The following is a 43,004-nucleotide window of genomic DNA, read 5'->3' as shown; positions in this document are numbered from 1 at the left end:
TGCTTAGTCGAGGATCTTTGCCACGACGCCGGCGCCGACGGTACGGCCGCCTTCACGGATAGCGAAGCGCAGACCTTCTTCCATGGCGATCGGGGCGATCAGCTTGACCGTGATCGACACGTTGTCGCCCGGCATGACCATTTCCTTGTCCGCCGGCAGCTCGATCGAGCCGGTCACGTCGGTCGTACGGAAGTAGAACTGCGGACGGTAGTTGTTGAAGAACGGCGTGTGACGGCCGCCTTCATCCTTCGACAGGATGTAGACCTCACCCGTGAAGTGCGTGTGCGGCTTGATCGAACCCGGCTTGCACAGCACTTGGCCGCGCTCCACGTCTTCGCGCTTCGTGCCGCGCAGCAGCAGGCCCACGTTGTCGCCAGCTTGACCTTGGTCCAGCAGCTTGCGGAACATTTCCACGCCCGTGCAGGTCGTCTTCACCGTCGGGCGGATACCCACGATTTCGATTTCCTCACCGACCTTCACCACGCCGCGCTCGATACGACCCGTCACCACGGTACCGCGGCCCGAGATCGAGAACACGTCTTCCACCGGCATCAGGAACGTACCGTCAACCGCGCGCTCCGGCGTCGGGATGTACGTGTCCAGGGCGTCGGCCAGGTTCATGATCGCCACTTCGCCCAGCTCGCCCTTGTCGCCTTCCAGCGCCAGCTTGGCCGAACCCTTGATGATCGGSGTGTCGTCGCCCGGGAAGTCGTACTTCGAGAGAAGCTCGCGCACTTCCATTTCCACCAGCTCGAGCAGCTCGGCGTCGTCCACCATGTCGCACTTGTTCAGGAACACGATGATGTAAGGCACGCCAACCTGACGGGCCAGCAGGATGTGCTCGCGCGTCTTCGTCGTACTTCTTGGCCGAGCCGCCAAACTTCGCAGCCAGCACCGTGGCGATTGCTGCCGTCAGCGTCGTCTTGCCGTGGTCAACGTGACCAATCGTACCTACGTTCACGTGCGGCTTGGTCCGCTCGAACTTTTCCTTTGCCATTTTCAGCTCCTAATGGAATGCAGTCTTGTTGTTTCATCGCGCCGCCGCACCGGCAGGCGCGGCGGCAAACTTCCAATTACTTGCCCTTGGCCGTGATCACGGCTTCGGCGATGTTCTTGGGTGCTTCGGCGTAATGCTTGAATTCCATGGTGTACGTGGCGCGGCCTTGCGTGGCCGAGCGCAGCGACGTGGAATAACCGAACATTTCCGACAGCGGGACTTCGGCCTTGATGATCTTGCCGCCGCCAATCATGTCGTCCATGCCCTGCACGATGCCACGGCGGGACGACAGATCGCCCATCACCGTACCCGTGTAGTCTTCCGGCGTTTCCACTTCCACGGCCATCATCGGCTCGAGCAGAACCGGGCTGGCCTTGCGCATGGCTTCCTTGAAAGCCATCGAGCCGGCCATGCGGAACGCGTTTTCGTTCGAGTCCACATCGTGGTACGAACCGAACGTCAGCGTAACCTTCACGTCCACCACCGGGAAGCCAGCCAGAATACCGGCCGACAGCGTGTCGACGATACCCTTCTCGACTGCCGGGATGTATTCGCGAGGAATCACACCGCCCTTGATGGCGTCGATGAACTCGAAGCCCTTGCCCGGCTCTTGCGGTTCCAGCGTGATCACGGCGTGACCGTACTGGCCGCGGCCGCCCGACTGCTTGACGAACTTGCCTTCGACGTCTTCGGCCTTCTTGCGAATGGTTTCGCGGTAAGCCACCTGCGGCGCGCCGATGTTGGCTTCCACGCCGAATTCGCGCTTCATGCGGTCGACCAGAATTTCCAGGTGGAGCTCGCCCATGCCCGAAATGATGGTCTGGCCCGATTCTTCATCGGTACGCACGCGGAACGACGGATCTTCAGCGGCCAGGCGGTTCAGGGCGATGCCCATCTTTTCCTGGTCAGCCTTGGTCTTCGGCTCGACAGCCTGCGAGATCACCGGCTCCGGGAAGATCATGCGCTCGAGCACGATCGGGGCAGCCGGATCGCACAGCGTATCGCCCGTGGTGGCGTCCTTCAGGCCCACCGCAGCGGCGATGTCGCCGGCCAGCACTTCCTTGATTTCTTCGCGCTGGTTCGCGTGCATCTGCAGAATACGGCCCAGACGCTCCTTCTTCTGCTTCACCGGGTTGTACACGGTGTCGCCCGAATTGATCTTGCCCGAGTACACGCGGAAGAAGATCAGCTGGCCAACGAACGGGTCGGTCATGATCTTGAACGCCAGCGCCGAGAACTTCTCGCTGTCGTCAGCCTTGCGCTCCAGCTTCTTTTCGTCGTCGCGTTCGTCCACGCCGGTGACCGGCGGAATATCGACCGGCGACGGCAGGAAGTCGATCACGGCGTCCAGCATACGCTGCACACCCTTGTTCTTGAACGCGGTGCCGCACAGCATCGGCTGGATTTCGCAGGCGATGGTACGGTCACGCAGCGCCTTGACGATCTCGGCACGGGTCAGCTCTTCGCCGCCCAGGTACTTTTCCATCAGCTCTTCGCTGGCTTCGGCGGCGGACTCGACCATCTTCTCGCGCCATTCTTCAGCGATAGCTTGCAGCTCGGCCGGGATGTCCTGGTATTCGAACTTCACGCCCTGGCTGGCTTCGTCCCAAATGATCGCCTTCATTTCCAGCAGATCGACGACRCCCTGGAAGCCGTCTTCAGCRCCGATCGGCACCACGACGGGCACCGGGTTGGCCTTCAGGCGGTTCTTCAGCTGGTCGTAGACCTTGAAGAAGTTGGCGCCGGTACGGTCCATCTTGTTCACGAAGGCCAGACGCGGCACGCCGTACTTGTTAGCCTGGCGCCACACGGTTTCCGACTGGGGCTGCACGCCACCCACTGCGCAGTAGACCATGCAGGCACCGTCCAGCACGCGCATGGAGCGCTCCACCTCGATGGTGAAGTCCACGTGGCCCGGGGTGTCGATGATGTTGAAGCGGTGCTCGGGATAGTTCCCGGCCATGCCCTTCCAGAAAGCGGTGGTGGCAGCGGAGGTGATCGTGATGCCACGCTCCTGCTCCTGCTCCATCCAGTCCATGGTGGCCGCGCCATCGTGCACTTCACCGATCTTGTGGTTCACACCGGTGTAGAACAGGATCCGCTCGGTCGTGGTGGTTTTACCCGCGTCAATGTGAGCCGAAATACCGATATTGCGGTAGCGCTCAATGGGAGTCTTACGAGCCACTTTAATCCTCTATTCGTCCGTGAGGCGCCGGCATCTCATCGCCCGCGCCCCTAACACAAACGGGCGAGATGTGTAGCAACACAGCCCGCCCGGCAACCAACAACGTGTCTCGCTCGCTTTAGAAGCGGAAGTGCGAGAACGCCTTGTTGGCTTCGGCCATGCGGTGCACTTCATCGCGCTTCTTCATCGCGCCGCCACGGCCTTCCGATGCTTCCAGCAGCTCACCTGCCAGGCGCAGCGCCATCGACTTCTCGCTGCGTTTCTTCGCGGCCTCGCGCAGCCAACGCATCGCCAATGCCAAACGACGCGACGGACGGACTTCGACCGGAACCTGATAGTTAGCGCCGCCCACGCGACGGCTCTTCACTTCCACCACCGGCTTCACGTTGTTGATGGCAACGGAAAACACTTCGATGGGGGCCTTGCCTGCCTTCTTTTCGATCTGGTCGAACGCGCCGTACACAATGCGTTCGGCAACCGACTTCTTGCCGTCCAGCATCAGCACGTTCATGAACTTGGCAACTTCAACGTTACCGAACTTCGGATCAGGCAGAACTTCCCGCTTGGGGACTTCACGACGACGTGGCATCTTCTTTCCTTTAGATTCAGTTGAGAGCGCGTTACTTATCGCGACTCTCCGGCCACCAACTAGCTTGCCTGCATGGCAAATTCGCCGGGTGACCACTTACTCGACGGCACGGCGCATAACTCTCCGTTGTACCGCCGCCTGGTGACAGCACCATGACTCGCGCCACAGGCCATCTTCTTGTTGCTGCTGCGGGCAATCGCTTGCCCAGCTGCCCTGAAAACGATCAGGCAGCCTTCGGACGCTTCGCGCCGTACTTCGAACGAGCTTGCTTGCGGTCCTTCACGCCTTGCAAGTCGAGCGAGCCACGGACGATGTGGTAACGCACACCCGGCAGATCCTTCACACGGCCGCCGCGGATCAGCACGACCGAGTGTTCCTGCAGGTTGTGGCCTTCACCGCCGATGTACGAGATGACCTCGAAACCGTTGGTCAGGCGCACCTTGGCGACCTTACGCAGTGCCGAGTTCGGCTTCTTCGGCGTCGTGGTGTACACACGGGTGCACACGCCGCGACGCTGCGGGCAGTTCTCAAGCGCAGGGCTCTTGCTCTTGACGACTTCAGAGACACGCGGCTTGCGAACCAGTTGGTTGATAGTTGGCATTGTTCAATCCAGCTTGGTTTTACAAAAACACCCCTCCGCCGGCTCCATATCAATGAATTCGGCCTGAGGGGCAACTACGGGTTTCGGACGGGAATGGAGAGCGGGCGCTCGAAAGGAAGGGCTGTGAAGTGACAGACTTGCCAAAGAGCGCGAGCTCGCCCGGATCCCGCTTGGCTATCCTGCCGGCTGCGCCGCAAGGATCACTCCGCGGGCGCGCGTCCGATGGACGAGCGAAATCCAAAGCCAAAAACTCGAATCTGGCATCCTAGCAGGGGTGTTGACAATGGTCAAGCGGTATACCCGCTCTGTATACGCCTTGGGTGGGCGCCCCGGTCAGACTCGGACCGCGCGCAGCGTCTCGAGGATTTCCTCGCCGTAGCGCTCGAGCTTCGATGCACCGATACCGGGCACTTCAGCCAGTTCGCCGAGCGATTCGGGCGCGCTGCGGGCCAGTTCGGCCAGCGTCGCGTCATGGAAGATGACGTAGGCCGGCACGCCGTGCTCGCGCGCCGCGGCCGTGCGCCAACTGCGCAGCGCCTCCCAGTGGGCCAGCGCGTCGGGGTCCATCGTCGCGGTATGGTCGGTACGCGTGCCACGTGCGGCGCGGTCGCCGGACTTGGCCGGTTTGCTGACCTGCCGGCGCAGCGTGATCGGCTGCTCGCCCTTGAGCACGGCCCGGGCCGACTCGCCCAGCAGCAACGCGCCATGGCCGCCATGGTCGATCACCAGCAGCCCGTGGGCAATCAGCTGGCGGAAGATCGCATGCCACTCCGAGACCGACCGGTCCTTGCCGATGCCGAAGGTCGAGACCTTGTCATGGCCCCACTGCCGGATCTTCTCGTTGGCGTTGCCGCGCAGGATATCGATCAGATGGGTCGCGCCGAAGTGGACGCGGCTCGCCTGGGCCGTGCGGTAGACGCAGGACAGGGCCATCTGCGCCTCGCGCGTGCCGTCCCAGGTCGCTGGCGGCTCAAGGCAAGTGTCGCAATTGCCGCACGGCTCAGCGTTTTCGTCGAAATACGCCAGGATGCGCACGCGCCGGCAGCCGGCCGTCTCGCACAAACCCAGCAGGGCGTCGAGCTTGGAGGACGACACGCGCTTGTGGGCATCGTCCGCTTCGGACTCGTCGATCATCCGCTTCTGCTGCACCACGTCGCCCAGGCCGTAGGCCATCCAGGCATTGGCGGGCAGGCCGTCGCGGCCMGCGCGACCGGTTTCCTGGTAATAGCCTTCCATGCTCTTGGGCAGGTCCATATGGGCGACGAACCGGACGTCCGGCTTGTCAATGCCCATGCCGAAGGCAATTGTCGCCACCATCACGATGCCCTCCTCTTCCCGGAAGCGTGCCTGGTGACGCTGCCGCACTTGGGCATCCATGCCGGCGTGATACCCCAGCGCCTGGATGCCGTGGCCGGCCAGCCAGGCGGCGGTATCCTCGACCTTCTTGCGCGACAGGCAATAGATGATGCCGCTGTCGTGCCCGCCGTGGCCATTCATGTGTTCGGCCTTGATAAAGGCGAGCAGCTGGTTGCGCGCATTGTCTTTCTCGACGATGCGGTAGCGGATGTTCGGCCGGTCGAAGCTGGAGATGAACACGCGCGCGTCGTCCAGCGCCAGCCGCTCGACGATCTCTTCGCGCGTCTGCGTGTCCGCCGTGGCCGTGAGTGCAATACGCGGCACCTGCGGGAAGCGCTCGTGCAGCACCGACAGCTGGATGTACTCGGGCCGGAAGTCGTGGCCCCATTGCGACACACAATGCGCCTCGTCGATCGCGAACAGCCCGACGCGGGTACGTTCGAGCAGGTCGAGGAAGCGCGGCGTCATCAGCCGCTCGGGCGCCACATAGAGGATTTCCAGCCGCCCCGCGAGCAGGTCGCGCTCCACGGCGGAGGCTTCACTGCTGGTCAGCGTGGAATTGAGCACCGCGGCGCGCACACCGGCCTCGGTCAGCGCCGCCACCTGGTCCTGCATCAGCGCGATCAGGGGCGAGACGACGATACCGACCCCCTGCCCCGCCTGCTGGCGCAGCAGCGCCGGTATCTGGTAGCAGAGCGACTTCCCGCCGCCCGTGGGCATAAGCACCAGGCAATCGCCGCCCTCGGCCACATGGTCGATGATCTCTGCCTGCCGGCCGCGAAAGGCGTGGTAGCCGAAGACTTCTTTGAGGATCGCCAGTGCGCGCGACATGGACAGCGGAATTCGGGAAAGCCGTAACCTTACCACTAAGGCGCCCGGGCTCGGCGCCGATGCTGCCGAGATCGCTATTTCGGATAACGGCGATTGCGTTCTCGACGGTTGCAGAGTTCCATGGGCATTGCCAGACTCTCAACAAGGGGCGATGCAATGGGCAATTGGCAGGATCGACTCAATCGCATCAGCAAGCCGGCAGCCTCGGAGCGTGAAGTACTCGAGAGCATCGAGACGACCGCCGCGATGCTCGGCTTCGATATGGGGAACCGCAGCATGACATTCTCGGCGAGCCAGCTGTGGAGCGAGGCAAGGCTGCTGGGCCTGTGCCACGGTCTGTCGGAGGAGGACTTCACCCTGGCCATGCGCGGTGGGCCCCTACCCTCCGCCCCGTCGCCAACCCCGCCGGTCAACGGCAAGCTTGGCCGTCGCGAAATTCGCATGCGCTGGTTCGCCTTCGTGGTTCATCTCGTGCTGGACCAGCAACGCATGGCGCGCCCCACCGGGCAAGGACAGTCGCCCCTGACCGAGCGCGAGCTCGAAGTCCTGAAACTGACTGCCCAGGGCAAGACCTCGTCGGAAATCGCCGCATTGCTGATGGTCTCCGGCAACACCGTCAMCTTCCACATTCGCAATGCAATGCTCAAGCTGCAGGCCAGGAACAAGACGGCGGCAGCCGTGTGCGCTGCCTTGCAGGGGTGGCTCAACGGGTGAGTTGACTTGGCGCAAACGTAGCCCACGCGCCTATCAGATTTGGTAGTTACTGCACTTCGCCATGTCTGTTGCAATGCGCCATCGACATTGCGAGGAATGGCAGATGACATCGATGGCATCGCCGCAGCGCCCGGTTGCACTGGTCAGCGGCGGCTCACGCGGGATCGGCCGGGCGATATGCCTGGCACTGGCCGACGCTGGCTACGCAATCTCCTACTGCCATCACGCATCAGGCGATGCCGGCCTCGAGACACTCGCCCAGCTGCGCGCCGCAGGCATCCCCTCGCTGGCCCTGCAATGCAACGTTGCCGACGCGGGCGCCTGCGAGCGCTTCTTTGCCGAGACCATCGAACATCTCGGCCAGGTCGACGTGCTGGTGAACAACGCCGGCATCACCCGCGATGCGCCGCTGGCGACAATGCGACCCGATGCATGGGCCGCGGTCATCGACACCAATCTCACCGGCACCTTCCACTTGAGCCGGTCCGCCGCCTTCCACTTCATGAAGCGGCGCACCGGCGTCATCGTCAACGTGGCGTCCATTGCGGGCGTCTACGGTAACGCTACCCAGACCAACTATTCGGCATCGAAGGCCGGCATGATCGGCTTCACCCGGGCGCTGGCCAAGGAGGTTGCGCCCTACGGCGTGCGCGTCAATGCCGTGGCGCCGGGTTTCATCGAATCCGACATGACGGCAGGCCTTTCCGACAGCGTCGCGTCGGCCGCACTGGCCCGCGTGCCGCTGCGCCGCTTTGGCAGGCCCGAGGAAGTCGCGGCGTTGGTCCGCTTCCTGGCCTCCGCCGACGCGGCCTACGTCACGGGCCAGGTCTTTCAGATCGACGGCGGGCTCGTCCTCTAAGGCGCCAGGGCGATATCGTGGACGACATCCTCCCGCCTCTCATCATGGCCCGCAGCGTCCGGGGCTTCTCGGACTGTCGCCGGCCCGGCCTCCGCGAATGGGAATTCGACTGGCGTTTTGCGGACGACGACGACAGCTTTCAGGGCCACTTTCCGACGTACCCCATCCTGCCCGGGGCATTCCTGCTGGAGATGGCGCAGCATGCCGCCAACCATGCGCTCGCGCAGAGCGGCCAGACGGGGCGCCGCGTCACCAGTGTGACGCGCCTGCGCTTCCAGAACCCGGTCCTGCCGGGGGACACCTGCACATTGCAGGTTGCCTGGGATGACCTCGATGCGGTGCAGATCCGCTTTACCAAGCCTGGTAGCGCGGTGGCCCACGGCATCCTCGGCACTGGCCCGGTGCCACGCCATGCAGGCGCCCCGGAAGTATCCGCGGCGGATTTGCCGCGCGATCCGACCGTCGCCCTCAAGGTGCTACCGCATGGTCATCCCATGCGGCTGGTCGATCGTGTGGCGCTGGATGGCACTGCTCGCGCAGTCGCCTACAAGAACATCACGCTCAATGAGCCTTGCTTCGGCGCCGCGCATCGCGGCATGGACGAGGCGCAACTGGCATATCCGTTGGCGCTGCTGGTGGAGTCCTTCGCCCAGGGCGCGGGGCTGCTGCTATCCCGGCGCGGCTTCTTTGCGGACGCTGGCGGCGCCGCCTCGCTGACCGTGTTCGGCGAGTTTCGCGGCATCCATCTGCTTGGCCGAGCCCTGCCGGGGGACCAGCTTCGCCACGACGTCCATCTCCTGGAATGTGGGCGCAACGTGGCCCACCTGGCGGGACAGACCAGCGTCGGGGGACGCACTGTCGCCCTGTTCGACGATCTGATGGCCTTCTCCATTGGCGCGACGACACTCGGCGCCGCTGGAGGCCAGCGATGACACAGCGGCGCGATGTCCTGCTGGCCGGATTCGGCGCCTGCTCCGCCGCAGGTCCGGATGTCGAAGCCTTCTGGCGTGCCCTGCAACGCGCACCCGAGGCGCCGTCACCGAACGCCATCGTCCCGCGGAGTACCGATGGGCGGACGTGGCGCCATGGCCATTGCCTGCCCGCGTCGGCCTCTCATGTGCATGCCGACTTCGACAGCCTGATCGCAGATGTTGCCCTGCAAGCCCTCGATGACGCCCGCAGACGCGGCCATGCACTCGACACCCTGCACACCGGTCTGGTGCTTGGCACGGCGGCCGGGGACAGCCGCCGTGCCGAACGGCACCGCCTAGAAGGCGCCGTGGCGCCGTATGCCGCGAGCCACCCGTACCGCGCCATCGACACGCTGCCGCACGTGCTGCCCATCCAGGTGTCCGGACCGGCTTTCGTCGCCGCCAACGCCTGCTCGGCTGGCCTTCATGCCCTGGTCCATGCGGTGGACATCATCCGGGCCGGCATGGCCGACGCGATGATCGTGATCGGCGCCGACCTGCTTTCCCACGTCACCCAAGCGGGCTTTCAACGCATGACGGCGCTCGATCCGCAGCGGTGCATGCCCTTCGACGTCCGCCGCCTGGGCACCGTGCTGGGCGAAGGCGCCGCCGCGCTGGTACTCGTGGCCGACAGCGAAGCTGCCGCGCACGCCGGATCCGCCGGACGCATCCGAGGCATCGGCGTGAGCTGCGACGCCTTCCACCCGACCGCCCCAGAACCCGGCGGCCGGGACATCTCCCGGGCCTTGCGCGAGGCGCTGCGCGATGCGAATGTCGGCATCGACGGCATCGACGTCATCGTGCCACACGGCACCGGCACGCCCCCCAACGACCGCATCGAAGGCAACATTCTGGCGGCAGTGCTTGGCCCAAGCGTCGTCATGCCACCGGTGCTGTCCGCCAAGGCGCATATCGGACACACCGCAGGCGCGTCCGGCATGTTCTCCCTGCTCGCGGCCGCGCTTGCACTGGCACATCGGAAGGTGCCGGCAGGCTACTGCGAGCGCCCTGATCCGGCCACGCGCATCCGGCTGCCCAGCCGTGAAACGCCACTGCGGGCAAGACGGCCGCTTCGGGCACTCATCAATGCCTGTGGATTCGGTGGGAACAACGTGTCCCTGGTCTTGCAGGAAGGGACGCCATGAGCGCCGTCAATCTCCTGACCTGCGCGGCCGTGGCGCCCGGCATCGGGGAAGATCTTCTCCCGTGCTCGCCTGGCACGCTTGCGATCGTCGACCCGGACTGGTTCGATCCGGCCCTGTGGCTGCCGGGTACGCGGCACCGCTACCTCAACGACACCACGCGCTACGCGCTGGCCGCGGCGCGCCGGTGTCCCGATCCATGCACGGATGGCCGCGTCGCCCCTGAGCGGCTCGCGCTTTGTTTCGGTACAAGTGTCGCGGATGTCTCAGTCCGGCACCTGTTCGATCAGGCCGTGGCCCACGGCGGACTGGATGCCGTCAGCACCGTCAGCGCACCCAATATCTCGGCCAATATTGCCGCCGCCCACGTCGCCATCGACTGTCAGGCCCGCGCGCTATGCAGCACCGTCACGTCGCCGTTCCTGGCCGGCTTCGAAGCCCTGATGCTGGGCATCCAGGCGATCCAGGCCGGGCGCGCCGACCAATCGCTGGTCATTGCCGCCGAAGAGGCGATCCCCGAGGGTGCCGGCGCAGCCATCCTGCCGGGCGCCGTCGCGCTCCGGCTGGGCGGGCGCGCGACGGAGAACGGTCATTGCCTGCGGCCCCTCGGTTGGGGCCGGGTCGAAACGACCGGACAACTGCCGCRGCGGCTGGTCCACGCGCTGACGCGCACCGCCTCCGGGTTTCCCGGACCGACGCGGCTTGTTGTCCCGGCCCGCACGCCGCTCAGCTGGCCCAAAGGCCTTCCGCCCCCAGACATCCTCACGTGCGACGACGCAGGCGCCCTGGCACCCCTGCTGTGCGCCCTGCCGACGCTGCGTGACGACYMCCCCTTCATCCTCGTCGCCATACACGAGCACCGCTACATGGCATTTGTTTCCCAATGCCGACCGCTTTCCACCCAAGAAGGAGCACATCCATCATGACTTCCCCCGACCGCATCGCCGCCATCAAGCAGATCGTTTCCGAAATCCTTGAGATCGAGCCGACCGACATGACCATGACCAGCCGCTTCAAGGAAGACCATGACGCGGATTCGCTGCGCGCCATCGAAATCCTCGCCAGCCTGGAGAAGGCTTTCGGCGTGACCATCTCGCAGGACGGGCTGGCTCGCATGGTGAACATGGAGGGCGTCTGCCAGGTGGTGGATGAAGCCGCCTCGGTCAAGTCCTGAGTCACGCACCGGAGCCATCATCATGCGACGTGTCGTCGTGACCGGCATTGGTGCCGTGAGCAGCATAGGTCTTGGCGTGAAGGCGTTCACCGACGCGCTCCGTGCCGGGGCGTGCGGCGTGTCCGAGATTCGCTCCTTCGACACGTCGGGCTTCGCCAGCCATCGCGGATGCGAAGTCCGGMATTTCGACCCCGCCACCTGGAYCGCCGGGATCGATCCGAGCACACTGGGCCGCAGTGCACAGTTCGCGGTCGCGGCGGCCGGCATGGCGATACGTGACAGCGGGATCGATACAGCCCAGCTCAAACAGGCCCGCTGCGGCGTGTCCATCGGGACGACCGACGGCGAATCGCAGGTGATCGACCAGCTCACCGAGCAGGCGGTACGCCATGGCTATGCCGGCATTGACCCCGCGCTGCTCCAGCAGGTGCCTTCGCACCACATCTCATTCGCGGTGGCGCGCGCGCTGGGCTTGCGCGGCGGCGCCATCACCCTCCCCACGGCATGCTCGGCCGGCAACTACGCCATCGGCTATGCCTATGACTGCATCGGGCTCGGGGATGCGGACGCCATGCTGTGCGGCGGCGCGGACTCGGTATGCCGCAAGACATTCGCCGGCTTCTACCGGCTGGGCACCATCGCGCCGCAGGTCTGCCAGCCATTCGACAAGGACCGCAAGGGCATCCTGACGGGCGAAGGGGCCGGTCTGCTTCTGCTCGAGTCGCTCGACAGCGCCCTGGCCCGTGGCGCGCGGATCTACGCCGAGGTCCTGGGCTACGGACTGACCTGCGACGCGGACCACATGGTGGCGCCGAATCGGGACAGCATCGTGCGCTGCATCCGGCTCGCACACCGTAACGCGGGCGTCAGCGCGGCGCAGATCCAGTACATCTGCGCCCACGGCACCGGCACCATCGCCAACGACATCACGGAATCCGGTGCCATCGCCGAGGTGTTCGGCGCCACCAAGCCGCCGGTTTCCTCCATCAAGTCGATGATCGGACACACCATGGGCGCCGCCAGCGCACTGGCCAGCATCGCCTGCGCGGTGGCCGTCCGGGACGGATTCCTGCCGCCGACCATCAACCATGGTGAGACGGACCCCCGCTGCCCGCTCGATTGCGTACCCAACCACTCGCGCGCCGCCGACCTGCGCGTGGTGCAGAACAACGGCTTTGCCTTCGGCGGCAACAACGCCATCACCGTGTACGCGAGGTACCCCCAATGAGGAGCAGCGCATGACCGCCCATGGCATCTCGATTGTTGGCTGGCAGGCGATATCGGCCCTGGGGGTGGGGGCGGATGCGTTGCGCACGGCCGACCCAACGGCACCCCCGGTGACTGAACTGCCGCAATCGACCGACCCGTATCCGCAGGACGTCGCCTATCGCCCGGCACACTTCGACGTCTCCGCACTGATTGGCGCCAAGGGAACCMGTTCYATCGACCGCACCACGGCGCTCGCGCTTTGCACGGCGCGCCTGCTGCATGGCGACCAGCCGCCTTATGAAGGGGAGCAAGCCGAACGAACCGGSTTCGTGCTGGGCACCAGTACCGGCAGTATCCGCAGCACCAGCGATTTCACGCGCGACTCGCTGGTCCAGGAGCGGCCATTCCTGGTCAATCCCGCCCACTTCCCGAACACCGTGATGAACTGCGCGGCGGGCCAGTGCGCCATTCGCTTCAAGGCGCGCGCGGTGAACGCAACCATCTCGGGAGGGCGGCTGTCCGGACTGCTCGCGCTGCAGTACGCCTCGCAGATGCTGCGCCGGGGCTATGCGGACCGGCTTCTGACAGGTGCCGTCGAGGAGCTTTGCGTGCARACGGCCTGGGCACATCGCGGCCTGATCCAGCTGGGCAAGCGGCAAGCCGTGCCCCTGGGCGAAGGCTGCGCGATGTTCTCGCTCGAGCGCACCACGCYGCAGCATGAAGGGGTGGCCATCCTGGCCTTGCGTTACGGGCGCTACAGCGAACCCGTCGAYGGCCCGGCCGGGGATCTGGCGCTGGACCACGCGGTGGAGGGCGCACTGGCCTGCATCGGCGAAGCCCTGACGCAAGCCGGCCTCGATGCGTCCGAGGTGGTCGCTTGTTGCCTGTGCGGCGCGGCCGAGCCTCGCATTGCCGACATCGAACGGCGCGCCATCGCGCGGCTGCCCGGCGCCAGCATGACCGTCCACCAGGCGGCGCTCGTCGATCGGTTCGGCGACACCTACAGCGCCACCTTCGTGCTCGCGCTCTGCCATCTGCTTGCCTGTCTCGAACAGGCCCCCGCCGGTGCGGCGGGCATGGTCCTGGCCACCACCGACGACGGGCACGCGGGCTGCCTCATCGTGCGCCGCGCGCCTGCGGCCAAGGAACTTCCATGACATATGCGATCACCGGCTCGGCCATGAAGACCAGCCTCGGCGAAGACAAATGCACGTGTTTCGAGAGCCTGTGCTCAGGGCACTCCGGCCGCAAGCGCCTGCAAGCATTTACCGCCGACCATTTCAACGTGCGCAACGCCTATGAGATTGACGACCGCCCCGGCGGCATCGACCGGGCGCTGCGCGCCACCGAACTGCTCTGCGATGCGGTACAGGCCGCCGTGCGGGAGGCCGCACTGCCGCCGGACGCCCGTTGCGTCGTCGTGGTGGGAACCGGCCTGCGGGAGCTACGCACGCTGGAACTGTTCTGGACGGTCGGCACGCCGATGACGATCGACCAGTTGCATTTCGAGCGCGCACTGAACCGAAGGCTGCACACCAGCTTTCCGGTCATCACGCTCGCCAATGCCTGCTCCGCCTCCAGCTTCGCACTCGCGGTTGCCGAGGACTTCCTGCGCGACGGCGCCTTCGACTTCGCGATCGTCGGCGGCTGCGACACCATCACGAAGAGCATGTTCGGCTTGCTGGATCGCGTGAATCCCTCGCACCCCGACGCAGTCCGGCCATTCGATCGAGACCGGCGCGGCGTACTGATGGGCGATGGCGCCGCCGCCGTCGTACTGGAATCCCGCGCGAGCGCCAACGCGCGCGGCGCGCCGGTGCTGGCAACGTTGCGGGCCGTCGGCACGAGCTGCGATGCGGCGCACGAGACGGCCCCRGATCCGGCGGGCATCGCCCGTGCCATCGAGGATGCCTACCAACGCGCCGGTCTGGCGCCGGAGGACATCGACATCATCATGGCCCACGGCACCGGTACGCCGCTCAACGACAAGGCCGAGGCCGAGGCCATGCAGCGCGTGATGCGGCAGCACGTCTCGCATCCACGTATCTGTGCGATGAAATCGATGACTGGGCATACCTCGGGGGCGTCGGGGCTGGTTGGCGTGGTCACGGCGATCGAAGCCATCGAGTGCGGCATGCTGCCGCCCACCGTCGGGCTCGAGCACCTGATGCCGGAGGCGCGCGCCATGAATATCGTCAACGAGGCCACCCCGGTCAATGCGCGGCTGGCCCAGGTGAATGCGTTCGGCTTCGGCGGCGTCAATGCCGTGGCCATCCTGGAGTGCGAATCATGAATCCCCGCACGCAGGCCATCCTCATCTCGGGTCATGGCTGGGAGATCCCGGCCTTCTCCGCCCACGACAGCCTCGCGGAGGGGTTGCGGGCCGGTCCCGCCGCGCCGCATTTCACGCCCGAGCGACTGCTGGGCARGAAGGGGCTTCGCTACAAGGAGCGCTCCACGTTGCTGGCCCTCTGCGCAGCATCCAAGGCGCTGGCCGACGCCGGCTTCGTGAAGGCGGACACCGTGTCCTTGCACGATGACGGGTTCGGTGTGGTGGTCGCTACCAACACGTGCAATCTGGATACGGTCTGCCAGGCAGCGGAGACCATCCATCGCCAGCACGTCAATGCCACCAGCGCAATGGATCTACCCAACGCCTCCAGCAATGTCGTCTCGGCCGCCATCGCCATTCGCTTCGGACTGCGTGCGCTCAACCTCACCGTCTGTACCGGGGCTTCGTCGTCGCTCGATGCCATCGTGCTGGCCGCCAATGCCATCCGCAACGGCCGCGCCCGGCGCATGGTGGTTGTCGCGGTGGAAGTGGATGGCCCGGCGGCGCGCAGCCTGCTGGCCGGCCGCCGGCTTGCCGAAGGCGGCGGGCTGCCCGCCTTGCTGGAAGGCGCAGGCGCCTTGGTGCTCGAGCGGACCGATGATGCCAACGCCCGTGGCGCACGCCACCATGGTGCCCTGGCCGGCTACGCCTATTGCCATGCCGATGCGGCACGTTCGCCCGCCCTGGACGCCCTGCTGACCGATCATGCGAGCAAGCCTTGTTACGTCGCCGGCGACAGCTTTGCCGCCCACGCGGTCACCGCACTCCATCAGCGCGAGGGCGCGCAGCGCGATCTCGGCATATTGTCCGGCCCGGCCTATGGGGCCGGCACGCTGTATGCGCTGATCCATCATTGCGAACAGGCACGCGCCGCGGAGCCGGAGTCGGCTCGCGGGGCGGTCGTCCTCGGCGGTGGCAGCTGGGGGGACCGCCGCGCCGGAGCCATCGTCATTGAAGCGGGCGGCGTCGGGCAATGACGACGCTGCTGGCATCACTGGGCGGCTACACGCTTCAGGCGCGGGTGTGTGGGCCCGTCGGCGCCCCGCTGGCCGTGCTGGTCCACGGGATGATGGAAGCAGGCAGCGTCTGGGAACCGCTGCTGCCGCGCCTGGCCGCCACGCATCGGTGCGTCGTGCTGGACCTGCCCTGGAACGGGTTGCAGTCTGGCCTCTGGGGCCGGGTGCTGCCACCCGAGCGGTGGTTATCCGCTGCGCTTGAGCGCTTTCAACTGTGCCCGGACGTCTGGATTGCCCACTCGTTCGGCGCCAACACCGTGCTGACGCTGCTTGCCCAGCACCCGGCCACACCCGGGGCCACCGCGCCCGCCGCGCTGGTCTCGCCGTTCTACAAGGCGTTACACCGGGAGGTGACCTGGTCCCTGTTCCAGCAGCACGTCAACGCATTCCCGGATTTTGTCCAACAGAGCATCCGCGCCCGCACCGCGCGCCCGCTGGCGCCGGACGTCCTGCAGCGCATGACACGCACTGCCTGCGAGCACTTCGGTTGCTACGTCTGGACCGAGTTCTGGCGCCTGTACTCCGGGATGCCCTTCCTTCCCCTGCACGAGGTGCGCCAGCCACTTCTCGTGTTGGCCGGCGGCGATGACCAGTTTGCGCGATTGCCCGACGTCCGCGCGATGGTCGACACCCTGCCGGCAGGCCGGCTCCGTGTCTTTCGCGATGCCGGCCATTTTCTGCTGAACGATCTCCGGCACGACGCTGTCGGCGCCATCGCGCAGTTCCTGCAGGTGCGCGGCGATCCAATGCCGGCCACGCCTCGCCAGACTTGTGCTGGCGCCACCCCTTCCTTCCACTCCACGGAATCCACGCCATGACCTTGCATCACTCCGACACGACTGGCTTCGACCGCACCCACACCAAGGTCCGGCCCCGCTTCGAAGGCTGCAACATCTGCACCTGGATCGGCTTCAAGCACGTCATGTATTGCATCGAGGAAGCCGTTGTCGATCATTTCCGCGCGCACGGCTTCGGACCGCGCGAACTCTATGAGCAGAAAGGTCTCTGTCTCGAGATCGTCGATTCGAGCGTACGGATCCTCCATGCGCTTCACATTGACGATACGGTAGATATCGAGGTCGTGCCGTCGCCGAAGGCACCGGACGGGGTGCTGCGCGTCGCCGTGACACTGACGGTGCCGCGCGACGGCAAACCATTGAAGGCCGTCACCGGTTACGTGGACGTGCTGTTCCGCCTGGACGACAGCGTCGTAACCCCACAGCCAGCCAGCGGGGAGCCGCGCCTCGCGCCATACACCTGTACCCGGATCCGGCGAGGGCCGCAGCGCTCCATTCCCGATGCCGGCCTGGCCACGGCGCGCCAGGCCGGTAACCCGCCGCTGGACGTGCGTCGCGCGCTGGCTGCCGATGAAGGCAACCGCTTCGTCTGGCAATGGCGGGTGCCCTATTTCTACTGCCACTTCAACGATCGCCTCCAGCATTCGGGCTACCTGAGACTGATGGAGGAGGTGCTGGATCTCTTTGTCGCCGAGCGTGGAATCTCCATCCGCACATTGCTGGAGAACAAGAAGTGGATTCCCGTCGTACCGCAGGCGAGCCTCCAGATCCTCGACGAAGCGATGATGGAGGAGACCATCCACACCGTCTTCACCGTCGAGGATATTTTCAAGGACACCACCTATCGGTCGCGCATGGATTGCTATGTCGAACGGCATGGCGGACTGGTTCATACGGCGACTGGCCTGATCACCCACGGCTACGCGGTGGTCGAGAACCGCCGTGACTGGTCGCTCGTGACCTTCGACGCCGAGGTCTCGGCCGCCCTGCGCGGCAGGCAGTGCGCGGACTGAAGGAGGCGGCATGCAGGCAGCACATCCCGTCTTCTATTTCTCGCTGCGCAGCCCCTACTCGTGGCTGGCCTTGCACGATCTCAGGCAGACACGGCCCGATCTTCTCGCCGCCGTCCAACTGGTGCCTTTCTGGGAGCCGGACGCGGACTACCAGGCGCAACTGAGCATGGTCGGCAGCACGTTCCTGTATCACCCGATGTCGCGCGAGAAGCATCTCTACATCCTCGCCGATGTGCGGCGCCTTGCGGCGCGGCGCGGGCTCCGGCCGRTGTGGCCACTGGATCGCGCGCCGCGCTGGGAGGTGCCGCACCTCGCATGGATCGTCGCCGACATGCACGGGCAGGGGCTGGCCTTCCTCGAGCGGGTCACGCTGGCGCGCTGGCAGGAAGGCGCGGACATCTGCGATCCCGACGTCATCGCACGGCTGGGCAGTGCGCTGGGGCTGGACCCCAACGCGCTCTCGTCGGCCCACACGGATGCAGCCGTCCGGGAGGTCGGACTGACCCGGCTGCAGGACTGCATCCACACGGGCGTGTTCGGCGTGCCGTTCTTCACTGTCGGCAGGGAGAAGTTCTGGGGCGTCGATCGCCTCCGGGACTTCATGGCCGCCGCCACGGGCATGCCTGCCATCGATCTGTCCGACCCGTTGTGCAGCGAGGACAGCCCGCCGGCGGCAATCCTCGACCATGCCGGCGGCTGCGGCTAGGAGCATTCGTCATGGAAGCAACCCCTACCGTTACCGTCCTGCTCATCGAGACGCACTCCCCCGCAAACCCCGGCGGCACGGAGTGCATCCGCCTGGCCGAGGCGCTGCTGAAAGCCGGCGATTCGGTGCAGTTGCACCTGATGCAGGACGGCGCGACCTGGCTGCAGCAGGACCCGGACACGATCCGCACACTCAGCCGCCGGCATGRCGGGCAATTGCGCATCACGGTGGACGATGTCTCGCTGGCCCTGCGCGGCGTGGCGGCGACGGTCAGCCGTGGCGTTGCCACCGTCATCGATGCAGACACCCTCGTGCGCGCTATCTGCGAGCCGTCGACCAAGACCATCTGGCACTCCTGACATGACCGCATCTCTCCCCCCGGACGCCGCGCCGGGCTCCGTCTTCTTCGGCATGATGGGCACACCGTTCCGGTCCGAGACCGTGACCTCCCTGTTCCGGATGGTGGATGCGGCCTTGCGGCAGGGCCGTCACGTCACTGTGTGGAACTGCGGCCACGCAACCGGGCTGTCGCAGATCTCGCTGTGCCGCCCACCGGACCTCTTCGCGCCGGACGCACCGGCGGGCACGACAACCGCCACATTGGTCCAGACGCTGAAGCGTCGCTACGGCGACCAGCTTGAGTGGCTGGTATGCCGCTATTGCATGGAAGAGCGCGGCAACACCCAGCAGATCCCCGAGGCGATGGTGAAGATTCCCTTCAGCTTCCAGCACTACCTCAGCGCTGCAGACAGCGCGATGGTCCTCGGAGTCAAGTCATGACGGCCACCGCCGGCCGGGGCAGGCGCCGCTCCCGCAGTTCACTCGCCATTGTCGAGCAAGCCTATCGCGGCAGTCTGGAGGAGCAGTACGGGCACATCGTATGGCTGAGCCGGGTCATGCGGCAGATGGGGGCCGACCATGCCCTCCTGCTCAAGGCCGATACCGTGTTGTTCGCGCGACGCGACCAGCCGGCGCCGTTGTTGACGTTGGGTGGCCTGACGATAGACGGACTTTCCCACCACGAGTCCGGCGTCGCCGCGTTGGTCGCCGCCAACGTCCCGGTGTACGCATGGCGACCCGACCTGCACCGCCTGCGTCTTTCTCCTGCGGACCTCATCGACGGCGTCGAGTCCGTCGACGAGGCGGACATGCCGACCCTCATTCATCACTTCAACARCGTCTGGTACTGGTGACGATGCCACCCTCCTCCCCTTCCGCCACACTGGGCGAAGCGCTGCTGGTCAGCGGCACGGACCTTTTCGCGCTGGGGCACTATCCCGGTGCCCCGATCTATCCCGGCGTCCTGCTGCTGGACCAGTTGCTCGTCCTGGCGGAACGCCTCGCCACGCGCACGGCGGGGCATCCCATGCGCGTCCGGACGATGGCGCGGGTGCAGTACCTCGACGCGATCCTGCCCGGTGACGTCGTCAACCTCGAGGCAACTGTCCGGACGTCCGGGCCGGACGGACTCTCCCTGGCAGCCACCGCGAGTGTTCGCGGCAAGCCTTGTGCGCGGGCCAGCTTCGCCTGTGGCGCGCCGTGTGCCGCCATCGAACATCCTGCCGTGGCGCCGTCTCAGGCGCCACCGGTCCTGACACACCGCCAGGTCGCGGCACTGCTGCCGCATCGCTACCCCTTCCTGTTGGTCGATGCGGTCCAGAGCTACACCGCCGGCGCCCAGATCTGCGCGTGCAAACTCGCTACCCGCCAATCACCGCTGTTCGCCGCACAGGCACCGGCCGTGTACCCGGCGGGGTTGGCTATCGAATCCCTCGGGCAAGCCGGCATCGCGCTCTTCTTCCTTGGCCAGGCCGGCGGGGCACCGAGGGAGGTGGTACTCGGCGCCATGACCGGCATCGAACTGATCCACGACGTGCCCTTCGACTCCGTGCTGACGCTGGACGCCCGGATAGACCGGCTACTGCCCAATGCGGTGGTGTTCGGTGGTGAAGTCCGTATTGGCCCCACGCCGGTGATTCGCGTCGGCAGCCTGGTCGCGATGATCGACCCGCGTCACGCGCCGACATGACCCCCTTTTCCCGACCGCGCTCACCAGGAGGCCCCAACCATGCGCATCGATGGCATTTCCTTTCTTCCGGCATCCCGCAGGATGGACAACGAGGCCGTGCTGGATGAGATCCGCCGTCACAGCACACCCGGATTCGACGGCAACGTCGAGCACGCGCTTACCTACATCCGCTGGAAGCTCAATGAAACGCAGGCGAAGACGCGCTACTGGTTCGACGAGGGCGAGCGGCCGCTGGACCACATGGTCCGTGCCGCCGAACAGGCGATGGCGCAGGCCGGCTGCGGCCCGGATGACGTGGATCTGCTGATCTACGCGGGCAACACCCGGGGCTTCATCGAGCCCGGCGATGCGTACTTCGTTGCGGACGCGCTGGGCATGGACAGCGTGGACTGCTTCGACATCGTCGACGCCTGCATGGCKTGGACGCGCGCGTGCGACGTGGCGCAGAGCCATTTCCTGTCCGGMCGTTACCGCACCGCACTAATCGTCAATGCCGAGTCGTACTACGTACCGGGCGGCGTCTCGTATCCGAGCAACTTCACGCTGGGTTCCCTGCGCGACATCGCGCACTGTTTCTCCGCTTACTGCGGGGGGGACGGGGCAACCGCCACGCTGCTGCGCGCCGATACAGAACAACCCTGGGTCTTTCACTACCTGTCGACGAAGCGGGGCGTCGATCTCTGCACCATTCCGCTGCCRGGCCACCTCGGGCGCGCCCGGCCCAGCGAGCGCATCGGCCTCAATGGCCTTGGCGCCTTCACATCCTTCAGCTCGCTGGTCTTCGGCTATAGCCAGCACATGACGGACTCGCTGAAACTGCTTGCGCCCTATCGCGACAGCATCCGCCTGCTTTTTCCGCATACCGGCGGCTCTGTCCCCGCATTCCAGGGCTGGGCGGACGAGGCCGGGTTCGGGCACTGCATCCGCCACATCTTTCCGGACTACGGCAACGTGGGCGCGTGCTCCATTCCCGCCGCCATTGCCCTGCACGCGGGCGATGGGTCGCTGGCACGCGGCGACCGGATCGGATTCTGGATCGGCAGCGCCGGCATGTCATTCGCATCCTCGACGTTCATCTACTAGATCGGAGCCCGACCATGCTCTACGCCATGACCCTGCTGCCTTCGATGGCCTGGTTCGCCGCCTCGTACCGGCTTCGCGCCGCACGCCGCCCTCCCGCCGACCGGGCCAGCCTGCTTGGCGAATGCATCGCCCGCTTCTGCATCGCCTCGGGCCCGCTGTACATCAAGATCGGGCAGATCCTCTCGACCCGCTCCGACCTGTTCGGGCCTGACACCATCGCCGCGCTGCAACGGCTGCAGGACGATGTCCCGGCAGCTGACGAGCCGGCCGTGCGAAAGCTCCTCGCCGAGGCGTTCGGCAGCGGGTATGAATCCGTCTTCGAATCCTTCAACTATGTTCCGCTTGCCAGCGCGTCCATTGCGCAAGTCCATGAAGTGCGGCTCGAGGGTGGCGAGCGCGCGGCGGTGAAGCTGGTCAAGCCTGGCGTCTCGCGCCGCCTGCGCAAGAGCCTGCGATCGATTGCCCGGCTCGCGGCACTGGCACATGCCATGGTGCCCTCGTTGCGCCATTTCAACATGCCGGTACGCGTGGCCGAGTTGCGCGAGTTACTGCTGCCACAGGTCGACATGGAGGTGGAGGCGCGCAACATGACGGCGCTCGCGCGGAATTTCGCCAATCACCCCTTTGTCATCATCCCACGGGTGCACACCGCACTGACCCGCCGGAGCGTGCTGACCATGGAATATATGGAGGGCATTCCGGGCCGGGACTTCGAACGAGTGGGCATCCCCCGGGCGCAACTGGCGCGCCGCTTCCAGGATGCCATCTACACCATGCTCTACATGCATGGCGTCGCCCATGGCGACCCCCATCCCGGCAACGTGCGTTTCACGGCGGACGGCAAGATCATCTTTCTCGACTTCGGCATCACGGTCTACGTGACGGAGGCAGAGAAATGGGGATTGGCGTCGTTCTTCTTCGCGTCGATCCGGCATGAATGGGACCTCGCCACCACCCGCTTCCTGAGTCACTTCGTCGTAGACAAGGAGGCTGTGCGTGACCATCGCCAGTTCTTCGAGGACGTCAAGGCGGTGATCCTGCGGCACTTCTACGAGATCGCGGATCAGTGGAAGACCGACGAGTTCTTCTGGGACATCAGCCAGGCACTGCGCCGCCACGGTGCCAACTACACCCCGAACTTCACCAAGGTCGAATTGACGTTAACCACCTGCGAGGGCTTCGGCAAGCAGATCGATCCGGACATCGACGTCTGGGCCAATTCCCGACGGTTCTCGGACAAATACTCGCCCTACATGAATGACGATGTGCGCCAGCGCTTCGACGGCCATTTCCACCGGGCAACGCCAAAGACACTGGCGATGCGTGACGACGCGCAGCGGTTCATGATCGCGTCCATCCACATGAACCGTTACTTCTTCCCCTGCACCTATCCGATGTTCGCGCGCCGGGCCCAGGGATGCCAGATCGAAGACGTCGACGGCAATCGCTATATCGATCTCACCGGTGGCTACGGGCCGCACATCCTCGGCTACGCGCATCCGGCAATTGTCGCCGCACAGCAGGCGGCCATGGCGGACGGTTGCCTGAACGCTGTCGGCAACCCGTCGGAGGTTGAACTTACCCGGCTGCTGGTGGATGCGTTCCCGGGTAGCGGTTACGCCTGCCTCTCGAATTCGGGAACGGAGGCCGTCATCCAGGCGCTGCGCATTTGCCGCGCCTACCGGCAACGCGGAAAGGTGGCGAAATGCGAGGGCCAGTACCACGGCTTCTCCGACCAGGCCATGGTCAGCTCGTGGTTTCAGCAACGCGGRCCGGTAGAGCGGCCCGAGCCGGTKGCAGGCTGTCCCGGCACCCCGGACGAAACGGTGAACAACACCGTTGTCCTCCAGTACGGCCATCCAGAAAGTCTGCGCGTGCTGCGCGAGCGTGCCGAGGAAATCGACTGCGTCATTCTCGAACCCCTGCCGTTTTCCGTGGGGAGGCTCGACACCGAATTCCTCCARCAATTGCGTGCGGCCTGCTCCGAGCTCGACATCCCGCTGGTGTTCGATGAGGTCGTGAGCGGCTTCCGCGTCTGCTACGGCGGCGCCCAAACCCTGGCGAACGTCACGCCGGACCTGACGGTACTGGGCAAGATCATTGGCGGCGGCATGCCGTGCGGCGCCGTGGTGGGGAGCCGGAAGCTGATGGAGATCGCCCGCAGTACYGCCGACCCCTTCCGCGACTACGAGACGCGGGTCTTCCTGGGCGGCACCATGAGCGGCAACTCATTGAGCGCCGCGTCTGGCGCCGCGATGCTGACATATCTCCGCGACCATCCCGAGGTCTATCAGACGCTGCATGCGAAGAGTGAATGGCTGCTCGAGCAGCTGACAAGCATCGCCCGCGCGCTGCAAGTGCCGGCCCGCATCAARTCCATGCGCTCGATCTTCACGGTGAGCTTTTCGCATCGGGAAACGCGCTTCTATCGCGAGATCCAGGGCGGCAGCGACTACAAGGCCAGCATCGCACTGGCCTATTACATGCGCACGCATGGCGTCTATATGCCGGAGCTGCACTTTCTCGCCCTGAGCGACGCCCACATGCCCGCCGATCTGGAACAGGTCTGCGAGGCGTTCCGCCAATCACTCACCGAGATGAAACGCGATGGCTTCTTCGTCGACTGAACCCCGCCTGCGCGACCCGGACGCGTCCCATCACGCCTTGGCCATACGCTATGCAGCATGGCTGGTCAGGCGGCGATGGATGGTGATCGTCGCGACGGTGCTACTTTGCGTGGCGGCCAGTGCGGGACTCGAGCGCATCGCCTTCAGCAGTGACTATCGCGATTTCTTCCGTTCGGACGATCCGCAACTGCTCGCCAATCAGGCACTCCARGACGCCTATGCAGACGACAACCAGGCGCTGGTGGCCTTTGTCCCCCGAGACGGGACGGTGTTTACGCCTCGCGCGCTGGACGCAATGGCGCGCTTCACCGAACTGGCATGGCAGCTGCCCCATGTGCGACGCGTGGACAGTCTCACGAACCATCAGCATGCCGAAGCCCACGACGATGACCTCCGGGTGCGCCCCCTATACCAGCCGGGGACGGGCCAGACACCCGAAGCGATCGCGGCCATCCGCGCCATCGCACTCAGCGAGCCGCTATTGGTAAAGCGGTTGGTCTCGCCCGATGGGTCTGTGGCGGGAATCAGTATCAGCTTCACACTCCCCGCGCCAACGGAGACAGCCTTGCCGGAGGCCGTGCATGCACTGCGCGCCCTGATGGATCAGGCGCGCGCGCTGGACCCCGATATCCGCGTTATGGCCACGGGCGGCATATTGCTCGACAACGCCTTCGACGAGGAAGCGAAGGCCGACCTGGCCACGCTGACGCCACTGATGTACGCGCTGATTCTCGTCGTCATGTTCGTGGCGTTGCGCAGTGCGTGCGGCGTGGCGGCTGCGTTGCTGACGATGACGTTGGCGATCTTCGCCGCGCTCGGCATGGTCGGCTGGCTTGGCGTCAAGCTCACGGCCATCTCCGTCTCYACGCCGACCATCCTCACCACCATCGCCGTCGCGAATTGCTTGCACGTAATTGTCTACACGATCCGGCGGATGGGGGCCGGCGCGTCACGGCATGAGGCCGTACGGGATGCCGTGGCAGCAAACGCCCCCATCATGCTGGTGGCCTGTGGCACGGACGCGCTCGGCTTCTTCAGCATGTGCCTGTCGGACGTTCCACCGGTCGCCAACTTCGGCGTGATGCTGGGCATTGGTGCCATCGTGGTGCTGCTGTTGTCAGCGTCGTTCCTCCCGGCGTGCCTGGCCGTGCTGCCGATCTCCGGGCAGCAGCGGATGCTGCGGCAGGGGCATGCCATCGGCCGCATGGCGGGCGCCGTGGTGGCGTGGCGAAAGCCGGTGTTCATCGGGGTGGCGCTGCTCAACCTCGCTGCCGCCTGGTTCGTCACGCGCAATCAACTCGAGGACAATTTCGTCGACTATTTCAGTCCGGCCGTCGAGTTCCGCCGCGATRCGGACTTCATCCAGTCGCATCTATCCGGCGTCCATACCGTGTACTACGCGGTGCCGTCAGGTGTCGGGGGTACGGTGGGTTCGGCCGCGTACCTGCGGGATCTGGACAGGCTTGCCGACTGGCTACGCGCGCAGCCCGAAGTCTTCCAGGTCAGCTCGCTCGCCGACGTGGTCAAGCGCGTTCACCGCACGCTGCATGGCGATGCGTCGACCGCATATCGCGTGCCTGATGATGACATGGCGGCGGCCCAGGTATTACTCGTGTACGAGCTGTCCCTGCCACCCGGGCTGGATCTGAACGATCAGATTCGGATCGACCGCTCGGCCAGCAAGCTGACCGTGGTCCTGCGCGACATCACGTCCACGGCATTGGTGGCCTTCGACCAGCGCGTGCAGGCGTGGATGCGCGCAAACCTGCCGGCCGGCATGCAGGCGTCTGGCGCTGGGCCGTCCATCATGTTCTCGCATATCGGCGAGATGAATGTCGCCGGTACGCTRCAGGGGTATGTGCTGCAGATCCTGCTCGTTTCCGTCGTCATCGGGCTGGTGTTGCGCAGTGTCCGACTGGGCTTCGCCAGCCTGCTTCCGAACGTCCTGCCGTCCTTGATGGCTTTCGGGCTTTGGGGAGCGTTTGTCGGRCAAGTCGGCCTGTCGGTGGCGGTGGTGGGGGTGCTGACCTACGGGATCATCGTCGACGACACGATACACAGCGTCTTCAAGTACCACCGCGCCCGCACGGTGCTGGGTCTGTCACCCCGGGCGGCGGTGGAGAACGCGTACAGCATTTCCGGCATGGCGGTGCTGTTCACCACTTCGGTCCTGGTGGCCGGCTTCGGCGTACTGATCTTCTCGCACTTCGACCTGAACGCCGACATGGGAATCATGTCCGTGCTGACGATCGCGATTGCCGCCATCGTGGACCTTGTGCTGCTGCCGCCATTGCTATTTGCCATCGACCGGGACACCCCGAAGCCGGCTTCCGCCCCCCACTCCCAACCGTTGAAAGGCATTTGACATGATGAAGCTCCGGATGCGCCTTGTGGCGCTTGTGTTCTGTCTGATCGCGGTATCGCCCGTGGCTGCGGCGGCGGAAGACGCCACCCGCGGCGAAGCCATCGTCGCGGAGATGTACGCGCGCGAACGCGGGTTCAGCAGCTATCGCATGGATATGGAAATGATCCTGCGTGACCGGCATGGCCAGCAAAGCGTGCGCAAGATGCGTGGCGCCGTGCTCGAGACGGACGGCGACGGTGACAAGCACCTGATGCTGTTCGAGTCTCCGGCCGACATCCGGCACACGGCTTTCCTGAGTTTTGCGCATGCCGATAAGCCCGACGATCAGTGGCTATACCTGCCGGCCCTGAAGCGCACGCGGCGCATCGCCTCGGACAGCAAGTCGGGCTCGTTCATGGGCAGCGAGTTCTCGTTCGAAGACCTGACCTCGCAGTTGCCGCGCAAGTTCAGCCACCGCTATCTGGGCGACGAAGACACCGGCGGGACACCGTGCTTCAAGGTCGAGCGCACGCCCCGCTACGAGGGCTCCGGCTATACGAAGCAGGTGCTGTGGATCGACCGCGAGCGGTACGTGACATTGAAAGCGGAACTGTACGACCGTCGCGGGGCCTTGCAGAARACGCTGGAGAGCGGCGACTTTGCCGCCTACGGACAGCAGTTGCTAAAGCCAGGGTGGATGAACATGGTGAACCATCAGACCGGCAAGTCGACCCGCATCAGTATGTCCGGCTACAAGTTCCGGGATGGCGGCGTCGACAAGCGGGATTTCGAGCCGCAGCGGCTGGAGTATGTTCGCTAAACGGGGATGCGTCCGTTGGCTCGCTACCCTGTGTCTCGTCTGGCATGCGGGCACTGGCCACGCGATGCCAGTCGTCGAGACAAGCGGGAGTATCGGTCCGGAAGTCTGGCTGTTCAATCGCCCCCCCGCATTTCAGGCACAGCACCAACATGCCGCGGCCTTGGTCCTCAATCTCGGCTGGATTGTCACACACCCCATGTACCCGGGCGTCACCGGCCGGCTGACCCCTTACGTCCGCCTGGACGTTTCCGATCCGGACATGCGTTACTTCGATTTTCGCGAAGCCACCGTCCGTGCCGAGCGCGGCGACAACCTCTGGCAAGCCGGGATGGAGACATTGGACTGGAGCGTGATGGAGTCACGCCATCCGGTCAACATCATCAACCAGATCGATACCCGCGCGGACATCGATCTGGAGGCCAAGCTCGGCCAGCCGATGCTGTCTTACACCCGCTTCAGCGAGGCGTACGGACGTCTCGCCGTGTACTGGATGCCGTGGTTCCGGCCCCGCCCCCAACTGGGCCTTCGAAGCCGGCAACGCATGGGGCCGCTGGCACCGGAGGCCCCCTCCCACGGCCTGGCGCCCTGGCAGCGGACCAACGATATCGCCGTACGCTGGTCGGGGACCATCGCGGATGCCGACGTCGGTGCCTACTACTTCGATGGCTTGTCACGCGAGCCCACCATCGCCYCCGACTTGACGACGGCYTACCAGCGCATCCGACAGTTGGGGGTGACCGGTGTGTTGCCCGCTGGCAGCATGCTGTGGAAGGGCGAGGCGATCTTTCGTTGGGGGCAGGGTGCGCCTTTCGGTGCCTACATCGTCGGTGCGGAATACACATTCGCCAGGCCCGACGGCGACCTTTCACTGCTGTTCGAATACCTGCGCGACCACCGCGACGCCAGCGCGCCGTTCACGCCGTTCACACACGGCCCCTTCGCCGGCGTGCGTATTCGCCTCAACGAGTCCGGTGATGCGGAACTGCAATACGGCGTGCTGCACGACCGTGCGACCCGCATCCTGATGCACAAACTCGAGTTCAGCCGTCGGTTCGGCAAATCCGCGCGGCTGCGTCTGGTAGCCCGTAAGGCGAGTTGCAACGGCGACAGCGTTTTTGAGGCGCTGTGTCGCGACAGCATGTTGCAGGTCAATCTGACCCACAACTTTTAGCCCTACGCTTTTGATCCCAACCCTATCCGAGGTCATGATGATCACGCCAATTCTCGCCACTTCCGCCGCAGCTTGCAGCGCGCTTGTCGCCTTCCTGCATATCTACATCATCGCCAAAGGGCCGCAGGCGTACCGTGCCTTCGGCGCCGGCGAGGCCCTCGCAGGCATGGCGGAGCGCGGCTCCTGGGTGCCGGGATTGCTGACAGCGGGCATCACGGGGGTGTTCTTCGTCTTTGCTGCCTACTATGCGGCGGCGGCCGGGTTGCTGCCGACGCTCCCCCAGATGCGCATTGCGGTGATCGGCATTGCAGCAATCTATACGCTGCGGGGCGGCCTCATCGTAGTGGGATGGGTGCTCCGGCAACCCCTGTCCACGTTCGACATCCAATCCTCGTTCGCATCTCTGGCTATCGGGCTCCTTCACTGCGCGGCCGCCTGGTGCTGGCTCGCAGCGACCGATGCTGTCGAGACGGCGCGCTAAAGGGGCGTCGGCAATGATTCGCATCGTTCCCGCCTGCGTGTTTCCTGGTCAGGGGTCGCAATCCGTCGGCATGCTTTCCGCGTGGCGGGGTGAGCGTGTGTTCGTCGAGACGATCGACGAAGCCTCGGATGTGCTTGATCTGGACCTCTGGCACCTTAGCCAGCATGCCGATCCAGCGGAACTCGCCCGCACGGTCAACACGCAGCCATTGGTGGTGGCGGCGTCGATCGCGATCTATCGCACCTGGCGGGCCCAGTCTCCAGTAGACGTGCCATGGGCAATCGGACACAGTGTTGGGGAAATTTCAGCGCTGGTTGCCGCCGGTGCCCTGGCGCTGCCGGATGCCCTGCACATCGCGCGCCAACGGGCGCTGGCGATGATGGCGGCGGTGGCGCCCGGGGTTGGGGGCATGGCAGCGGTCATCGGTCTCGATGACCTGACAGTGGAACGACTCTGTTCCGCCTGCGCCGGAGGTGGCGGCGTACTTGAGCCGGTGAATTTCAATGCGCCCGGGCAAGTGGTGGTGGCCGGCCATATGCCGGCCATCGAGCGTCTCAAGRTGGCCGCCCGGGAGGCCGGCGCAAAGATGGTGTTCGTGCTGCCAGTCAGTGGCCCGTTCCATAGCTCGCTGATGCAGCCAGCGGCGGAGGCGCTCGCCCGGTGCCTCGACGACATCCGCGTCACGGCCCCTTCGTTGCGCGTGCTGCACGGCAATAGCCTTGAAGTCGCCACGGAGGCGTCGATCAAGCCGGCGCTGGTGGCGCAACTGACTGCCCCGGTGCGCTGGACGGCAATGGTTCGGCACCTCGAGGCCGACGGCGTCACGCACATCGTGGAATCAGGACCCGGGGAGGTATTGACGAATCTGTGCCGGCGCGTCGCTCCCGCGTTGTCCGTACTGCCCCTGCATCTGCCCCAAGGCATGGAGGCCGCCGTGCTGGCCCTGTCGTGAGCAGTCAATGGCTGCGGATCGCGCAGACGAAAAAAAACCCGGCTCGAAAGCCGGGTTTTTCACTTCCAGTGCAGCAACGATCGCGATCAGACCGCGTCGCYGTCGCCYTCGGTSGCCTGCACCACGGGCGGCTCGATGAAGAGCGATTGCTCTTCGTCCGAGATCGCCTGGGCGCGTTCGCGCTCGGCCGCCTCGCGTGCCTTGCGGGCACGGTGGTAGGCCAGGCCGGTACCGGCGGGGATCAGACGACCCACGATCACGTTTTCCTTCAGACCACGCAGGTCGTCGGTCTTGCCCATGATCGCGGCCTCGGTCAGCACGCGCGTCGTTTCCTGGAACGATGCCGCCGAGATGAAGCTGTCCGTGGACAGCGACGCCTTCGTGATACCCAGCAGCAGGTTCTCGTGCGTGGCCGGACGCTTGCCGTCCGCAATCATGCGGTCGTTTTCGTCCAGCAGTTCCGAACGCTCCACCTGCTCGCCCGGGATGAACCGGGTGTCGCCCACGTCCTGGATCTGCACGCGGCGCAGCATCTGACGAACAATCACTTCGATGTGCTTGTCGTTGATCTTCACGCCCTGCAGACGGTACACGTCCTGCACTTCGTCCACGATGTAGTGCGCCAGTTCCTCGATGCCCTTCAGGCGCAGGATGTCGTGCGGGTCCGCCGGACCTTCCACGATCATTTCGCCCTTGTTCACCACCTGGCCATCGTGCACCAGCACCTGCTTTTCCTTGGCGATCAGGAACTCATGGGCGTTGCCGTCCAGGTCCGTGATAACCAGGCGCTGCTTGCCCTTGGTGTCCTTACCGAACGATGTCGTACCGGTGACTTCCGCCAGCACGGCGGCGTCCTTCGGCGAACGCGCTTCGAACAGTTCAGCCACACGCGGCAGACCACCGGTAATGTCGCGAGTCTTCTGCGATTCGGTCGGGATACGTGCGAGCACTTCACCCACATGCACCTGCTGGCCGTCCTTCACGGTAATCAGCGCGCCAACCTGGAAGCCGATGGTCACGGAGTGGTCCGTGCCCGGAATCTTGACTTCCTGGCCGTTCGCGTCGAGCAGCTTCACCTGCGGGCGCAGGCCCTTGGTGGCAGCCGTACGGCGCTTGGCATCGATCACCACGAGGGTCGACAGGCCGGTGACTTCGTCCATCTGCTTGGCGACGGTCACGCCCTCTTCGACGTTCTCGAACTTCGTCATGCCGGTGTATTCCGACACGATCGGGCGCGTCAGCGCATCCCACGTGGCCAGCTGCGTACCAGCCTTGATGGCCTGGCCGTCCTGCACCAGCAGCGTGGCGCCGTACGGGATCTTGTGGCGCTCGCGCTCGCGGCCGTGGTCGTCCGTGATCAGCGTCTCGCCCGAACGCGAGATCACGATCAGTTCGCCCTTGGCGTTCGTCACGTAGCGCATGGTCGCCGTGAAGCGGACCGTACCGGTCGCCTTGGCTTCCACGCTCGAGGCCACTGCCGCACGCGATGCCGCACCACCGATGTGGAACGTCCGCATGGTCAGCTGCGTACCCGGCTCACCGATCGACTGCGCGGCAATCACGCCCACCGCTTCGCCGGAGTTCACCAGCACGCCGCGGCCCAGGTCGCGGCCGTAGCACTTGCCGCACAGGCCGTAACGCGTGTCGCACGCCAGCGGGGTGCGGACCTTGACTTCGTCCACGCCGAGGTTGTCGATCAGGTCGACGAGGTCTTCGTCCAGCAGCGTGCCGGTCTCGATCGCCGTTTCCTGCGTTTCCGGGTTCACCACGTCAGACACGGTCACACGGCCGAGGATACGGTCGCGCAGCGCTTCGATCACTTCACCGCCTTCGACCAGGGCCTTCATGGCCACGCCGTTGGTGGTGCCGCAATCGTCTTCGACCACGACCAGATCCTGCGTCACGTCGACCAGACGACGGGTCAGGTAACCCGAGTTCGCGGTCTTCAGTGCCGTATCGGCCAGGCCCTTACGCGCGCCGTGGGTCGAGATGAAGTACTGCAGAACGTTCAGGCCTTCACGGAAGTTCGCCGTAATCGGCGTTTCAATGATCGAGCCATCCGGCTTGGCCATCAGGCCACGCATACCGGCCAGCTGGCGGATCTGCGCTGCGGAACCCCGCGCGCCCGAGTCGGCCATCATGTAGATGGAGTTGAACGATTCCTGCTTGACCGTATTGCCTTCGCGGTCGACCACGTCTTCGTGCTGGAGCTGCTCCATCATCGCCTTGCCCACCTGGTCGCCGGCGGCGCCCCAGATGTCCACGACGTTGTTGTAACGCTCCTGGTCCGTCACCAGACCCGACATGTACTGCTTGTCGTATTCCTTTACCTTGGCAGCGGCGTCGGAGATGATCTTCTCCTTCTGCGGCGGCACCAGCATGTCGTCGATGGCAATCGAGATACCGGCGCGCGTCGCCAGGCGGAAGCCCGACTGCAGCAGCTTGTCGGCGAAGATCACGGTCTCGCGCAGACCGCACTTGCGGAATGCGGTGTTGATCAGGCGCGAGATTTCCTTCTTCTTCAGCGGCTTGTTCAGCACCGAGAACGGCAGGCCCTTCGGCAGGATCTCGGACAGGATCGCGCGGCCGACCGTGGTGGCCTGCAGCGTGATCTTGGGCGCGAAGCGGGCATCGCCCACGGCGTCCTTGTCGACGAGCACGTACTCGGTGATCCGCACGTTCACGCGCGAAGCGAGTTCGACTTCCTTGTTCTCGTAGGCGCGGATGACTTCGCTGATGTCAGCGAACGTCATGCCTTCACCCTTGCCGTTGATCTTGTCGCGGGTCGTGTAGTACAGACCCAGCACCACGTCTTGCGACGGGACGATCGACGGATCGCCGTTGGCCGGGAACAGCACGTTGTTGGAGGCCAGCATCAGCGTGCGGGCTTCCATCTGTGCTTCCAGCGACAGCGGCACGTGAACAGCCATCTGGTCACCGTCGAAGTCGGCGTTGAATGCCGCGCAGACCAGCGGGTGCAGCTGGATGGCCTTGCCTTCGATCAGCACCGGCTCGAACGCCTGGATCCCCAGGCGGTGCAGCGTCGGCGCACGGTTCAGCATCACCGGGTGCTCGCGGATCACCTCTTCGAGGATGTCCCACACCACCGGCGTCTGGCTTTCCACTTCCTTCTTCGCCGCCTTGATCGTGGTGGCGATGCCCATCGTTTCCAGCTTGTGGAAGATGAACGGCTTGAACAGCTCGAGCGCCATCAGCTTGGGCAGGCCGCACTGGTGCAGCTTCAGCGTCGGGCCCACCACGATGACCGAACGGCCCGAGTAGTCGACGCGCTTGCCCAGCAGGTTCTGACGGAAACGACCGCCCTTACCCTTGATCATCTCGGCCAGGGACTTCAGCGGACGCTTGTTGGCGCCGGTCATCGCCTTGCCGCGACGGCCGTTGTCCAGCAGCGAATCCACCGCTTCCTGCAGCATGCGCTTTTCGTTGCGCACGATGATCTCGGGCGCCTTCAGTTCCAGCAGGCGCTTCAGGCGGTTGTTCCGGTTGATGACGCGACGATACAGGTCGTTCAGGTCCGAGGTGGCGAAACGGCCGCCATCCAGCGGTACCAGCGGACGCAGTTCCGGCGGCAGCACCGGCAGCACTTCCAGGATCATCCACTCGGGCTTGATGCCCGAACGCTGGAACGCCTCGAGCACCTTCAGGCGCTTGGCGAACTTCTTGATCTTGGCTTCGGAACCGGTGGCCTGCAGCTCGGCGCGGATCTGTTCGATCTGCTTCTCGATGTCGATGCCGCGCAGCAGTTCACGGATGCCTTCGGCGCCCATCATGGCGACGAACTCGCCCTCGCCGTACTCATCGCACTTCGCGATGTAGTCGTCCTCGGACATGATCTGGCTCTTCTTGAGCGGGGTCATGCCCGGTTCCAGCACCACGAATGCCTCGAAATACAGCACGCGTTCGATGTCGCGCAGCGTCATGTCCAGGACCATGCCCAGACGCGACGGCAGCGACTTCAGGAACCAGATGTGCGCAGTCGGCGCAGCCAGTTCGATGTGGCCCATGCGCTCGCGACGCACCTTGGCCAGCGTGACTTCGACGCCGCACTTCTCGCAGATCACGCCACGGTGCTTCAGGCGCTTGTACTTGCCGCACAGGCACTCGTAGTCCTTGATCGGGCCAAAGATCTTGGCGCAGAACAGGCCATCGCGTTCCGGCTTGAACGTCCGGTAGTTGATCGTTTCCGGCTTCTTCACTTCACCGTACGACCACGAACGGATCTTCTCGGGCGAGGCGAGGCCGATCTTGATCGCGTCGAACTGCTCTTCCTGCTGAACCTGCTTAAAGAGATCGAGCAATGCTTTCATTGCAACTCCTTGTTTCGCCGCGGCACCGAAGTCTGTTCGGGGCCACGGCATTCATCCTGTGGGAAATCTTCTCTGCCGGGTCTACCGGGCCGGCGCCCGCCGCAGCGGGACGCCGTCATCGCGCCGATCAGTAACGATCGAGATCGATGTCGATACCCAACGAGCGGATTTCCTTCACCAGCACGTTGAACGATTCCGGCATGCCGGCGTCGATCGAGTGCTCGCCCTTGACGATGTTTTCGTACACCTTGGTACGGCCGTTCACGTCATCGGACTTGACCGTCAGCATTTCCTGCAGCACGTACGACGCGCCGTAGGCTTCCAGTGCCCACACTTCCATCTCACCGAAACGCTGGCCACCGAACTGGGCCTTACCGCCCAGCGGCTGCTGCGTCACGAGCGAGTACGGACCCGTGGAGCGCGCGTGCATCTTGTCATCGACCAAGTGGTGCAGCTTCAGCATGTGCATCACACCCAGCGTGACCGGACGCTCGAACGCTTCGCCGGTGCGGCCGTCGTACAGCGTGACCTGCTGCTTCGACGGGGTCAGGCCCTTCTCCTTGGCGATCTCGTCCGGGTAGGCCAGGTCCAGCATGCGGCGGATTTCATCCTCATGCGCACCGTCGAACACCGGCGTTGCGAACGGCACGCCCTTCTTCAGGTTCGAAGCCAGTTCCAGCACTTCGGCGTCGGTCAGGCTGTCCAGGTCTTCCGGCTTGCCGCTCTCGTTGTAGACCTGGGCCAGCAGCTTGCGCAGCTCCTGTGCCTTGGTCTGCGCCTTGAGCATGTCACCGATGCGCTGGCCCAGACCGCGCGCGGCCCAGCCCAGGTGGGTTTCCAGAATCTGGCCCACGTTCATCCGCGACGGCACGCCCAGCGGGTTCAGCACGATGTCGGCCGGGGTACCGTCCGCCATGTACGGCATGTCTTCGATCGGCACGATCTTCGACACCACACCCTTGTTACCGTGACGACCTGCCATCTTGTCGCCAGGCTGCAGGCGACGCTTCACGGCCAGGTACACCTTGACCATCTTGATCACGCCCGGCGGCAGTTCGTCGCCCTGCGTGAGCTTCTTGCGCTTCTCTTCGAAGGCCAGGTCGAATTCGTGACGCTTCTGCTCGATGGCTTCCTTCACTGCCTCGAGCTGGGCCGCCACTTCTTCGTCGGCCGGACGGATGTCGAACCAGTGGTACTTGTCCAGATCGGCCAGGTACTCGCGGGTCAGCTTGGCACCCTTCGCCAGCTTCTTCGGACCGCCGTTGACGGGCTTGTCGAGCAGCAGGCGTTCCAGACGCTGGAATGCATCGCCTTCCACGATACGCAGCTGGTCGTTCAGGTCCAGGCGGTAGCGCTTCAGTTCGTCGTCGATGATCGACTGGGCACGCTTGTCGCGCGTCACGCCTTCGCGGGTGAAGACCTGGACGTCGATCACGATGCCGCTCATGCCCGACGGCACGCGCAGCGAGGTGTCCTTCACGTCCGATGCCTTCTCGCCGAAGATGGCGCGCAGCAGCTTCTCTTCCGGGGTCAGCTGGGTCTCGCCCTTCGGCGTGACCTTGCCCACCAGCACGTCGCCAGCCTCGACTTCGGCACCGATGTAGGTGATGCCGGACTCGTCCAGACGCGCGAGTTGCGCTTCGGCGAGGTTCGAGATGTCGCGCGTGATTTCTTCCGGTCCCAGCTTCGTGTCACGGGCGACGACCGACAGTTCCTCGATGTGGATCGAGGTGTAGCGGTCTTCGGCCACCACGCGTTCGGAGATCAGGATCGAATCTTCGAAGTTGTAGCCGTTCCACGGCATGAACGCCACCAGCATGTTCTGGCCCAGTGCCAGCTCGCCCAGGTCGGTCGAGGCGCCGTCGGCGATCACGTCGTTACGCGCGACGATATCGCCAACCTTCACCATCGGACGCTGGTTGATGTTGGTGTTCTGGTTGGAACGCGTGTACTTGATCAGGTTGTAGATGTCCACGCCGACTTCGCCAGCAACGGCTTCGTCGTCGTTCACACGGATCACGATACGCATGGCATCGACGTAGTCCACCACGCCGCCACGCATGGCCTGCACGGCGGTACCCGAGTCAACGGCCACGGTACGTTCGATGCCGGTACCCACGAGCGGCTTGTCCGGACGCAGGCAAGGCACGGCCTGGCGCTGCATGTTCGCGCCCATCAGTGCACGGTTCGCGTCATCGTGTTCCAGGAACGGCACCAGCGAGGCAGCGGCCGACACGATCTGCGACGGCGCCACGTCGATGTACTGCACGCGGTCCGGAGTCACCATGCGCGTTTCGCGCTCGGAGCCTTCGCGGGACGAGACCAGTTCATCGATCAGGGTGCCATCGGCATCCACGGTCGCGTTGGCCTGGGCCACCACGTACTTGCCTTCCTCGATGGCCGACAGGTAGTCCACCTGGTCGGTCAGCTTGCTGTCCACCACCTTGCGGTACGGCGTTTCCAGGAAGCCGTATTCGTTCAGGCGGGCGTACAGTGCCAGCGAGTTGATCAGGCCGATGTTCGGGCCTTCCGGCGTTTCGATCGGGCACACGCGGCCATAGTGGGTCGGGTGCACGTCACGGACTTCAAAGCCGGCGCGCTCGCGCGTCAGACCACCCGGGCCCAGTGCGGAAACACGGCGCTTGTGGGTGATTTCCGAGAGCGGGTTGGTCTGGTCCATGAACTGCGACAGCTGCGACGAACCGAAGAACTCGCGAATCGCCGACGAAATCGGCTTCGAGTTGATCAGGTCGTGCGGCATCAGGTTCTCGGTCTCGGCCTGGCCCAGACGTTCCTTGACGGCACGCTCCACGCGCGACAGACCGGCGCGGAATTGGTTTTCCGCCAGTTCGCCCACGCAACGCACGCGACGATTACCCAGGTGATCGATGTCATCGACCTCGCCCTTGCCGTTACGCAGGTTCACCAGGATCTTGATCGTCTCGAGGATGTCTTCGTCCTGCAGCACCATGCTGCCCTCGCCGCTCGGGCGCGACAGACGGCTGTTGACCTTCATGCGGCCAACGCGCGACAGATCGTACGACTCTTCGCTGTAGAACAGGCGCTGGAACAGCGCTTCCACGGCTTCCTCGGTGGGCGGCTCGCCCGGGCGCATCATGCGGTAGATCGCGATACGCGCGGCGGTCTGGTCGGCGGTCTCGTCCACGCGCAGCGTCTGCGACATGTACGGGCCCTGGTCCAGGTCGTTCGTGTACAGCGTCTGGATCTGCTTGACACCGGCTTCGCGCAGGTTTTCCAGCAGCGTCTCGGTCAGCTCGTCGTTGGCGTTGGCGATCACCTCGCCCGTGTCCGGGTCGATGATGTTCTTGGCAAGCACGCGGCCGAGCAGATAGTCTTCCGGCACGCTGATCAGCTTGGTACCGGCGGAGTCCAGGTCACGGATGTGCTTGGCGTTGATCCGCTTGTCCTTCTCCACGACCACGCGACCGTTCTTGTCCGCGATGTCGAAACGCGCCACTTCGCCACGCAGGCGCTCGGGCACGAATTCCAGCTGCGCGCCTTCCGACTGCAGCGTGAAGTTGTCGAACACGAAGAAGTGCGCCAGGATTTGCTCCGGCGTCAGGCCGATCGACTTCAGCAGGATCGTCACCGGCATCTTGCGGCGGCGGTCCACACGGAAGTACAGGATGTCCTTCGGATCGAATTCGAAGTCCAGCCACGAGCCACGGTACGGAATAATCCGTGCCGAGAACAGCAGCTTGCCCGAGCTGTGCGTCTTGCCCTTGTCGTGCTCGAAGAACACGCCCGGCGAACGGTGCAGCTGGCTAACGATGACACGCTCGGTGCCGTTAATCACGAAAGAACCGGTCGACGTCATGAGCGGAATTTCGCCCATGTAGACTTCCTGCTCCTTCACTTCCTTGACCTTGCCCGGGTTCTCGCGATCGTTGATGATCAGGCGAACCTTGGCACGCAGCGCCGAGTGGAACGTCAGGCCACGCTGCTGGCACTCCTTGACGTCGAACGGCGGGTTGGACAGGTGATACGAGACAAACTCCATACGGGCAAGCCCGTTATGGGAGGAGATTGGGAAAATCGCGCTGAAAGCGGCCTGCAGACCCTCTGTTTTGCGACGCGCGGTCGGCGTTTCCGCTTGCAAGAACTGGGTGTAGGATTCAATCTGGGTGGCAAGCAGGAATGGAACCTGATGAACCGTCGCGCGCTTCGCAAAGGATTTGCGAATGCGCTTCTTTTCGGTGAAGCTGTACGCCATGGGATCTCCGAATCATCGCAGGGCAGGCTGGACCTGGCCGGCACCTGAGGTGTTCAGCGACTGGGAGGGGATTTGGCGGTTGGCCGCTACCAACCTCTGGCTGACGGTGTCCGCACGCTGCGGGCGGTGTGGTCATTGCACGGCGCAATGCCTGTACTCGCCCGGGGGACACCCGACCAAACTTGTCTTCTGCAGTCGGTTCAGAAGACAAACATCAGCAACCACTTAGTGTGCCACTGATGTTTGGCTTCTGCTAAGGCAGCGAATGATTTCGCTCGCCAAGCAGTCTATCCATCACTTTATTTGCGCCCTGGCCGGTACTTCGATCCGCCGGGTGCCCAATCAAACACACCCACAGAAGCGCAAAAAGGCTGGCGCCGGGATTTCCCTTTGCCAGCCCCATCCGCGTGCCACGAGGGCACGCGCGGTACCACTTACTTGACGTCGACCTTTGCGCCTGCGTCTTCCAGCTTCTTCTTGGCGTCGGCAGCAGCAGCCTTGTCCACGCCTTCCTTGACAGCCTTCGGAGCGCCGTCAACCAGATCCTTGGCTTCCTTCAGGCCCAGGCCGGTGATTTCGCGAACAGCCTTAATCACGCCGACCTTGTTGGCGCCAACTTCGGCCAGGATCACGTTGAATTCGGTCTGCTCTTCAGCAGCAGCAGCACCGCCAGCGCCCGGGGCAGCAGCCACGGCCATAGCAGCGGCGGACACGCCGAACTTCTCTTCGAACGCCTTGACCAGGTCGTTCAGTTCCATCACGGACATCGAGCCTACGGCTTCGAGGATGTCGTCTTTAGTGATTGCCATTTGGAATACTCCTACTAGATGTGATTCGGTATCGGTAATGCGATCTGTCTTTGCGAGGCCTGCGACAGCTTAAGCAGCAGGGGCTTCCGCTTCTTCCGCGGGAGCGCCTTCGCTCTTCTTGGCAGCCAGGGCGGCCAGCAGACGGGCGAAGCCCGACACCGGTGCCTGCATGACGCCAAGCAGCTGAGCAATCAGTTCTTCGCGGCCCGGGATCGAAGCCAGTGCCTTGACGGCCACAGCATCGAGCACCTTGCCGTCATACGACCCAGCGCGCAGGACCAGCTTGTCGTTGGTCTTGGCAAAGTCGTTCAGAACCTTGGCCGAGGCCACTGCATCTTCGGAAATCCCGTAGATCAGCGGACCGGTCATTTGCTCTGCGAGGCCTGCAAACGGCGTACCTTCGACGGCGCGGCGAGCCAGCGTGTTCTTCAGAACGCGCAGGTACACGCCTTGCTGACGAGCGTTGGCACGCAGCTTGGTCAGATCGCCAACCGCAATGCCGCGATATTCGGCCACGACGATGGTCTGGGCCTTGGCGACTTGCGCCGAAACCTCAGCAACGACGGCCTTCTTATCTTCAATATTGAGTGGCACGGTTAAGCTCCAAAACGATGCGGTGCTCGGGAAATCTCCTCTGCAATCGCATCAGTCCAAACGAACGGCGTCCGATTGGCCCGAATCACCCGGGACATGCCCGGATTCATCAATCCCTTCGGGTGCGCCATCTGCGCTGGCGGGACGGCTGCCATCGGGCGATGCCCGCATGTGCCGACCGATTAAGTCCACGCTGCCTGATTGCTGCGGCATGAACACCAGCGGTCTTTGATAACCAGCGGTACCTGCCRTCGCGCTGCGTTGCCGCTGCGCGGTTGGCGGGCACCACTGCCCAAAGCCTTGCTTCGTCGCCCTTCGGCGCCGAAACCGACCCCGGCGATGCCGGGATCCTTCATTCCTGCCCTGGCCGGCGTTATCGGGAACCGGTCAGGTGAGTGCCGTCGGGCTTAGGCCGACAGCGAAGTCTGTTCGACGCGAACGCCAACGCCCATCGTGGACGACACGGCGATCTTGCGCAGGTACACACCCTTGCTGGTGGCCGGCTTGGCCTTGACCAGCGCGTCCAGCAGTGCGGACAGGTTGCTCTTCAGCGCGGTGTCTTCGAACGAACGGCGACCGATGGTGGCGTGGATGATACCGGCCTTGTCGACACGGAATTGCACCTGACCAGCCTTGGCGTTCTTCACAGCCTGGGCCACGTCCGGCGTCACGGTGCCAACCTTSGGGTTCGGCATCAGGCCACGCGGGCCGAGGATCTGGCCCAGCGTACCGACGATACGCATCGTGTCCGGCGAAGCGATCACGACGTCGAAATTCAGGTTACCGGCCTTCACTTGCTCGGCCAGGTCTTCCATGCCGACGATGTCAGCGCCAGCAGCCTTGGCGGCCTCGGCCTTTTCGCCCTGGGCGAACACGGCCACGCGCACCGACTTGCCGGTACCGGCGGGCAGCACCACGGAACCACGCACCACTTGGTCCGACTTCTTGGCGTCGATGCCCAGTTGCACGGCCACGTCGATCGACTCGTCGAACTTCGCCGAAGCGCAGCTCTTCACCAGGCCCAGGGCCTCGTCGATCGGGTAGAACTTGGTACGCTCGATCTTCGCCTTGTTGGCGGCGACGCGCTTGGAAACCTTAGCCATTTACAGACCCTCCACGGTGATGCCCATCGAGCGAGCCGAACCGGCGATGGTACGCACGGCGGCGTCCAGATCGGCGGCGGTCAGGTCAGCGTTCTTGGCCTTGGCGATGTCTTCAGCCTGGGCGCGGGTGATCTTGCCAACCTTGTCGGTATGGGGCTTCGGCGAACCCTTGGCGATGCCTGCTGCCTTCTTGATCAGCACGGTCGCGGGCGGCGACTTCATCACGAAGGTGAAGCTCTTGTCGGCGAAGGCGGTAATCACCACCGGCACCGGCAGACCAGGTTCCATGCCCTGGGTCTGGGCGTTGAACGCCTTGCAGAACTCCATGATGTTCAGACCACGCTGACCCAGTGCGGGACCAACGGGCGGGGAGGGATTTGCCTTACCAGCCGGAATTTGCAGCTTGATAAAGCCAATGATCTTCTTGGCCATTTCTACTCCAATCCAGATCCGGATTCCTCGGGAAAACGGATCCTGTTGAGTCGTAACGCGCTATCGCCATGCCTGTCGGCACAGCCTCACGCTCCTCTTTGGGCGGACCTCTCAGCCTGCCCTCTCTGTCCGCCCCGGCACTCGCGCGCCGCGGCGGTCAAATCCTTAAACCTTCTCGACCTGACCGAACTCGAGCTCGACCGGCGTTGCGCGACCGAAGATCGTGACCGAGACGCGCAGGCGCGACTTCTCGTAGTTCACTTCCTCGACGTTGCCGTTGAAGTCGGTGAACGGGCCGTCCTTGACGCGCACCATTTCGCCCACTTCGAACAGCGTCTTGGGACGCGGCTTCTCGACCCCTTCCTGCATCTGGGTCATGATCTTGTCGACTTCGCGCTGCGAAATCGGGCTCGGGCGGTTACGCGCGCCCCCCACGAAGCCGGTGACCTTGCTGGTGTTCTTCACCAGATGCCACGTCTCGTCGGTCATTTCCATTTCCACGAGCACGTAGCCCGGGAAGAAACGGCGTTCGGTCACGGACTTGTGACCACCCTTGATTTCCACGACTTCTTCGGAGGGCACCAGAATGCGGCCGAACTTGTCCTGCATCTCGGCGCGCTCGATGCGCTCCTGCAGCGCGCGCTGCACGCTCTTTTCCATGCCGGAGTAGGCGTGCACCACATACCAGCGCTTCTTCGACGAAGGCGATTCGGCTGCCGTGGTTTCCTGCTGAGCGTTATCCGCCATGTGTTACCTCTTATTTCCAGCCCAGCACGAGGGAGAAAATCACCCACTCGATGAGCTTGTCGGCCGACCACAGGAACAACGCCATGATCACTACAAAGGCAAACACGAGCCCGGTCATCTGACCGGCTTCCTTGCGCGTCGGCCAGACGACCTTTTTGACTTCCCGATACGATTCCTTGGCGAACCCCACGAAATCCTTGCCGGGGGCGGACACGAGCGCCACGACGACGCCCAGTGCGAGACCGGCGAACAGCGCCGCGCCACGCACGTACGACGGCTGCTGCGCGAGTATGTAGAAGCCGATCACTCCCGCAACCACCAGGAGCCCCGCGACGACGAGCAGCCATTTGCCGCTCGAGGCGCCTACGGTTTCGACATTGGGATTGGCCATGTTTCGCAAACGAGACTAAGCCGCGTCACGATTCATTCTCGSGACGCGGCTGATTGATTTGGCAGGGGCAGAGGGAATCGAACCCCCAACCTTCGGTTTTGGAGACCGACGCTCTGCCAGTTGAGCTATACCCCTAAAAACAACTTCGGGGTCGACGATTCCGCCAACCCCTCTGGCAGACGACCACGGCCGGTTGGTGCCGTGTTCGCCAGTATTACTGCTTAGTCGAGGATCTTTGCCACGACGCCGGCGCCGACGGTACGGCCGCCTTCACGGATAGCGAAGCGCAGACCTTCTTCCATGGCGATCGGGGCGATCAGCTTGACCGTGATCGACACGTTGTCGCCCGGCATGACCATTTCCTTGT

Annotated in this window: 36 protein-coding genes, 1 tRNA gene and 2 pseudogenes; 24 read left to right on the top strand and 15 right to left on the bottom strand. The window is 64.5% G+C overall.

All coding sequences use genetic code 11. The features are described from left to right. Nucleotides 1-3: 3 nt before the first annotated feature. The 5 genes and pseudogenes from AB4Z27_RS25045 to recQ form a co-directional block, all read right to left on the bottom strand. Nucleotides 4-997, bottom strand: a pseudogene (locus AB4Z27_RS25045) (elongation factor Tu). Nucleotides 998-1,073: 76 nt separating this feature from the next. Then, nucleotides 1,074-3,182 carry an elongation factor G gene (gene fusA / locus AB4Z27_RS25040; RefSeq protein WP_092301789.1) on the bottom strand — a complete coding sequence of 703 codons (2,109 nt, stop codon included), beginning with the start codon at nucleotides 3,180-3,182 and terminating at the stop codon, nucleotides 1,074-1,076. A gap of 118 nt (nucleotides 3,183-3,300) precedes the next feature. Then, nucleotides 3,301-3,771 (bottom strand): 30S ribosomal protein S7, encoded by a 471-nt coding sequence (gene rpsG / locus AB4Z27_RS25035; RefSeq protein ID WP_092301786.1) that lies wholly within the window; start codon nucleotides 3,769-3,771, stop codon nucleotides 3,301-3,303. A gap of 223 nt (nucleotides 3,772-3,994) precedes the next feature. Next, a complete protein-coding gene (gene rpsL, locus AB4Z27_RS25030) occupies nucleotides 3,995-4,372 on the bottom strand; it encodes a 30S ribosomal protein S12 (protein WP_010810460.1) in 378 nt (125 codons plus the stop codon). 333 nt (nucleotides 4,373-4,705) lie between these two features. Continuing rightward, nucleotides 4,706-6,559 (bottom strand): DNA helicase RecQ, encoded by a 1,854-nt coding sequence (gene recQ, locus AB4Z27_RS25025; RefSeq protein WP_092301784.1) that lies wholly within the window; start codon nucleotides 6,557-6,559, stop codon nucleotides 4,706-4,708. Nucleotides 6,560-6,715: 156 nt separating this feature from the next. On the opposite strand from recQ, the gene AB4Z27_RS25020 reads away from it, so the two are divergent. From AB4Z27_RS25020 to fabD, 24 genes are all read left to right on the top strand, one after another. Beyond that, nucleotides 6,716-7,273, top strand: a complete 558-nt coding sequence (locus tag AB4Z27_RS25020; RefSeq protein ID WP_441645522.1) for a helix-turn-helix domain-containing protein — start codon at nucleotides 6,716-6,718, stop codon at nucleotides 7,271-7,273. A gap of 103 nt (nucleotides 7,274-7,376) precedes the next feature. Beyond that, on the top strand, nucleotides 7,377-8,132 hold the full coding sequence (fabG, locus tag AB4Z27_RS25015; RefSeq protein WP_218158060.1) for a 3-oxoacyl-[acyl-carrier-protein] reductase: 756 nt from the start codon (nucleotides 7,377-7,379) through the stop codon (nucleotides 8,130-8,132). A 17-nt stretch (nucleotides 8,133-8,149) separates the two neighbouring features. Continuing rightward, complete coding sequence (locus AB4Z27_RS25010; RefSeq protein ID WP_441645521.1) at nucleotides 8,150-9,064, top strand: hypothetical protein; 915 nt, start codon at nucleotides 8,150-8,152, stop codon at nucleotides 9,062-9,064. Further along, on the top strand, nucleotides 9,061-10,248 hold the full coding sequence (locus AB4Z27_RS25005; protein ID WP_441593729.1) for a beta-ketoacyl synthase N-terminal-like domain-containing protein: 1,188 nt from the start codon (nucleotides 9,061-9,063) through the stop codon (nucleotides 10,246-10,248). Before AB4Z27_RS25010 ends, AB4Z27_RS25005 begins: the two co-directional genes overlap by 4 nt. Beyond that, a complete protein-coding gene (locus AB4Z27_RS25000) occupies nucleotides 10,245-11,171 on the top strand; it encodes a beta-ketoacyl synthase N-terminal-like domain-containing protein (protein WP_441645520.1) in 927 nt (308 codons plus the stop codon). Before AB4Z27_RS25005 ends, AB4Z27_RS25000 begins: the two co-directional genes overlap by 4 nt. After that, a complete protein-coding gene (locus AB4Z27_RS24995) occupies nucleotides 11,168-11,419 on the top strand; it encodes an acyl carrier protein (RefSeq protein ID WP_441645519.1) in 252 nt (83 codons plus the stop codon). The genes AB4Z27_RS25000 and AB4Z27_RS24995 overlap by 4 nt, the downstream gene beginning before the upstream one ends. Before the next feature lie 22 nt (nucleotides 11,420-11,441). Beyond that, the gene (locus tag AB4Z27_RS24990) at nucleotides 11,442-12,647 is read left to right on the top strand and encodes a beta-ketoacyl-[acyl-carrier-protein] synthase family protein (RefSeq protein ID WP_441645518.1); all 1,206 of its coding nucleotides are present in this window, start codon (nucleotides 11,442-11,444) and stop codon (nucleotides 12,645-12,647) included. A 10-nt stretch (nucleotides 12,648-12,657) separates the two neighbouring features. Continuing rightward, the gene (locus AB4Z27_RS24985) at nucleotides 12,658-13,785 is read left to right on the top strand and encodes a beta-ketoacyl synthase N-terminal-like domain-containing protein (protein ID WP_441645517.1); all 1,128 of its coding nucleotides are present in this window, start codon (nucleotides 12,658-12,660) and stop codon (nucleotides 13,783-13,785) included. Then, nucleotides 13,782-14,921, top strand: coding sequence for a beta-ketoacyl-[acyl-carrier-protein] synthase family protein (locus AB4Z27_RS24980; RefSeq protein WP_092301760.1), 1,140 nt, complete (start codon nucleotides 13,782-13,784; stop codon nucleotides 14,919-14,921). The genes AB4Z27_RS24985 and AB4Z27_RS24980 overlap by 4 nt, the downstream gene beginning before the upstream one ends. Beyond that, nucleotides 14,918-15,937 (top strand): beta-ketoacyl synthase N-terminal-like domain-containing protein, encoded by a 1,020-nt coding sequence (locus tag AB4Z27_RS24975; protein WP_441645516.1) that lies wholly within the window; start codon nucleotides 14,918-14,920, stop codon nucleotides 15,935-15,937. The genes AB4Z27_RS24980 and AB4Z27_RS24975 overlap by 4 nt, the downstream gene beginning before the upstream one ends. Then, nucleotides 15,934-16,794 carry an alpha/beta fold hydrolase gene (locus AB4Z27_RS24970; RefSeq protein ID WP_092301754.1) on the top strand — a complete coding sequence of 287 codons (861 nt, stop codon included), beginning with the start codon at nucleotides 15,934-15,936 and terminating at the stop codon, nucleotides 16,792-16,794. The genes AB4Z27_RS24975 and AB4Z27_RS24970 overlap by 4 nt, the downstream gene beginning before the upstream one ends. Continuing rightward, nucleotides 16,791-17,786 carry a hypothetical protein gene (locus tag AB4Z27_RS24965; RefSeq protein ID WP_092301751.1) on the top strand — a complete coding sequence of 332 codons (996 nt, stop codon included), beginning with the start codon at nucleotides 16,791-16,793 and terminating at the stop codon, nucleotides 17,784-17,786. Before AB4Z27_RS24970 ends, AB4Z27_RS24965 begins: the two co-directional genes overlap by 4 nt. Before the next feature lie 10 nt (nucleotides 17,787-17,796). Next, nucleotides 17,797-18,492 (top strand): DsbA family protein, encoded by a 696-nt coding sequence (locus AB4Z27_RS24960; RefSeq protein WP_441645515.1) that lies wholly within the window; start codon nucleotides 17,797-17,799, stop codon nucleotides 18,490-18,492. A gap of 11 nt (nucleotides 18,493-18,503) precedes the next feature. Continuing rightward, complete coding sequence (locus AB4Z27_RS24955; protein ID WP_441645514.1) at nucleotides 18,504-18,851, top strand: hypothetical protein; 348 nt, start codon at nucleotides 18,504-18,506, stop codon at nucleotides 18,849-18,851. A gap of 1 nt (nucleotide 18,852) precedes the next feature. Beyond that, the gene (locus AB4Z27_RS24950) at nucleotides 18,853-19,272 is read left to right on the top strand and encodes a hypothetical protein (protein WP_092301743.1); all 420 of its coding nucleotides are present in this window, start codon (nucleotides 18,853-18,855) and stop codon (nucleotides 19,270-19,272) included. Then, the gene (locus AB4Z27_RS24945) at nucleotides 19,269-19,685 is read left to right on the top strand and encodes a hypothetical protein (protein WP_441645513.1); all 417 of its coding nucleotides are present in this window, start codon (nucleotides 19,269-19,271) and stop codon (nucleotides 19,683-19,685) included. Before AB4Z27_RS24950 ends, AB4Z27_RS24945 begins: the two co-directional genes overlap by 4 nt. Before the next feature lie 2 nt (nucleotides 19,686-19,687). Continuing rightward, on the top strand, nucleotides 19,688-20,521 hold the full coding sequence (locus AB4Z27_RS24940) for a beta-hydroxyacyl-ACP dehydratase (protein ID WP_441593723.1): 834 nt from the start codon (nucleotides 19,688-19,690) through the stop codon (nucleotides 20,519-20,521). A gap of 39 nt (nucleotides 20,522-20,560) precedes the next feature. Further along, a complete protein-coding gene (locus tag AB4Z27_RS24935; RefSeq protein WP_441593722.1) occupies nucleotides 20,561-21,604 on the top strand; it encodes a 3-oxoacyl-[acyl-carrier-protein] synthase III C-terminal domain-containing protein in 1,044 nt (347 codons plus the stop codon). Nucleotides 21,605-21,648: 44 nt separating this feature from the next. After that, on the top strand, nucleotides 21,649-24,231 hold the full coding sequence (locus AB4Z27_RS24930) for an aminotransferase class III-fold pyridoxal phosphate-dependent enzyme (RefSeq protein ID WP_441645512.1): 2,583 nt from the start codon (nucleotides 21,649-21,651) through the stop codon (nucleotides 24,229-24,231). A gap of 79 nt (nucleotides 24,232-24,310) precedes the next feature. Then, complete coding sequence (locus AB4Z27_RS24925; protein WP_441645511.1) at nucleotides 24,311-26,596, top strand: efflux RND transporter permease subunit; 2,286 nt, start codon at nucleotides 24,311-24,313, stop codon at nucleotides 26,594-26,596. Nucleotide 26,597: 1 nt separating this feature from the next. Further along, nucleotides 26,598-27,395 carry an outer membrane lipoprotein-sorting protein gene (locus tag AB4Z27_RS24920; protein WP_092301725.1) on the top strand — a complete coding sequence of 266 codons (798 nt, stop codon included), beginning with the start codon at nucleotides 26,598-26,600 and terminating at the stop codon, nucleotides 27,393-27,395. 64 nt (nucleotides 27,396-27,459) lie between these two features. After that, a complete protein-coding gene (locus tag AB4Z27_RS24915) occupies nucleotides 27,460-28,566 on the top strand; it encodes a hypothetical protein (protein ID WP_441645510.1) in 1,107 nt (368 codons plus the stop codon). Nucleotides 28,567-28,600: 34 nt separating this feature from the next. Continuing rightward, entirely contained in the window at nucleotides 28,601-29,047 is a 447-nt protein-coding gene (locus tag AB4Z27_RS24910; RefSeq protein WP_092301721.1) for a hypothetical protein, read from the top strand. Nucleotides 29,048-29,060: 13 nt separating this feature from the next. Then, nucleotides 29,061-29,999: an ACP S-malonyltransferase gene (gene fabD / locus AB4Z27_RS24905; RefSeq protein ID WP_441645509.1), complete on the top strand. Its 939-nt coding sequence runs from the start codon at nucleotides 29,061-29,063 to the stop codon at nucleotides 29,997-29,999. An 86-nt stretch (nucleotides 30,000-30,085) separates the two neighbouring features. Here fabD and rpoC read toward each other — a convergent pair whose 3' ends face one another. From rpoC to tuf, 10 genes and pseudogenes are all read right to left on the bottom strand, one after another. Beyond that, a complete protein-coding gene (gene rpoC / locus AB4Z27_RS24900) occupies nucleotides 30,086-34,327 on the bottom strand; it encodes a DNA-directed RNA polymerase subunit beta' (protein ID WP_441645508.1) in 4,242 nt (1,413 codons plus the stop codon). Nucleotides 34,328-34,454: 127 nt separating this feature from the next. After that, nucleotides 34,455-38,561, bottom strand: a complete 4,107-nt coding sequence (rpoB, locus tag AB4Z27_RS24895) for a DNA-directed RNA polymerase subunit beta (RefSeq protein ID WP_441645507.1) — start codon at nucleotides 38,559-38,561, stop codon at nucleotides 34,455-34,457. A gap of 434 nt (nucleotides 38,562-38,995) precedes the next feature. Further along, on the bottom strand, nucleotides 38,996-39,370 hold the full coding sequence (gene rplL / locus AB4Z27_RS24890; protein WP_092301713.1) for a 50S ribosomal protein L7/L12: 375 nt from the start codon (nucleotides 39,368-39,370) through the stop codon (nucleotides 38,996-38,998). Nucleotides 39,371-39,439: 69 nt separating this feature from the next. Beyond that, complete coding sequence (rplJ, locus tag AB4Z27_RS24885) at nucleotides 39,440-39,964, bottom strand: 50S ribosomal protein L10 (RefSeq protein ID WP_092301711.1); 525 nt, start codon at nucleotides 39,962-39,964, stop codon at nucleotides 39,440-39,442. Between the two features lie 407 nt (nucleotides 39,965-40,371). Further along, on the bottom strand, nucleotides 40,372-41,067 hold the full coding sequence (gene rplA / locus AB4Z27_RS24880) for a 50S ribosomal protein L1 (protein WP_092301708.1): 696 nt from the start codon (nucleotides 41,065-41,067) through the stop codon (nucleotides 40,372-40,374). Further along, a complete protein-coding gene (gene rplK / locus AB4Z27_RS24875; RefSeq protein ID WP_092301705.1) occupies nucleotides 41,068-41,499 on the bottom strand; it encodes a 50S ribosomal protein L11 in 432 nt (143 codons plus the stop codon). A gap of 165 nt (nucleotides 41,500-41,664) precedes the next feature. Next, nucleotides 41,665-42,246: a transcription termination/antitermination protein NusG gene (gene nusG, locus AB4Z27_RS24870; RefSeq protein WP_441645506.1), complete on the bottom strand. Its 582-nt coding sequence runs from the start codon at nucleotides 42,244-42,246 to the stop codon at nucleotides 41,665-41,667. Nucleotides 42,247-42,256: 10 nt separating this feature from the next. Continuing rightward, entirely contained in the window at nucleotides 42,257-42,637 is a 381-nt protein-coding gene (gene secE / locus AB4Z27_RS24865; RefSeq protein ID WP_441645505.1) for a preprotein translocase subunit SecE, read from the bottom strand. A gap of 59 nt (nucleotides 42,638-42,696) precedes the next feature. Next, nucleotides 42,697-42,772, bottom strand: a tRNA-Trp gene (locus AB4Z27_RS24860). Between the two features lie 86 nt (nucleotides 42,773-42,858). After that, nucleotides 42,859-43,004: pseudogene (gene tuf / locus AB4Z27_RS24855) on the bottom strand (elongation factor Tu); the annotation flags it as partial.

It is taken from the genome of Cupriavidus sp. KB_39, assembly GCF_052114485.1.
GTDB lineage: Bacteria > Pseudomonadota > Gammaproteobacteria > Burkholderiales > Burkholderiaceae > Cupriavidus.
This window is presented reverse-complemented; position numbering and strand designations above follow the sequence as displayed.

Excerpts from the sequence above, each read along its gene's own strand:
- fabG (WP_218158060.1), top strand. The coding sequence starts at position 7,377 with ATGACATCGATGGCATCGCCGCAGCGCCCGGTTGCACTGGTCAGCGGC.
- rpsL (WP_010810460.1), bottom strand. The coding sequence starts at position 4,372 with ATGCCAACTATCAACCAACTGGTTCGCAAGCCGCGTGTCTCTGAAGTC.
- rplL (WP_092301713.1), bottom strand. The coding sequence starts at position 39,370 with ATGGCAATCACTAAAGACGACATCCTCGAAGCCGTAGGCTCGATGTCC.
- AB4Z27_RS24995 (WP_441645519.1), top strand. The coding sequence starts at position 11,168 with ATGACTTCCCCCGACCGCATCGCCGCCATCAAGCAGATCGTTTCCGAA.
- AB4Z27_RS24965 (WP_092301751.1), top strand. The coding sequence starts at position 16,791 with ATGACCTTGCATCACTCCGACACGACTGGCTTCGACCGCACCCACACC.
- rplK (WP_092301705.1), bottom strand. The coding sequence starts at position 41,499 with ATGGCCAAGAAGATCATTGGCTTTATCAAGCTGCAAATTCCGGCTGGT.
- AB4Z27_RS24970 (WP_092301754.1), top strand. The coding sequence starts at position 15,934 with ATGACGACGCTGCTGGCATCACTGGGCGGCTACACGCTTCAGGCGCGG.
- secE (WP_441645505.1), bottom strand. The coding sequence starts at position 42,637 with ATGGCCAATCCCAATGTCGAAACCGTAGGCGCCTCGAGCGGCAAATGG.
- AB4Z27_RS24910 (WP_092301721.1), top strand. The coding sequence starts at position 28,601 with ATGATGATCACGCCAATTCTCGCCACTTCCGCCGCAGCTTGCAGCGCG.
- rpsG (WP_092301786.1), bottom strand. The coding sequence starts at position 3,771 with ATGCCACGTCGTCGTGAAGTCCCCAAGCGGGAAGTTCTGCCTGATCCG.
- rpoB (WP_441645507.1), bottom strand. The coding sequence starts at position 38,561 with ATGGCGTACAGCTTCACCGAAAAGAAGCGCATTCGCAAATCCTTTGCG.
- AB4Z27_RS25005 (WP_441593729.1), top strand. The coding sequence starts at position 9,061 with ATGACACAGCGGCGCGATGTCCTGCTGGCCGGATTCGGCGCCTGCTCC.
- AB4Z27_RS24940 (WP_441593723.1), top strand. The coding sequence starts at position 19,688 with ATGCCACCCTCCTCCCCTTCCGCCACACTGGGCGAAGCGCTGCTGGTC.
- nusG (WP_441645506.1), bottom strand. The coding sequence starts at position 42,246 with ATGGCGGATAACGCTCAGCAGGAAACCACGGCAGCCGAATCGCCTTCG.
- AB4Z27_RS24950 (WP_092301743.1), top strand. The coding sequence starts at position 18,853 with ATGACCGCATCTCTCCCCCCGGACGCCGCGCCGGGCTCCGTCTTCTTC.